Genomic DNA, 56098 nt, shown 5'->3' on the forward strand with positions numbered 1-56098 from the left:
ATGGTGGGTTGTGGGGCATTCAGGGGAACCGCCATGCCCCTGACGTGCGGCTCGATGCAAAATGCGATGTCATTCGCGGTTATAGTTGTCCGGAATAATAATTGTTCCGTCCAACAGAAGGCTCCGAGTGCTCAGCGAACTTGCCGCAGCTGCCATTGTCCGTCGCCTCGGAGACCCGCCCAGTATGCGAGGCAGTCACACAAATGAGACTTGCCCCGACCTATTCGAACTAAGTGACGGAAATTTCGCCGTCATCGGCACGGACCGCACCGAAGAACTCGATGCCCTCCTCCCGCCCGACGCCGCCCGCGCCGACTATGAGCGCATCGTCGTTATCACCAGAGATACCCTTATCCGGGCAAAGCGTGACATTCCCGACGTGTGATCCGGGCGGACACAAGGGCCTGGGCGTCGTACCCAGGCCCTTCGCGTGACCGGAACCGTCAGCCCACGACAGTCCAGGTGTCCCCGCCCGCCAACAACGCGGCCAGGTCACCCTTCCCGTTCTGCACGATCGCGGAGTCGAGCTGGTCCGCCATCTGTGTGTCGTACACCGGCCGCTCCACCGACCGCAGCACCCCGATCGGCGTGTGGTGCAGCGTGTCGGGGTCGGCCAGGCGGGACAGGGCGAAAGCTGTCGTCGGAGACGTTGCGTGGGCGTCGTGCACCAAGACCTGCGCCTCGTTCTCCGGCGTCACGTCGACCACCCTCAGGTCACCTGTCGCCGCATCCCGCACCACACCCCGCGCGCCCTCCGCCCCGAAGCGGATCGGCTGTCCGTGTTCGAGGCGGATCACCGCCTCCTCGGCCTGCTGGCGGTCCTTCAGCGCGTCGAAGGCGCCGTCGTTGAAGATGTTGCAGTTCTGGTAGATCTCGACCAGGGCGGTGCCGGGGTGGGCGGCGGCCTCGCGCAGGACCTGCGTCAGGTGCTTGCGGTCCGAGTCGATCGTCCGGGCCACGAACGACGCCTCCGCGCCGATGGCCAGGGATACCGGGTTGAACGGGGCGTCCAGCGAACCCATCGGCGTCGACTTCGTGATCTTTCCGACCTCCGAGGTCGGCGAGTACTGGCCCTTCGTCAGGCCGTAGATCCGGTTGTTGAACAGGAGGATCTTCAGGTTCACGTTGCGGCGAAGGGCGTGGATCAGGTGGTTGCCGCCGATCGACAACGCGTCGCCGTCGCCCGTCACCACCCACACCGACAGGTCCCGCCGGCTCGCCGCCAGGCCCGTCGCGATCGCCGGGGCGCGGCCGTGGATGGAGTGCATGCCGTACGTGTTCATGTAGTACGGGAAGCGGGAGGAGCAGCCGATGCCGGAGACGAAGACGATGTTCTCCTTGGCGAGGCCCAGTTCCGGCATGAAACCCTGGACCGCCGCGAGGACCGCGTAGTCACCGCAGCCGGGGCACCAGCGCACTTCCTGATCGGACTTGAAGTCCTTCATGGACTGCACTGCCTCGGCCTTGGGGACGAGCGAAAGTGCTTCGATCGTGCCCGTGCCTTCCGTGGACGTCTCAGCCATCGATGGCCTCCTTGAGAGCCGTGGCGAGCTGCTCAGCCTTGAACGGCATGCCGTTCACCTGGTTGTACGAGTGCGCGTCCACCAGGTACTTCGCCCGGACCAGCGTGGCGAGCTGGCCGAGGTTCATCTCGGGGATCACCACTCTCTCGTAACGCTTCAGGACCGCGCCGAGATTCCGCGGGAAGGGATTGAGGTGGCGCAGGTGCGCCTGTGCGATCGACTCGCCGGAGGCGCGCAGGCGCCGTACCGCCGCCGTGATCGGGCCGAACGTGGAGCCCCAGCCGAGGACCAGCGTGCGCGCCTCGTGCGGGTCGTCGACCTCCAGATCCGGCACGTCGATGCCGTCGATCTTGGCCTGCCGGGTGCGGACCATGAAGTCGTGGTTGGCGGGGTCGTAGGAGATGTTGCCCGTGCCGTCCTGCTTCTCGATGCCGCCGATGCGGTGTTCCAGGCCGGGCGTGCCGGGGATCGCCCAGGGGCGGGCGAGGGTCTGCGGATCGCGTTTGTAGGGCCAGAAGACCTCGGTGCCGTCGTCCAGGGTGTGGTTCGGGCCCTGGGCGAACTGGACGGTGAGGTCCGGGAGTTCGTCGATGTCGGGGATGCGCCAGGGCTCGGAGCCGTTGGCGAGGTAGCCGTCCGAGAGGAGCATCACCGGGGTGCGGTACGTCAGTGCGATCCGTGCGGCTTCGAGCGCCGCGTCGAAGCAGTCGGCCGGCGTGCACGGGGCGACGATGGGCACCGGTGCTTCGCCGTTGCGGCCGTACATCGCCTGAAGCAGGTCCGCCTGCTCGGTCTTGGTCGGGAGGCCGGTGGACGGGCCGCCGCGCTGGATGTCCAGGATGAGGAGGGGGAGTTCGAGGGAGACGGCGAGACCGATCGTCTCCGACTTCAGGGCCACCCCCGGGCCGGACGTGGTGGTGACGGCCAGCGAGCCGCCGAAGGCCGCGCCCAGTGCCGCGCCGATGCCGGCGATCTCGTCCTCGGCCTGGAAGGTCCGTACGCCGAAGTTCTTGTGCCTGCTGAGTTCGTGCAGGATGTCGGAGGCCGGGGTGATGGGGTACGAGCCCAGGAAGAGCGGCAGGTCCGCCTGCTGGGACGCGGCGACCAAGCCGTAGGACAGGGCGAGGTTCCCGGAGATGTTGCGGTAGGTGCCGGTCGGGAACGCGGTGGCGGCCGGGGCGACCTCGTAGGAGACCGCGAAGTCCTCCGTCGTCTCGCCGAAGTTCCAACCCGCCCTGAACGCCGCGATGTTGGCCGCCGCGATCTCCGGCTTCTTCGCGAACTTCGACTTGAGGAACTTCTCCGTGCCCTCGGTCGGCCGGTGGTACATCCACGACAGCAGGCCCAGCGCGAACATGTTCTTGCTGCGCTCGGCCTCCTTGCGGGTCAGGCCGAAGTCCTTGAGCGCCTCGACGGTGAGGGTGGTGAGCGGGACGGGGTGCAGGCTGTAGCCGTCCAGCGACCCGTCGTCGAGGGGCGAGGCGGCGTAACCCACCTTCTGCAGCGCCCGTTTGGTGAACTCGTCCGTGTTGACGATGACCTCCGCACCGCGCGGCACATCGGCGATGTTCGCCTTCAGGGCGGCCGGATTCATCGCGACCAGCACGTTGGGCGCGTCGCCCGGGGTCAGGATGTCGTGGTCGGCGAAATGCAGCTGGAACGACGAAACCCCCGGCAGGGTGCCTGCGGGGGCGCGGATCTCGGCCGGGAAGTTCGGCAGTGTGGAGAGGTCGTTCCCGAAGGACGCCGTCTCCGAGGTGAAGCGGTCACCGGTGAGCTGCATACCGTCGCCCGAGTCACCGGCGAACCGGATGATCACCCGGTCCAGGCGGTGGACGTCCTTCACCCCCGCCGGTTTGCGTTGTTCCCCGACCAACGTGCTGTCGGCTCCGTCGGCCTGCTCCGCTGGGCTACTGACCTGGCTGGTCACTGAACTGGACCTCCTCTTCGAGGACGCTGTCCGGGCATGGTCGAACCGCCGACCCTCCCAGGATCAACCCTACGTCCGTAAGGGTCGCCTTCCTTGGGCCGTTCGCATGTTGGACGCTATTTTGAGACGGCTTGACAACCTGACTTGTCATGATTTCTCGCCCCCCGACGCTTCCCTTGAAGACGCTCCCCATGCATTGTCCGGTTCTAGGCTCGGCTAACGGCTGATGTCTGACACCGTGTCAGTTTGTCAGGAGTTGAGGTAGGTGAGGACGGCCAGAACACGCCGGTGGTCCCCGTCACTCGGCGACAGCCCCAGCTTCAGGAAGATGTTGCTGACGTGCTTCTCGACCGCGCCGTCGCTCACCACCAGCTGCCGGGCTATCGCGGAGTTCGTCCGCCCCTCCGCCATCAGCCCCAGTACCTCCCGCTCCCGCGGGGTGAGCCGCACCAGCACGTCCTGCTTGCGGCTGCGCCCCAGCAACTGCGCGACCACCTCCGGGTCCAGCGCCGTACCCCCCGAGGCCACCCGCACCACCGCGTCGACGAACTCCCGCACCTCGGCCACCCGGTCCTTCAGCAGATAGCCCACGCCATGGGTGGAACCGGCCAGCAGCTCGGTGGCGTAGCGCTCCTCCACGTACTGCGACAGCACCAGCACACCGAGACCGGGATGCGCCTTGCGCAGCTCCACCGCCGCCCGCACGCCCTCGTCCGTGTGCGTCGGCGGCATCCGTACGTCCGCCACCACCACGTCCGGCAGCGCGCCCTGGTCGGCCAGCTCGGTGATCGTCTTGACCAGCGCGTCCCCGTCGCCCACGCCGGCCACCACGTCGTGCCCGCGGTCGGTCAGCAACCGGGTCAGGCCCTCCCTCAGCAGCACTGAGTCCTCGGCGATGACCACCCGCACCCTGTCCTCCACGATGTTCGGCCCCCCATAGCCCGCCCTGCCCGTCCGCGCCCTGTTCGCGTCCGTCCGCACGACAAGTCCAGCATTCCAGTATTCGGACCGCGATGCGCCCGGGCGAGTGGAATTCGGACCGGGCGCGCCCCCGGAGGGCCGGAATAGAGACAGGAGATCGCAGGTTTCGGCCTTCCGCACGACCCGGTCCCGATCACCGGGCACCGGGCACCGGGCACTCGACACGGAGGGGTGGGCCCATGCGGGCGAGCGCGTTCAAGGAGACCGGCGGACCGGAGGTACTGCGCCTCGTGGACCTCCCCGACCCCGAGCCGGGCCCCGGCGAGGTCCTGATCCGCGTCGCCTACGCCGGCGTCAACTACGGCGAGATACAGCACCGCCTCGGCGACTTCGGCGAACCCGACGGCGAGACCGTCACGGGCCTGGAGGCATCCGGCCGGGTGGCGGCCCTGGGCGAGGGCGTCACGGGAGTGTCGGTCGGCGACGCGGTGACGGCGTACCTCCCGGACGGCGGAGGCTACGCGGAGTACGCCGTAGCCCCGGCCGCCTTCACCTTCCCGCTCCCGGACGGCCTCGACCCGCGTACGGCCGGCGGCGCAGCGCTCGTCCTGACGACGGCCTACGGCGTACTGGCCGGCGCCGCCCGCATCGCCCCCGGCGACACGCTCCTCGTCCACGCGGCGGCGGGCGGTGTCGGCGGGGCGGCGGCGCAGCTCGCCCGGGCGCTGGGAGCCACCGAGGTCTACGGCACCGTCAGCACCCCGGAGAAGGCGGAGTACGCCCGCCGCTCCTTCGGCTACGACGAGGTCTTCGTCCGCGAGGGCTTCCCCGAGGCGGTCCTCGCGGCCACCTCCGGCCGGGGCGTCGACATCGTCCTCGACCCGGTCGGCGGCCCCACCCGGCTGGCGAGCTTCGAGGTCCTGGCCCCGTTCGGCCGCCTCGCGGTCTACGGCGAAGCGGCCCGCCACCCCGACCTCCAACTCCCCGTCCTCCCGATCTGGAAGAACAACCGCACCCTCACCGGCTACAACATCGGCGACCTCGCCCGCCGCGCCCCCGCGACGGTACGTGCCCACGCGCTCAGCGCACTGGCACTGGCCGCCTCCGGTGCCGTACGGATCGATGTCACGGAGGAGTACGGGCTCGCGGACGCGGCGGAGGCGCACCGGTTGTTGGGGGAGGGGCGGAACCGGGGGAAGGTGGTACTCGCCGTGGCGGACCCGGCGTAGGCGCGTGCCGTGGGCCCGGGGTGTCTCCGGGCCCACGGCACGATCGTGGTCGGCGCTCAGCCCCGCCAGGGCAGTTCCGCCGTGATCCGGGTCGGCCCGCCCGCCGGTGAGTCGACCACGAGGATCCCGTCCACCGCGTCGAGCCGCCCGGCGAGACCGGCCAACCCGGAACCGCCGGAGGCATCCGCGCCGCCCGCCCCGTTGTCCACGACCTGCAGCATCAGCCGGTTCTCCACCCGCCACACGTCCACCGCCGCCCAGGTGGCCTTCGCGTGCTTGCTGATGTTCTGCAGCAGCTCGGAGACGGTGAAGTACGCGATGCCCTCGATCGCGGCGGCCGGCCGCGACGGCAGGTCCACGTCCACCTTCACCGGCACCGTGCAGCGCGAGGCGACGGAGGAGAGGGCCGCGTCGAGTCCGCGGTCGGTGAGTACGGCGGGGTGGATTCCGCGGGCCAGGTCCCGCAGCTCCTGCAGCGCCGTCTTCACCTCGCCGTGCGCCTCGCCCACCATCCGCGCCGCGGCCTGCGGGTCCTCCGTCAGCTTCTCCTTGGCCAGCCCCAGATCCATGGCCAGCGCCACCAGCCGGGCCTGCGCCCCGTCGTGCAGATCGCGCTCGATGCGTCGCAGATCCGCCGCCGCCGTGTCGACCACGACCCCCCGGTCCGACTCCAGCTCCACGACCCGCGTCGCCAGCGTCGACGGCCCGAGCAGCCCGTGCACCATCACCCGGTCCACCATCGTCAGCGCCCGCACGATCCACGGCGTGGCCAGCGTGAACAGCAGTCCCACCAGCGCGGTCACGGTGATCTCGAAGGGGTTGTCCAGATAGATCTGGTGCTGCCCGTCGCCGTAGAGCTGAAGGCCGCCCTGGCCGCCGTACATCGGGAAGAGCCAGAACCACAGCGGGTACGTCAGCAGGGCCCAGCCGTAGGCCCAGAAGTTGAGGGCGACGACGAAGGAGAAGACCGCCCACGGGAAGTGCAGCACCGCGTACAGCAGATGGCGCCAGGACGTGCCGGACTTGAGGACGGCGCCCATCCAGGCCATCGGGCCGTTCTTCCTCATCCGCAGCGGCTCGGGGTCGGCGACGTCCAGGTCGAGCAGCCGGCGGGCCCGCGCCCGCTCCAGCGCGCCGAAACCGCGGCAGCCGGCCAGGGCTCCCGCCAGGACCGGTACGCCGAGGAAGGTGACCAGCAGGCCCGCGCCCAGCGCCACCATCGTGATCGCGTAGGTGAAGAGCATGACGCTGACCGGCAGGCTCAGCAGTACGTATCCGAACTCGCGCCAGCTGCGCGCCGCCAACGGCGCGCGCAGCGCGGCCGGCAGCCGGCGCCGGCGCCGCTCGTCGAGGTCGAACGTGCCGTGCGATCCGTACCCCTGTCCGTACTCCGTGGCCATCGGCGTAGTCCTGTCCTAGTCGTCCGCCTGCTCGCGCAGTCGGGTGGTTTCCGCAGCCGTGCTGTCGTAGCTCCACACTGCTCGGTCGCAGGTCCACGGGCCATGGAGTCCGTCGGCGTCCTCGGAGGGGGGTTTTCCCTACCCCCGGCCCGCCCTCAGCCCCGGCCCGGCTCGGCGGTCCGCTCGCGCCAGGGCAGTTCCGCGGTGACGGTCGTGGGGCCGCCGGGCGGGGAGTCGAGGACGAACAGGCCGTCCACGGCGCCCAGCCGGTCGGCGAGGCCGCGCATGCCGGTGCCGCCGTCGAGGCGCGCGCCGCCGCGGCCGTCGTCCCACACCTGGACCAGCAGCCGGTCGTCCGCCCGCCACACGTCCACCGACGCGGTCCGGGCGCCACTGTGCTTGCTGATGTTCTGCAGCAGCTCGGACACGGTGAAGTACGCGATCCCCTCGATCGCCGCCGCCGGGCGCGCCCCCAGCTCGGCCGTCACCTTCACCGGCACCGTGCAGCGCGAGGCGACGGAGGACAGGGCCGCGTCGAGTCCGCGGTCGGTGAGTACGGCGGGATGGATTCCGCGTGCCAGATCCCGCAGCTCCTGCAGCGCGAGCTTCACCTCGCCGTGCGCCTCGTCGACCATCGCCGCGACATGCTCGTCGGCCTGGCCTTCGAGCAGCTTCTCCTTGGCCAGCCCAAGTCCCATGGCCAGATTGACCAGCCGGGCCTGCGCCCCGTCGTGCAGATCGCGCTCGATCCGTCGCAGATCCGCCGCCGCCGTGTCGACCACGACACCCCGGTCGGACTCCAACTCTGCGATACGGCGCTCCAGTTCGTCGGAGGGGGAGAGGAGACCGCGCACCATCGCCCGGTCCACGTTCGCCAGCCCCCGCGCGATGAACGGCAGTACCGGCCACGCCACGAACAGCGAGACGAGCGTGATCGTGAAGGTGACGATGCCCCACGGCAACCGCATCCCGTCGTACAGCACCGTCCGCCAGCCCACCGGGTCCTTCAGCGCCATCCACACGCGCTGCACGAGCCCGCCCCCCTTGCGCAACGGCAACGGGCTCGGCTCCTCGATCCGCACCCCGAGCAGCCGCCGGGCCCGGCCCCGCTCGAACTTCCCGATCAGCCGCGCGCCCATCAACCCCAGCGCGAGCAGCGGGAACCCGACCACGGTGACGGTCAGCCCGCCGCTGAAGGCCAGCATCGTCACCACATAGACGAAGCCGAACACCGACATCGGCAGATTCGTCAGGAGATGCGCGATCTCCTTCCAGGTGTGTCTGTCGTAGGCGAAGCGGGCCGGCGGCAACGGCTCATCGAACTCGCCGCCGGGTGCCGCCGGGTCGGCGTAGGGGATGCGTACGGTCATATGGGCCAGCGTGCCGCGCGAGCGGCCCCGGCGCCATGAGGTCCGCCGCCCCGATTCCCGGGGGGAAACCCCACCAACGCGCCCATCTCATCCTTCCGATCATCATTCCGAGCAGATCTCAAGCCGCGACGGGCTGCTTACCACCCCTTTAACAGGGCCTAGACTCCCGTGCGTACACATCGTCGAACACAGAGTTCACATGGGTCACCGGGGCATCGGAGCGGGCCTGTAGCGGGCCTGTGCGGAAGAGGAGGGGTCGGACTTGCGGGAGATGGTGCAGGGGACCTTGCCGGACGGCTTGCCGCAGACCTCGCGGGAACCGGCCGTGGCCGTCGCGGCGGACTACTTCCATTCCTACTCCGTCGTGGGACTGCTCACCGTCGCCGGCGTGCTCTTCGTCGCCGTGGCCTTCGGCGCCGGCCGCCTGCTGCGCCCGGTCGTCCCCACCCCCGAGAAACTCCTCACCTACGAGTGCGGCGTCGACCCCGTCGGCGAGGGCTGGGCCCACACCCAGGTCCGGTACTACGTCTACGCGTTCCTCTACGTCATCTTCGCCGTCGACTCGATCTTCCTCTTCCCCTGGGCCACGGTCTTCGCCGCCCCGGGCTACGGCGCGACCACCCTCGTCGAGATGTTCGTCTTCCTCGGCTTCCTCACCGTGGGCCTGCTGTACGCATACAAGAAGGGCGTCCTGGCATGGACGTGACCCCCGAGCCCGTGCTGCTCCCGGAGCCGAAACGGCTGGGCACCCTCGCCCGCCTCGCCCCCGAGCCGATGAAGGTCGTCCTCAACTGGGGCCGCCGCTACTCCCTCTGGGTCTTCAACTTCGGCCTCGCCTGCTGCGCCATCGAGTTCATCGCCGCGTCCATGGCCCGCCACGACTTCATCCGCCTCGGCGTGATCCCGTTCGCCCCCGGCCCGCGCCAGGCCGACCTGATGGTCGTCTCCGGCACGGTCACGGACAAGATGGCCCCCGCCGTGAAACGCCTCTACGAGCAGATGCCCGAGCCCAAGTACGTCATCTCCTTCGGCGCGTGCAGCAACTGCGGCGGCCCCTACTGGGACTCCTACTCCGTCACCAAGGGCGTCGACCAGATCATCCCGGTCGACGTCTACGTCCCCGGCTGCCCGCCCCGCCCCGAAGCCCTGCTCCAGGGCATCCTCAAACTCCAGGAGAAGATCGCCCGGGAGTCGCTGGGGGAGCGGTACGGGTACGGGGCGCCGGGGGCGCGGCCTTCGACAGCGGCACTGCAGAGCGGGTTGGTTGCGGCGCCGACGCCGTCACCGGTGCCCGGTGAGGCGCAGGGTTCATCGGCCACGGCTGCGGGCTCGTCCTCCGATCCGGCCTCGGGGGACGCCCGATGACCGCCGTCGGCTGGCTGCCCGCGTCCACCGAGGAACTCTTCGGTACGGAGGCCACGGCCGAGGAGTCCTACGACCTCCTCACGGTCGACGTACCGCCCACCACCTGGCTCGCAGCCCTGCGCACCGCCCGCGACGTCCTGGGCTGCACCTACTTCGACTGGCTGAGCGCGGTCGACGAACCCGGCACCGGCTTCCGCGTCTCGGCCCACGTCGTGGCGCTGTCACCGGTACGCCGACTCCTCGTCCGTACGACGGTCCCGCACGAGGCTCCGGTACTCCCCACCGCCGTGGACGTCTACGCGGGCGCCGCCTGGCACGAACGCGAGACCCACGAGATGTTCGGCGTCGACTTCGAGGGCCACCCGGCACTGGACCACCTCCTCCTCCCGGAAACCTTCGAAGGCCACCCCCTCCGCAAGGACTTCGTCCTGGCGGCCCGCGTGGCCAAGTCCTGGCCCGGCGCAAAGGAACCGGGCGAGTCCGACCACGGCGGCCCCAAACGCCGTCAGATGCTCCCGCCGGGCGTCCCCGACCCGAACGAATGGGGCCCCCTGAAGGGCCAACTCCCGCCGGCCCCCGCCCGCCCCGCCCGAGGCGCGGCCCGAGCGGCGGGCGACCGCCCGGTGCGAGGAGAGGGCGGGGCAGGCGACCGCCCGATGCGTCCGGCCGCGGGGGAGCGTCCGGCCCGGGCGGCGGGCGACCGCCCGGTGCGAGGAGCAGGCGCACCAGGTGACCGGCCGGCACGACGCGCTCGTACGGCATCGGAGGGCTCGGCGAGCCAGACGACACCGGGCGGGAGTGAGGTGCCGCAGGCCGAGAAGGCGGCGCCGGCGTCAGCGACAGCGCCAGAGGGTGCGGTGCCGTCGGCCGAGGAGCAGGCGGCCGCGAGCGCCTCTGCGGTGTCGCCGGCCGAGGGCGGCCCTGCGGTGCCGGCGGCCGGACCGCGTCGGGCGCGGAGCGTGAGTGAGGGTTCGGCGAGCCAGATCCGCGAGGCGGGTACTGGGGCCGAGGAAGGGACCGGGACTGGGACCGAGGCTGCGGCTGAGGTCGGCGGGACCAAGGCCGGGGAACCGGCCTCGGGAACCCCGGCCACACCGCGCCGCGCCCGCAGCGCCTCGGAAGGCTCGGCGAGTCAACAGCCGACGGGCACGGCAACCCCCCGACGTTCCCGCAGCGCGAGCGACGGCTCAGCTTCACAACAGGGCCCGGCACCGGTACCGCCACGGGAGGACACCCCCGCCCAGCCCCCCACCGCACCCCGCAGTCCGGACGCACCGTGGCACCACGCCCGGCCGGCCTTCGACGAGCAGGCAGCCGAGTCCGAGTCCGAGCCGGAGCCGGAGCCGAAGCCGCAGTCGGTGTCCGAGCCGGACTCCACGACGAGGCCAGCCGACGGACCGTCAGCCGAAGCCGAAGCCGAAGCCGAAGCCGAAGCCGAAGCCGAAGCCGAAGCCGAAGCCGAAGCCGAAGCCGAAGCCGAAGCCGAAGCCGAAGCCGAAGCCGAAGCCGAAGCCGAAGCCGAAGCCGACTCGGCCCCAGCCGATCCAACCCCCGAAGGCCAAGCCCCCGAAGACCCAACCCCTGACACCCCCGCAGGAGGCCCGCAGTGAACGACGCGCTCGACGTCGCCCTGCGACTCCTGATCGTCTTCGTCGTCTTCCTCACCTTCCCCCTCCTCGTCGGTCAGACCGAGCACAAGGTGATGGCCCACATGCAGGGCCGCCTCGGCCCGATGTACGCCGGCGGCTTCCACGGCTGGGCCCAACTCGTCGCGGACGGCGTGAAGTTCGCCCAGAAGGAAGACATCGTCCCGGCGGGCGCGGACCGCCGTATCTTCCAACTCGCCCCCGCCGTCGCCCTCCTCCCTTACCTGCTCGTCCTCCTCGCCATCCCCGTCGGCCCGGGCGAGGGCGCCGTCGGCCAGGTCCTGGACGCGGGCATCTTCTTCGTCCTCGCGGTGATGGGCGTGGGCGTTCTCGGCTCCCTCATGGCCGGCTGGGCCTCCGCCAACAAGTTCTCCCTCCTCGGCGGTCTCCGCACCGCCGCACAGCTCCTCGCCTACGAACTCCCCATGCTGCTCACCGCCGCCTCGGTGGCGATGGCAGCGGGCACGGTCTCCCTCCTGGGCATCCTCGACGCCTTCCACTGGTGGTGGCTGCCCTGGCAGATCGTCGGCGCGATCGTCTTCTTCGTGGCGGGCCTGGCCGAACTCCAGCGGCCCCCCTTCGACATGCCCGTCGCCGACTCCGAGATCATCTTCGGCGCCTACACCGAGTACACCGGTCTCCGCTTCGCGCTCTTCCTCCTCGCCGAGTACGCCGGAATCGTCGTCCTGTGCGGCCTGACCACCGTCCTCTTCCTGGGCGGCTGGCACGGCCCGTGGGGTGCGGACGGCCTCGGCTGGGTGTGGACCCTGCTGAAGGCCGCGCTCCTCGCCTTCGTCGTCATCTGGCTCCGCGTCACCTATCCCCGGCTGCGCGAGGACCAGCTTCAGAAGCTCTCCTGGACCCTCCTCGTCCCCCTCTCCCTCGCTCAGATCGCCCTCACCGGAATCGTGAAGGTGGTGTTCCTCCAGTGACCCCGTTTCCCGGCTCCGGCCTGGCCAAGGGCCTTGCTGTCACCCTCCGCACGATGACGAAGAAGACCGTCACCGAGCAGTACCCGGACACCCAGCCAGACCTCCCGCCCCGAACCCGCGGAGTCATCGGCCTGTTCGAGGAGAACTGCACGGTCTGCATGCTCTGCGCCCGTGAGTGCCCTGACTGGTGCATCTACATCGACTCCCACAAGGAGACGGTCCCGGCGGCGGCTCCCGGTGGCCGCGAGCGCAGCCGCAACGTCCTCGACCGCTTCGCCATCGACTTCTCCCTGTGCATGTACTGCGGTATCTGCATCGAGGTCTGTCCTTTCGACGCCCTGTTCTGGTCCCCGGAGTTCGAGTACGCCGAGACCGACATCCACGAACTCACCCACGAGCGCGACAAGCTCCGCGAGTGGATGTGGACCGTCCCGGCCCCACCCGCCCTCGACCCCGGCGCGGAGGAGCCCAAGGAGATCGCCGCGGCCCGCAAGACCGCGGAGAAGCTGGCCGCGACTCAGGCTGCCGCGGAGGCGGCCCAGGCCGCGGAGGTCACCGAGGCCGCGGAGGGCACCGGGGTCGCGCAGACCGCGCCCGAGCCCGCCGAGCCCGGCCACGTCGAGTCGGCTTCGCCCACCGACCCGCCGGAGGGACAGTCGTGACCCTTGCCGCCACTGCCACCCCCACGGCAACCCTCGCCGCCACCCACACCCACGGCTTCCTCTCCCCTACCGGCGTGGAGATCGCCTTCCTCCTCGTCGGCCTGGTCACCTTCGGCGCCGCCCTCGTCACCGTCACCACCAAGCAGTTGGTGCACGCCGCCCTGTGGCTCGTGGTGGCCCTCGGGGGCATCGCCGTCGAATACCTCCTGCTCACCGCCGAGTTCATCGCCTGGGTGCAGGTCCTCATCTATGTCGGTTCCGTCGTCGTCCTCCTTCTCTTCGGTCTGATGCTCACCAAGGCCCCCATCGGCCGCTCCCCGGACGCGGACTCCGGCAACCGCTGGGCCGCACTCGCCGTGGCCGTCGCCGCCGCGGCGGCCCTGGTGTGGGTCGTCGTCGACGCCTTCCGCGCGACCTGGGTGGACCTGGACGGTCCGGCCGCCGGCTCCACCGCGGTGACCGGCGCGAGCCTGTTCCAGAACTGGGTCCTCCCCTTCGAGGCCCTCTCCGTCCTTCTTCTCGCGGCCCTGGTCGGCGCGATCGTCCTGTCCCGCAAGTCGAAGGCGGAGTCGAGCTCTCCCCCTGTGAACTCCCGGCCCGCGACCGGTAGTTCCCCATCCGTCCCGGATTCCCGTAATCACACGATCGGGCGAAAAGGTGTGCTTGAGGGCAACGGTCCCTCCAGCCCGGACAACCCGGCCGAGCAGGAAGGAGCCCGCTGATGCACCTCGTCTATCCCGCCGTGCTCGCCGCCCTCCTCTTCTGCACGGGCCTCTACGGCGTCCTCGCCCGCCGCAACGCGATCCTGGTCCTGATGTCGGTCGAGCTGATGCTCAACGCCGTCAACCTGAACCTGGTCGCCTTCGACGTCTGGCTCAGCCGGACCGCCGAGGACAAGCTCCACTCCGGCCAGGCCCTGACGCTGTTCACCATCGCCATCGCCGCCGCCGAGATCGGCATCGGCCTGGCGATCGTCCTCGCCGTCCACCGAGCCCGCGGCACCTCGGACATCGACAAGCTCCGCGACACCGCCGAGGGCCACGAGACCGACGGCCCTGGCAGCGACCCCGCCGGCAGCGACGGCACCGAGCCCCCCGCGGCCGAGAAGGCTGAGGCCACCGCGTGACCACGACCACCCTCGCCGTCCTCGTCCCCCTCCTTCCGTTCCTGGGCGCCGCGGCCGGCCTGCTCCTGGGCCGCACCGCCCCCGGCTTCGTCCGTCCGCTCGCCGTGCTGCCGACGCTCGCCGCGCTCGCGCTGGCCGCGATCGTCGCCGTACACCAGGGCGGCGACGCGGCCATCGACTCCGCCACCGAGCTCACGCCCACCGGCTCGGTCCCCGTCGAACTCGCCCTGCACATCGACGGCTTCGCCGCCCTCGTCGCCGTCCTGGTCGGCTTCGTCGCCACCTGTGTGCAGATCTACTCGACGGGCTACCTGCGCGACGACCCGCGCTACCCCTCGTACGCCGCGCTCGTCTCCCTCTTCACCTCCGCGATGCTCCTGGTCGTCTACTCCGGCGACCTGATCGTGCTGCTGGTCGGCTGGGAGGTCATGGGCATCTGCTCCTACTTCCTGGTCGGCCACTACTGGGAGACCCCGGAGGCCCGCGCCGCCTCCATGAAGGCCTTCCTCGTCACCAAGCTCGGCGATGTCCCCTTCCTGATCGGCCTGTTCGCGCTCGCCACCGACGCCGGGTCCTTCCGCATCACCAAGGTCCTGGGCACCGTCGCGAGCGGCGGACTGCACCACCCGACGCTGATCGCGCTGCTGCTTCTGGCGGGCGTGGCGGGCAAGTCGGCGCAGTTCCCGCTGCACACCTGGCTCCCCGACGCGATGGCGGGCCCGACCCCCGTCTCCGCGCTGATCCACGCCGCGACGATGGTCGCCGCCGGTGTCTACTTCGTCGCCCGTCTCCTCCCGGTCTTCGAGGCCTCCTCGGCCGCGATGGTCGTCCTCGCCGTCATGGCCGCCGTGACGATGGCCGGCTCGGGCCTCGCCGCGCTCGCCCAGGTCGACATCAAACGCGTCCTCGCCTACTCGACGATCGGCCAACTCGGCTACATGACCGGCGCCCTCGCCGTCGGCGACCGCGGTGCCGCCGTCTTCCACCTCCTGTCCCACGGCGCCTTCAAGGCGCTGCTCTTCCTCGCCGCCGGCGTGATCATCCACGCCTCCGGCACCAACTCCCTGGCCGCCATGTCCCGCATGGGCAACCTGCGTGCCCGCGTCCCCGACGCCTTCTGGACGATGACCGTGGCGCTCCTCGCGCTCGCCGCGATCCCGCCGTTCAGCGGCTTCTTCTCCAAGGAGTCCGTCCTCGGCGCCGCCGAACACGCGGCCACCGAGCACACCTCGCACATCCCCGGCGCCGCGGGCTGGATCGTCCTCGTCGCCGGCCTGCTTACGGCCCTGCTCACCGCCGCGTACGCGACGCGCCTGTGGCTGCTCGCCTTCCACGGCAAGGGAGTTGAAGCCCCTGACCACGGCAGGCAGCCCGTGGCGATGAACGCCGTGCTGTGGGTGCTGGCCGTCCCGTCCCTCGCCCTCGGCGGACTCGCCTACCGCGTGCTTCCCGACTGGTTCGACGGCCGCGACCTCACCCCGACGCTCACCACATCCGTACTCGGCACGGGTGTCGCCCTCGTCGGCGGCATCGTCACCTACGGCGCCTGGCGGCACACCACCGCCCTCGCGGCCCGCGCACCGATGGGTGCGGTCGCGGCCCACCCGGAGGGCGACGCGGGACTGGTCGAGGCGGAGGCCATCGCGAGCCACGCGCCCGCCTACGGAGACGTGGCCTCGGCACCCGACCCGGCGGACCCGGGCCGCCTCCTGCTCGGCCCGTTGCACCGCCACGCGGCCACCGGCTTCCACCTGGACGCCGTCTACGGGGCGCTGTTCGTCCGTCCCGTGCTCGCGGCGGCGAGCCTCGTCCAGTTCCTCGACCGAGAGGTCGTCGACACCTACGTACGCGGCGCGGGCACCCTGCCCCGCCTGCTCGGAGCCGCCGTACGGCGCGCCCAGACCGGCAATCTGCAGACCTATGTGAGCGCGCTGCTCGCCGGCACCGTCGTCCTGACGGTCGCCGTCCTCCTCGTCGCCACGGGAGCGTGAGCAGGCGTGATCGATATCAACGAGTCCGTGATGCAGGTCCTTCTGGCGTTCGTCGTCGTCGGCCCGCTCCTCGGTGCCGTCGCCGCTCTGCTGCCCGCCCCGCCCGGGCTGAAGGGGAAGTCGCCCGAGCAGGCCGTGTTGCGGCACGGCGTCACCGTGACCGGTGTGATCCTCGTGGCCGCGATCGTCCTCGCGCTCGGCTTCGACCACGACCATCCCTCGAAGATGCAGGCCACGACCGACATCAGCTGGATCCCCGCACTCAACGTGCGCATCCACCTCGGCATCGACGGCATCTCCCTCCCCCTCCTGGTCCTGACCGCGCTGCTGACCTTCCTCTGCGCGCTCTACTCCTACTTCAAGCAGCAACATCAGCGGCTGATGCCGCGGGCGTCGGGCCCGTCCCCGAAGGCCTTCGTCGCCCTGATCCTCGTCCTGGAGTCCGGCACTCTCGCCACCTTCGCCGTCCTCGACCTGATCCTCTTCTTCCTCGCCTTCGAGACCGTCCTCATCCCGATGTACTTCCTCATCGCCCGCTGGGGCGGTGCCCAACGGACCCAGGCCGCCTGGAAGTTCATCCTCTTCACGCTGCTCGGTTCCGTCGTCATGCTGCTCGGCCTGCTCCTGATCGGAATCAAGGCGGGCACATTCGACATGGTGGCACTCGCCACTGACAACGGCCGGTCGCTGACCACATCCGTGCAGGTCATCGCCGTTCTGGCGGTCGGGATCGGGCTCGCGGTCAAGACGCCGATGTGGCCGCTGCACAGCTGGCTGCCCGACGCCCACACCGCCGCGCCGACCGTCGGCTCGGTCCTGCTGGCCGGCGTGATGCTGAAGATGGGCACGTACGGGTTCGTCCGCATCCTGCTGCCGATCGCCCCCGACGGCATGCACACCTTCGCGCCCTACCTCGCCGCCTTCGCCGTCGTCGGGATCATCTACGGCTCCCTGGCCTGCCTCGCCCTCGCGAAACAGGGCGCGAAGGGCGACCTCAAGCGCCTCATCGCCTACTCCTCCGTCGGCCACATGGGCTTCGTCCTGCTCGGCATCTCGACGATGACCCCGACCGGCGTGAACGGCGCCCTGTTCGCCAACATCGCCCACGGCCTCATCACCGGCCTCCTGTTCTTCCTCGTCGGCGCCCTCAAGGACCGCACGGGCACCACCGACCTGGACACCCTGGCCGAGGAGACCGGCGCGGCCCTCTACGGAAAGGCCCCGCGCCTGGGCGGGCTGCTCGCGTTCGCCGCGGTCGCCTCGCTCGGACTCCCCGGACTCGCCGGATTCTGGGGCGAGATGCTGGCGCTGTTCGGCGCGTTCAAGCCCGCCGCCGACCTCAGCCGCCCGGCTTTCCTCACCTTCATGGCCATCGCCGCCTTCGGCACCCTGCTGACCGCCGCCTACATGCTCGCCATGGTCCGCCGCGTCTGCATGGGCGCCGTGGCGCAGGAGGCGCCGAAGCTCGCCGATGTCCACACGTACGAGTTCGCGGCCTGGACCCCGCTCGTCGCCCTCACCGTGGCCGCCGGCCTGTGGCCGAAGGCACTCCTCGGCCTGACCGACCCGGCCGTGCAGCAGCTCCTCGCAGGAGGCACCCGATGAGCTCCCTGGCCCAGCCCCTCGCGGAGTCGGTGGTCCAGTCCGTCGACTGGCTCGCGATCACACCCCCCACCATCACGGCGGTCGTCGGCCTGGTCGTCCTCGTCGCCGACCTGTTCCTCCAGGAGGCCCGAAAATCCCTCCTGGGCTGGGTGTCGGTCGCAGGCCTGGCCGCCTCCACGCTCATGCTGCTGCCCCTCCTGGACGGCGACCGCACCACCTTCTGCCTCACCGGCGACGCGACCGCCTGTAGCTATACGGCGGACCGCTTCACCCTGGTCATCCAGTTCCTCGTGCTCGGCGGCGCCCTCCTCGCGGCCCTGCTGTCGATCACCACCCTGAAGGACGCCGACAAGGGACTCCCCGAAGGGGAGTACTGGTTCCTGCTGTTGTCCTCCGCCGCGGGCGCCGCCCTCCTGCCCGCCTCCCGCGACCTCGCGACCCTGATCGTCGCCCTGGAGGTCGCCTCCCTGCCCGCCTTCGCCCTCGTCGGCATCCGGCACGGCGACAAGAAGTCCGCCGAAGCGGCCCTCAAGTTCTTCCTGTCCTCGGTCACCGCGACCGCGGTCAGCCTGATGGGCGTCAGCTTCGTCTACGCCACCACGGGCACCCTGTACCTCACCGAGATCGCCGACCGCATCCAGCACGTGGACGGCCAGTTCCACACCCTCGCCCAGACCGGCGTCGTCCTCACCCTCATCGGCTTCGCCTTCAAGACGGCCGCCGTCCCCTTCCACTTCTGGGTGCCCGACACCTACGTAGGAGCGCCCCTCCCGATCGCCGCCTACTTGTCGGTCGTCGGCAAGGCCGTCGGCTTCTCCGGCCTGATCCTCGTCACCGTCGTCGCCTTCCCCTCGTACGCCGACGTGTGGGGCCCGGCGCTCGCCGCGCTCGCCGCCCTCACCATGACGGTCGGCAACCTGGGCGCCCTGCGCCAACAGGCCACGCGCGCGTACAGCGCGGTACGGCTGCTCGCCTGGTCCTCCGTCGGCCAGGCCGGCTACCTCCTGGTGCCGATCGCCGCCGCCGCGTACTCCAAGGATGCCCAGAAGTCGATCGGCTCCACCGTCGCCTACGCCCTCATGTACGCCGCCGTGAACCTCGGCGCCTTCGCGGTGGCCGCACTGGTGGGCCGCAGCAGAGCCCTGAACCGCATCAGCGACTACCGAGGCCTGTACGCGTCGAACCCGCTCGCAGCCCTCCTCCTGGCCTTCTTCCTGCTCTGCCTCGCCGGACTGCCGCCGGGCGTCATCGGGCTCTTCGCCAAGGTCACCGTCTTCTCGGCGGCCGTCGACGCGGGCCTGGGCTGGCTCGCGGTCGTCATGGCCGTCAACGTGGTGATCGCGCTCTTCTACTACCTCCAGTGGACGGCCATGCTGTTCCGCGCACCCGAGGGAGAGCACGACAAGCACCGCGTCCCCGCCCCCCTCACCGCCGCCCTCGCGCTCACCGGCGCCCTCGGAGTCGCCCTCTCCGGAGCACCCCAATTGGTCCTGCGCTTCGCCGACACCGGACTCTTCTGAGCCACCGGCACATACCACCGTCCTCACCCGGACGGCCCACGCACGGCGCCGTACGCACAAGGGAACTAGTGGCCCTCGCCTGGCGTTGACCAGTGCGGAAGGGTCCACTGGACGTGGCACCACTACACCAGTGGCATCAGAGATCAGCAAGCAAAGGGTTCCCCTGCTGCACGATTTTGGAGGGCGTACCGTGCACCGCCGGCACAACGGGCTCAGGACCGCAGTTCTCCTCGGGGGACTGTCCGCACTCATCATCGTCATCGGCAGCTTCTTCGGCCGCATGGGGCTCGTCGTAGCGGTCGTGATCGCGCTGGGCACGAACGCGTACGCGTACTGGAACAGCGACAAACTGGCGCTACGCGCGATGCGCGCCCGCCCGGTGAGCGAGTTCGAGGCCCCCGCCCTGTACCGCATGGTTCGCGAGCTCTCCACCCAGGCCCGCCAGCCCATGCCGCGCCTGTACATCTCGCCCACGGAGGCACCCAACGCCTTCGCGACGGGCCGCAACCCGCGCAACGCCGCCGTGTGCTGCACGGAAGGCATCCTGCGCATCCTGGACGAGCGCGAGCTGCGCGGAGTCATCGGTCACGAGCTGAGCCATGTCTACAACCGCGACATCCTGATCTCGTCGGTCGCCGGCGCCCTCGCCTCGGTGATCATGTTCCTGGTCAACTTCGCCTGGCTGATCCCGATCGGCCGCTCCAACGACGACGACGGGCCCGGCATCCTGGGCATGCTGATGATCATGATCCTGGGGCCCCTCGCGGCCGGCCTCATCCAGTTGGCCATCAGCCGCTCCAGGGAGTACGAGGCCGACGCGTCCGGCGCGCAACTGACCGGAGATCCCCTCGCCCTCGCCAGCGCGTTGCGCAAACTCGACGCGGGCACCAAGCAGCTTCCGCTGCCCCCGGAGGCCCGCATCGAGACCGCGAGCCACATGATGATCGCGAACCCCTTCCGTCCAGGCCAGGGACTCTCCAAGATGTTCTCGACACACCCGCCGATGGCGGAGCGCATCGCCCGGCTCGAGAAGATGGCAGGTCGCCCTCAGTGAAAACCATCCTGAACGTCATTTGGCTCGTCCTGAGCGGCTTCTGGCTGTTCCTCGGGTACCTGCTCGCCGGCGCGCTGCTGTGCATCACGATCATCGGCATCCCGTTCGGCATCGCCGCCTTCCGTATCGGCGTCTACGCCCTGTGGCCCTTCGGGTACACCACGGTCGAGCGCCGTGACGCGGGCGCTGCGTCCTGCGTCGGCAACGTCCTGTGGCTGATCCTCGCGGGCTGGTGGCTGGCCCTCGCGCACATCGTCACCGGCATTGCCATGTGCATCACGATCATCGGAATCCCGTTCGGCATCGCCAACTTCAAGCTGATCCCGGTCTCGCTGTTCCCCCTGGGCCGCGAAATCGTGCCCACGGACCAGCCGTTCGCCACCCGCTGACGGGACCGACAGTGGTGGGGGCGCCGAAGTACGTCCTGCTGTCGCACGACGAAGGTTCCGAATCCGCAGGCGAGCACGGATACGAGCAGACCTGGGCACTGTGCCAGGACGCCGACGACCTCTTCGCCGACCCGCCCCCACGCATCAGGGAGACGTACGAACTGCTCGGCTGCGCGCCCGAGGGCGAACTCGCCGCGGCCCTGGCACGCGCGCGTGCCGACGGTTCGGCGCCGCTCGGCCTGCTCACCCTGGAGATCCTCGACAAGACCGGCACCGGCGCGGGAATGGAGGGGGACTGGTGGCTGGAGGGCGTACGCGTTGTCGGCGACCGGCCCTGCGCGCGTGACCTGTCCCTGAGGGACGTCACCGTCGAGGGGCTGCCGTCCGACGACAACCGCTACGACTACCCGCACTGCCCGCCCCTCTCCCCGGGCTACCGGCTGCTGGGCCCGGACGGCGAACCCTGGGGCGGCTGCCGGGACTTGGCCCATCTCCAGGAGGACCGGCCCGAACCGCTGGACCCTCCCGTGCGCCTGCTGGGCTGTTCCCCGCGCGGCGCGCTTCGGGCGGCCATGGACAGCGGGGACGAGGACCTCGGCCACGCGAAGGTGCTGCGTATCGACTCCTCGGGCCGGCCCCTGCAGCCCGCCACCGAGGGTGAGTTGCGGGCCTGGATCCCGTCCGCGCGCGGCCCCGGCCTGGTCGACCTCACCCTCGACCCCTGGGCGGAACGGCCGCCGCTCGCGGCCCGGGCGGTGTGGGACCTGTGGGGCGAGGGGCGCCCCTCAGATCCCGGCCGCTGGGCCGGTTGCGACGCGGACGGCCGCCGGTTCTGGCTCGACACCGCTCTGGCGAACCACCCGCACGGCGCCCTGGACCGGCCGCCGGGCACCGTCTACCACCTCGACGGCAGACACATCACCGACCCGCAGGGCTTCTTCTGCGCTCTCGGCGAGGCGGTGAACGGCCCCGGCGGATACTTCGGCTGGGGCGTCGACGCGCTGGACGACTGCCTGCGCGGTCGCTGGGGAGCCGCCCCGCCCTTCACCCTCGTCTGGCACGACGCGACCGTCGCCCGCGCCTGCCTCGGCCTCACCCCGCACACCGGTCCACGCCCACCGACGTTCGAGGAACTGCTCGCCCTCCTCGCTGAGAGGCACGTCGACGTCCGCCTGGCCTGACCGTTCGTCACCACACCCGCTGCCAGGCCGAGCAGGTTTTCCACAACCGCCGCGTTGTCCACAGGCCGGCCCGATTGTCAGTGGCGCGTTGCACTATGAAGCCATGACCGAGAACGAGCAGCGACTGCTGACCCGAGTGGCCGCCGAGGCCCGCAACACCCTCCCGTGGGGCTGGACTTCACTCCCCGCCCCGGTGGACGAGGCCGTGGTGACCCGCGCCGAGGCCGCCCTGGGCTTCAGCCTGCCGCCACTGCTCGCGGCGCTCTACTCGCGCATAGGAGACGGTGGATTCGGCCCGGAGTACGGCCTGTTGCCCCTGCTCGACAGCCCGCCCGCCGGCGAGCCCGCCGCCGTCACGCAGTACCTCGCCAACCGCGAGAGCGGACGCAAGGACCCCGACTGGCCCTGGCCCGAGGGCGTCCTGCCGATATCCCACTGGGGCTGCGCGATGTACGCGTGCGTGGACTGCCGCACCCCGCAGGCCACCGTGCTGCTCTACGAACCGAACGCGGACGAGGCGGACCACGCGTGGTACGTGGACGCGCCCAGCCTCGCCGACTGGCTCGAAGGCTGGCTCGACGGCACGGGCTGGTACGTCGACGCCAACATCGGTATCGAGCCCGAACCGTGGGCCGACTTCCGCATACGCACGACGACGCAGGCATCCTGACCGACTCCCGGCATCGGCGACCCTCCCGGCACCGCCCCGCCGATGCCTGCAACCACCACACGCGTCCGTGGCGTCCTGTTCATCGACACGGCGCAACATGCAGCGACAGGCCGTGCGCAGGACCTACGAACACAGCCTGTCCGGGCGGAATTCACAGCTCCGGATCAGCGCAAGCACAGTGTGAAAGGGCAGGTTCACGGCATGGGCATCATCAGCTGGATCATCCTGGGACTGTTGGCCGGAGCCATCGCCAAATTCCTGCTGCCGGGCCGCGACCCGGGCGGCTTCATCGGTACGACCGTCATCGGCATCGCCGGCGCGTTCCTCGGCGGCTGGATATCGGCCCGTTGGCTCGACCACCCGGTCGCCAAGAACTTCTACGACGGCGCCACCTGGGCCTCGGCGATAGGCGGCGCCCTCGTCCTCCTGATCGCCTACCGCATCTTCTTCGGCAACTCGCGCAACTAGGGCTTGCCCGGCGGACAGGCCCTGGCGCCCCCGTGCCGCAGCCAGCAGGCGAGAAGGGTGGGTACCGACGGGTACCCACCCTTCCTCGTACCGCTGCGCGCCGGGCGCGGGAGGCTTGGTTCTACCGGTAGTTGACGAACTGCAGCGCGAAGTCGAAGTCCTTGCCCTTGAGCAGGGCCTGCACGGCCTGCAGGTCGTCACGGCTCTTCGAGCTGACCCGCAGTTCGTCGCCCTGCACCTGGGCCTTCACGCCCTTGGGACCCTCGTCACGAATGATCTTCGCCACTTTCTTCGCGTTGTCCTGGGAGATGCCCTCCTCGATGGACGCGAAGATCTTGTACTCCTTGCCGGAGAGCTGAGGCTCACCGGCGTCCAGCGCCTTCAGCGAGATGCCGCGCTTGACCAGCTTGGACTGGAAGACGTCGAGCACCGCCTTGACCCGCTCCTCGGAGTTCGCCTCCATGAGGATCTTCTCGGCGGACCATGAGATCGAGGCACCCACGCCCTTGAAGTCGTAGCGCTGCGAGATCTCCTTGGCGGCCTGGTTGAGGGCGTTGTCGACCTCCTGCCGCTCGACCTTCGAGACGATGTCGAAACTGGAGTCGGCCATGTCCTGTGGCTCCTTGTATCGGGGTGCGTATCGATGCGTGTCACTGCGTATCGGCGTGCGTGGGGGCAGCCGCCGAGCCCGGTGTAGGCGCCGGGCCGCATCCGTATAAGCCTAGCCACCCCCTCCCCTCCGGGTGCCGATCTATCGGGTGGCGAAGCACCCCGGTGCATCGGGTATCGTTTACGTCGTTGCCACGGAGCACCGCCGGAAAGCGGTGCGAGAGGCAGCAACCCCGGCGGTGTGCCCGAGCGGCCAAAGGGAGCAGACTGTAAATCTGCCGGCTACGCCTACCCAGGTTCGAACCCTGGCGCCGCCACACGATCGAAAGGGTCTGTGCTCAGCAGCAATGCTGAGCACAGACCCTTTCGTCGTTCCTGGAGCCTTCTGCCGCTCCGTCACCAGTCTTGACGTGACCGTGCCACAGCCCTACTGTCGCGGCATCGCGTTCATGTTGAAACACAAAGTTCACGTACATGAACACGCATCGCCAACCGAGTCCATCGAGCAGACAGGAAGGCACCCCCCATGCGCATGCGTACGCTGCTCACCTCCCTGGCCACCGTCACCGCCGTGACCGGCGGGCTGGCCCTCACGGCTCCGGCCGCGTCGGGCAGTACCAACGTCACCGGCGCCGTCGCCTCACCCCTCGCGGACCCGACCGTCGCGCCCGGCGGGAACTTCGACCTCGGTGTGTGGCAGCTCCAGGAGCCGGTGGGTTCCCCCGGCTCGCCCACGACCATCTCGTCGGCCCGGCTGCAAGGGGCCAACGGCTTCCAGGACTCGTACTTCTACACGGACACCCGTGACGGCGCGATGACCTTCTGGGCACCGGAGAAGGGCGTCACCACGCCCAACTCCAACTACGCCCGCTCCGAACTGCGGGAGATGAACCGCAGCGGCAGCGCCGCCAACTGGTCGCTCAGCGGCACGCACACGATGAAGGCGACGCTACGGGTCGTCTCCGTCACGTCGAACGTCTGCGTCGGCCAGATCCACCTCGGCACGGGCGGCACGTCCACCAAGCCGCTGCTGGAGCTCTACTACCGGTCGAGCGGCGACATCGTCCTCGGCACGGAGAACTCGCCCGACGGCGGACAGACGCTGCACACCGTCGGCAACGTGGCGGTCGGCAAGACATGGAGCTACACGATCGGCGTCTCGGGCGGCAACACCATCAATCTGACGGTCAACGGGAGCACCACGCACTACGCCATCCCGTCGTCGTTCAACGCCTACAAGCAGTACTTCAAGGCCGGTTCGTACAACCAGTCGTCCTCCGACAGCACCACCAAGGGTGCCCGGGTCGCCTTCTACGGACTTACCGTCTCCCACAGCTGAGCGCCTCGACGGCCGACGCGGCCTGCGGCGGGGCAGACTGATCCCATGTCGTCACGCCGCAGGAGTTGCCCCGAGTGCCGTCGCGAGATCGCCGTCGTCGCCGGACGGTTCGCGCGTCACGACCCGCCCGGCGCACGCGAGAGCGGCGAGCTCGTGTCGTGCCCCGGCTCGCGCCGACAGGCGGAACTCGGGGCCGCCCAGCCCGCGTTGGACGGATACGTCGTGCCCGAGTTCCCCGGCCAGATGCCGCTGTTCTAGGCGGTGCGGCAACCGGCCGGCGGACAACCTCAGTTCCCCGCCACCGACTTCACCGCCACCGACACCGGCGCGGATCCACCGATCAGCTCCAGCGTCAGGCCGGCCGTCGCCGGGGTCTCCACCAACTCCGCGAGTACGGCGGCCACATCGTCGCGCGGGATCGAACCGAGCCCCGTGTGAGCCTCCAGGCGGACCAGGCCCCTGCCGGCGTCGTTCGTGAGCGAACCGGGGCGCAGAATCGTCCAGTCCAGGGCATCCAGGCCGCGTACATACGCGTCGGCCTCGCCCTTGGCCCGCAGGTACACGTCGAACACGCCGTCCCCGGGGTGCGCCGGATCCGCGCCCATCGAGGACACGACGACATGACGCCGTACGCCCGCCAGGACCGCCGCGTCGGCGAACAGCACCGCCGAACCCCGGTCCACCGTGTCCTTCCGGGCCGTACCGCTGCCCGGGCCCGCGCCCGCCGCGAAGACCGCCGCGTCCGCGCCCCGCAGCAGCGCCGCGACCTCCTCGACCGAGGCCGACTCCAGGTCGAGCACGAGCGGTTCGGCGCCGGCCGCCCGTAGATCGTCGCTCTGTCCGGCGTTGCGGATGATGCCCGCGACCTCTTCACCACGCGCGGCGAGCAGGCGCTCCAGCCGCAGCGCGATCTGACCATGACCTCCAGCGATGACAATGCGCATGCCTTCGACCGTACGCCCGGAGGGCCGCACGCGCCGCATGACTTCAGCCGCGTCCCAGCAGCACACCCTCGCGAGGCACGCGCCGGGCGCGCGAGCACGGACGCACACGGACCTCTGCGCCCCGGGCGTACGCCCCCACGCGGCGGCAGGTCACGACAAGCGGCTCACGACACCTCGGCCCGCCCCTGCCGCGGCAGCCCCAACTCCGCGCCCGCCGCCGTGTTGCAGTACTCCCGCACCGCGCTCGTCCGTGCCACCACGCGCCCCCGGTGCACCACGATCCGGCTGTACGCCAGTGAGAGCGCGCCCGCGAGCCGGTCGCCGCGCACCGCGAGCAGTTCGGCCGGAAATCCCGCCTCGACCCGCACCTCGGGCAGGCCGAGCGCCGCCCGCGCCGACGAGCTCACTGTGTCGTACGCGTCCTCGGGCCGCATCCCGTGCCGCGAGGCCAGCAAGTAGGCCGCCTCCAGGGGGTCCCCGCGGCCCACGGGGTTGGACACGTCACGCAGGGCGCCGCTGCCCGCGGCCACCTGGACGCCGGCCGTGCGCAGCAGTCGTACGGGAGCCGTGCCCCGCCGGTCGACGCCGCCACAGCCGCCCTGCGGCAGGCACACCACCGTCACGCCGGCCGCGGCCAGTTGGTCCGCGATCCGGGTGACCGTGTCCGCGGGCAGCCGCCCCAGGCCGCCGCACGGGCCGAGCGTCACCCCGGGGCGCATCCCGCCCGCGACCGCCGCCAGCCGGGCCAGCCGGGCCGGGTCGGCGGCGTCCGTGTGCAGGTCCACCGGGCAGCCGTGCTCGGACGCGACCTCAAGCAGCGCCTCCACGTACCCCGTCGGATCGGGGTCCAGATCTGGACAACCGCCCACTACTGAGGCACCCATTTTCAGCGCGTCCCGCAGCATCGCGAGCCCGTCCGCCCCCGCCACCCCGGTCAGCAGCCGGGGCATAGCCACGGCCGTCAGCTCCGCCAGCCCGCGCAGCGCCCGCCGCGCCCGCAGTACGGCGGCCAGCGCGCCCAGCCCCTGGACGTCCCCCACGCGCACGTGTGCCCGCTGCGCCGTCGCCCCGTGCCCGAGCTGCAGCAGCGCGGCCTCCGTGGCACGGCGCTGGACGTCCTGGGGGTCGTAGGAGACCGGTCCGCCGTTCTCGGCCGACAGCGCGGTGTCGCTGTGCGCGTGCGGCTCGGCCGGGGCCGGGAGGAGGAGATAGCCGCTGAGGTCCACGCGCGCGCCGCACGCGCGCGCGGCGTCCGTCGCCAGGCTGCCCGCCGTGCCGACCGCCTCGATGCGCCCGCCGCCCAGCCGTACGTCCACGGTCCTGCCGTCGGTCAGCCGGGCCCCGCACAACAGGAGCGCGGCCGGGTCGGCCGGTCCCGACGAACCGGAGGAACCCGACGGACCCGACGACGAGTGGGACGGCTGGGGCTGGCTGTCGGGCATCGCGCTCCAGGGGCTCAGGGCTTCGCGGGCTCGGCTTCGGGGCTCAGGGCTGGGGGGCTGCGCAAAGGGGCGCAAGATCACGCAGAGTGAGTCGAGCCTAGGGCGGTGATCCGCTCGCGGCGCGGAGGAGCGCAATAGTCGTACCGGTGTGGTCCGCCGTGCGGGAGGGGCCCGAGAGGCCTTCGGGAGAGCCGTGGAAGGAGCTGGAGCGGTGCTACGAAACGGATTTGGGTGAACGGCGGCGGAGCGTGTAATGTCTTCATCGCTCGCCCCAATAGCTCAGTCGGTAGAGCGTCTCCATGGTAAGGAGAAGGTCTACGGTTCGATTCCGTATTGGGGCTCTGGTGTGAGAGGTTCCTACCGCAAGGTGGGAACCAATCCCATCACAGCGGTGTAGCTCAGTCGGTAGAGCAAGCGGCTCATAATCGCTGTGTCACCGGTTCAAGTCCGGTCACCGCTACTGACAGTAGCCGATTGTGGGGTCGGTCCTTCGATCGGCTACTCTGTTATGCGTTCATAGTCCCATCCGTTCGTCAAGGAGCACTCCTGTGGCTGCCACCGACGTCCGCCCGAAGATCACGCTGGCCTGCGTGGAGTGCAAGGAGCGGAACTACATCACCAAGAAGAACCGGCGTAACAACCCGGACCGACTGGAGATGAAGAAGCACTGCCCGCGTTGCAATGCGCACACCGCGCACCGCGAAACGCGATAAATACAGGCTCGTACACGAGGCCGTCCCCGCACGTTGGGGGCGGCCTCGTGTCGTTATCAGCAGAGCAGACACATCAGGAGGTGCCGAGTCATGGCGCTCGACCAGTCCTTCGTGGGGCGGACCTACCCGCCCACCGACCCCTACGAGGTGGGCCGGGAGAAGATCCGTGAGTTCGCGGAGGCGGTGGGGGACGCCAACCCGGCATACACGGACCCGGAGGCCGCCAAGGCGCTCGGACACTCCGATGTGATCGCCCCGCCGACCTTCGTCTTCTCCATCACCTTCAAGGCCGCAGGACAGGTCGTCCAGGACCCGCAACTCGGCCTCGACTACAGCCGCGTGGTGCACGGCGACCAGAAGTTCGTCTACGTCCGTCCCGTGCGCGCCGGTGACCGCCTCACGGTCACCTCCACGATCGAGGCGATCAAGTCGATGGCGGGCAACGACATCCTGGACGTCCGCGGCGAGGTCCACGACGAGGCCGGCGAACACGTCGTGACCGCCTGGACCAAGCTGGTGGCCCGCGCGGCGGAGGGGAGCTGACATGACGGCGAAGATCGCGTACGACGACATCGAGGTCGGCACCGAACTGCCGGCCCAGACCTTTCCCGTGACGCGCGCCGCCCTCGTCCAGTACGCGGGTGCCTCCGGGGACTTCAACCCGATCCACTGGAACGAGAAGTTCGCCAGGGAGGTCGGACTCCCGGACGTCATCGCGCACGGCATGTTCACCATGGCCGAGGCGATCCGTGTGGTCACCGACTGGGTCGGCGACCCGGGCGCGGTCGTCGAGTACGGCGTCCGCTTCACCAAGCCCGTCGTCGTCCCGAACGACGACCAGGGCGCGACCGTCGAGGTCAGCGCCAAGGTCGCGGCCAAGCTCGACGACAACACGGTCCGCGTGGACCTCGTGGCGACCAGCGCAGGCCAGAAGGTGCTGGGGATGTCACGAGCGGTCGTACGGCTGGCCTGAGCGGTCGGACATCAGCCGGGGTGGGTTGAGGTAAGGGGCGTCCGCCATTACGGGTGCCCCTTACTTATGGGCCGACGAACCCCGCACCCGTCGTCGGTCGGTGAGCCGGGCGTCCGACCTCGCGGACCCACACGGGAAACGGTGCGTCATCCGACACGGGCAGGTCCCTGGCGAGGAAGGCCTCGACGATGGGCGCGAGATCGTAAACGGGCCGGTAGCGTCCGCTGAACGGCAATTCGGTCACCGACAGTGACGCCGTCAGGCATCGGAGCTGGCCCGCCTGTGTGTCGTGCCACACATGGAACGTCGCGACCCCCGGGAAGTCCAGTTCGCGGACCCGGGAGCGGAGGGCTTCGGCGGTGGGCTCGAAGGCGGTCACCACGGCGGCGACGGAGGGGGCGGTCCTGTCGTCCGGGTTCCCGGCCGCCGTTCCGGAACCCCCGCCAAACTCACCCCTTGACTAAGTTAGTGATTGAGTACTAACTTTCTCGCATGGTCAGGATGAGCGCAGAGGAGAGGCGTGAGAGCGTCGTTCGCGCGGCGGTCGCCGAGTTCGCGCAGCGGGGGTACTACGGCACCTCCACGGAGGCGATCGCCAAGCGGGTCGGTGTCTCGCAGCCGTATCTCTTCCGGCTCTTCCCGGGCAAGAGGGCGATCTTCGCGGCGGCCTCGCTCAGGTGTGTCGAGGACGTGTGCCGGGTCATGGAGGAGTCGTCCAAGGGGCTGGAGGGCGAAGAGGCCCTGCATGCCATGGCCGACGCCTACGTGCGGCTCATCACGGAGTATCCCGAGAAGCTCCTGATGCAGATGCAGACCTACATCACGGTGGCCGCCGCCGAGGCGGAGGGTGACCACGAGTTCGGCGAGGCCGTGCGGCGGGGCTGGATGAGGCTCTGGGACATCGTGCATGCGTCCATGGGGGCGGATGTGGGCGAGACCGCGACCTTCATGGCGCACGGAATGCTGATCAACACCCTTGTGGCCATGGGTTTTCCGCCCGAGCACAGGGTCTGGGAGGGGATGTACCCGGAGGCCCGTGTCACCGGTCGGCTGGAGAAGTCGTAGCGGCGGGCAAGAGGCGGATTCTGCGCCTTTTCATGATCGTGAAAGTTAGTAATCAATAACTAATCATCGGTAGCGATCGCCCTTTGGGGGAGCGATGTCAGAACAGACCGCACGTCGCGGGGGAATGGTCTGGGCCCTCGTCATCACCAGCGTCGCCGGATTCATGGCGGCCCTCGACAACCTCGTCGTCACCACCGCCCTGCCCTCCATCCGCAAGGACCTCGGGGGCGCGCTGGGCGACCTGGAATGGACCGTGAGTGCCTACACGCTCACCTTCGCCGTCCTGCTGATGTTCGGTGCGGCCCTCGGCGACCGGTTCGGCCGACGGCGGCTCTTCCTCGTCGGCATCACCATATTCACCGGCGCCTCCGCCGCCGCGGCCATGGCGACCGGCATCGACTCCCTGATCGCGGCCCGCGCGGTCCAGGGCGTCGGCGCAGCGATCATGATGCCGCTGACACTGACCCTGCTCACCGCGGCCGTACCCGCCGCCAAACGCGGTATGGCCTACGGCATCTGGGGCGCCGTCAACGGACTCGCCGTCGCCTCCGGACCCCTCATCGGCGGCAGCCTCACCGAACACGTCTCCTGGCACTGGATCTTCTGGCTGAACGTCCCGCTCGGCCTGGCCCTGATCCCGCTCGCCCGCCTCCGCCTCTCCGAGTCCCACGGCACCGGCGCCCCGCTCGACTTCCCCGGCACCCTGCTCGCCAGCGGCGGCCTCTTCGGGATCGTCTACGGCCTGGTCCGCGGCCCCGCCGACGGGTGGGCCAGCTCCCTCGTCCTCACCGGGCTCTTCGCGGGCACCGCGCTCTTCGTCGGCTTCATCATCTACAGCGTCAACGCCAAGAACCCCATGCTCCCGATGCGGCTGTTCCGCTCCCGCGCCTTCTCCGGGATCAACGCCGCGAGCCTGCTGATGTTCCTCGGGATGTTCGGGTCGATCTTCCTGCTCAGCCAGTACATGCAGGGTGTCCTCGGCTACTCGCCCACCGAGGCGGGCCTCAGGATGCTGCCCTGGACCGGTATGCCGATGCTGGTCGCGCCCATCGCCGGCATCCTGTCCGACCGCGTCGGCGGCCGCCCGGTCGTCGCCGCCGGCCTCTTCCTCCAGGCCGCCGGTCTCGGCTACATGGCGTACATCGTCACCACCGACGTCTCCTACGCCGCTCAGCTGCCCGGTCTGATCCTCAGCGGGATCGGCATGGCCCTGTTCTTCGCCCCGGCCGCCAACCTGGTCATGTCCAGCGTCCGCCCGGCGGAACAAGGCATCGCCTCCGGCGCCAACAACGCGCTCCGCGAGGTGGGCGGCGCCCTCGGTGTAGCGATCATGGCGTCGATCTTCTCGGCACAGGGCGGCTACGAAACCGGGCAGAGCTTCGTCGACGGGCTGAAGCCCGCGCTGGTCACCGGCTCGGGCGTGGTCGCCCTCGCCGGGATCGCGACCCTGCTGATCCCGACGAGGCGCCGCGCGGCGGAGCTCACGAAGGTGGCCGCGTCGGACGAGGCGCCGGGTCACGCGGAGTCGGCCGAGGGTTCCGGGTCCGAGTCGGTCATGGAGTCGGCCGGCCGCTGAGAACGAACATCCGGCACGGCGGAGAACCAACATCCGGCACGCGCGCGTGGGGCCCCACCAAACCCGTGGGGCCCCACGCGCGTGCGTCCCGCCCCACCGCGCCGGGCGTTGTCGGTCCGGTCTCGTAGTCTTGGCCCCGTGCAGGAACTCCACGACGCTCCCCTCGCCCCGCTGACCACCTTCCGGTTGGGCGGTCCCGCGACCCGTCTGATCACCGCCGGCACCGATGCCGAGGTGATCGACGCCGTCCGCGAGGCCGACGACACCGGGACGCCGTTGCTGGTCATCGGGGGCGGGTCCAACCTCGTCATCGGGGACAAGGGGTTCGAGGGAACCGCCCTGCGCATCGCCACGCGCGGCTTCGTGCTCGACGGCACACGCCTGGAGCTGGCGGCCGGCGAGGTGTGGACCGATGCCGTCGCCCGCACCGTGGAGGCCGGGCTCGCCGGGATCGAGTGCCTCGCCGGGATCCCCGGATCGGCGGGCGCGACCCCGATCCAGAACGTGGGGGCGTACGGCCAGGAGGTCTCCGCCACCGTCACCGAGGTCGTCGCCTACGACCGCACCACCCGCGCGACGGTCACCCTCACCAACGAGGAGTGCGCCTTCTCGTACCGCCACAGCCGCTTCAAGGCAGAGCCCGAGCGCTACGTGGTGCTGCGCGTCCGCTTCCAACTGGAGGACGCGGGCGGGCTGTCGGCGCCGGTCAAGTACGCCGAGACGGCCCGTGTCCTCGGCGTCGAGCCCGGCGACCGGGTGCCGCTCGCGCGGGCCCGCGAGACCGTTCTCGCGCTGCGCGCCGGCAAGGGCATGGTCCTGGACCCCGAGGACCACGACACCTGGTCGGCCGGTTCCTTCTTCACCAATCCGATCCTCACCGAGGAGCAGTTCACCGCGTTCCACGCGCGCGTGCGCGAGCGCCTCGGGGAGAGCGCGGAGCCGCCCGCCTATCCGGCGGGGGAGGGGCACACCAAGACCTCCGCCGCCTGGCTGATCGACAAGGCGGGCTTCACCAAGGGGTACGGCACCGGGCCCGTCCGCATCTCCACCAAGCACACCCTCGCCCTCACCAACCGCGGCGAGGCGACCACCGCCGACCTGCTCGCCCTGGCCCGCGAGGTCGTCGTCGGCGTCCACGACACCTTCGGGATCACCCTCGTCAACGAACCGGTGACGGTCGGCGTCAGCCTCGTCGGCTGAGCCTCGACGACTAGTAGGCCACCCCCACCCCCTGCTTCACCGTCCCCGGGTCGTCGGTCATCGCCAGCATCGCGTGGGCCACGTCCGCGCGGGCGATGAACCGGCCCTTGTCCGGGAAGCCGCCCACGACCGTGCGGTACGTGCCGGTCACCGGCTTGTTCTGCAGGCGCGGTGGGCGGACCGAGGTCCAGTCGGTCGCGCTGCGGGCCAGCTCCGCCTCCATCTCCCGCAGGTCGGCGTACACGTCCTTCAGGAGCGCCGAGATCAGCCCGCGCGCGGTGCGGTCGAGGAGCCCGGCGCCCTCCGGGTCCGGGCCCACCGGACCGGCGCTCACCACCAGCAGCCGGCGCACCCCCTCCGCCTCCATGGCGGCCAGAACCGTCCGGGTGAGCCGGGTCGCGACCCCGGCGTCCTTTCGGCTGCGGGCGCCGAGTCCGGAGAGGACCGCGTCCCGGCCCGCGACCGCGGGGCGCAGCGCCTCCGGGGCGGTGAGGTCCGCAGGGAACACCTCCAGGCCCTTGCCGCGCACGGTCAGCCCGGCCGGGTCGCGCACGACCGCCGTGACCTGGTGACCCGAGGCCAGCGCCTGGCGGACGATCTCCTGACCGATGCCTCCCGTGGCACCGAAAACGGTGAGCTTCATGGCGTGCTCCTCAGCCTCACGGGGTGGGTGAGCGTTTACTCACCCCTGTCTCCCTCTAGAGTGAGTAAGTACTCACCCATTCGTCAAGCCCGAACGGACCGGTCATGGAATCCTCGAAGCCCGCCCGGGTCCGCATCCTCGACGCCGCCCACGAGCTGATGCTCACCGTCGGGCTGGCCCGGGCGACCACCAAGGAGATCGCGAAGGCCGCAGGCTGCTCCGAAGCCGCCCTCTACAAGTACTTCGCGAGCAAGGAGGAGCTGTTCATCCGCGTCCTCGCGGAACGGCTGCCCCAGTTGACCCCACTGCTGCAGAGCCTCGCCGCCGAGCCCGGACAGCACTCCCTGGAGGACAACCTCATCGAGATCGCCCGCCAGGCGGCCCTCTTCTACGAGCAGAGTTTCCCGATCGCGGCCTCCCTGTACGCCGAGACCCAGCTCAAGCGACGCCACGACGAGGCGCTGCGACAGCTCGGCTCCGGCCCCCACAAGCCGATCGAGGGCCTGGACGCCTATCTCCGCGCCGAACAGGCCGCCGGTCGTGTCCGCCGTGACGTGGACACCTTCGCCGCCGCGTCCCTCCTCCTCGGCGCCTGCGCACAGCGCGTGTTCGCCTACGAGGCCACGCAGACCGGCGTACGGCCGCCCGTGGACGAGTTCGCGCCACGCATCGCCAGGACGCTGCTGGGCGGAATCTCCGTTGCCGAGGACCCCTCCGGGCCGTGATCCTTGCCGTATGAGGCACCCCGAATGGAGCTGAGACTCCGCCAGTTCAGGCCCAGGACCGGCCCGCACGAACACCGTGTCGTCCAGCCCGGGCAACCCCTGCGCCACACCTCACTGCGCGACCCGGCGTCGTACGGAATGCTCATGGGTGACCATGACGGGCTGAGCCGGCTGGCCGGGCTGTTCTCGTTCGCCGCGTACTCCCGGCACACCATCGTGCACATTCCGCTGCGCGGGTGCGTGCCGCCCGACGAGGGGTGCGGGGAGCTGGTCGATCTGGTGCTGGCCCGTCCGGAGACGGGGCTGCGGCCCTCCAAATGGCCTGAACTGCGGCGGGCGTTGGGGCGTGGCACACCGCTCACCGTCCGCACGGACGAGGCCCGTACCGAGCGGCACGCGCGCGCGTGGCTGGAGCGTCCGTACGACCGCGGGCTGTTGCGGCACACCACGCACGCGCGCACGTACTTCCTCATCGGCGGCCGTGATGTCCTCGCCGGCGCAGCGACGGCGTTCGCCTACGCGGCCGGCTGGGGGCCGCGGGAAAAGAGGGTCGTCGAGGGGCAGGCGGCGTGCGTGACCTGCCTGCACCACGAGCTGGTGCCTCCCAGGGACGGCCTGCGCCATCCCGAGCTCGCGATCTGTTTCAAGCCGTATCCGCCCTACGCCCACTTCAAGCGGCCGGGGCGCTGAGCCAGTCGTCGATGCCCGACAGCAGCTTGGTCTTCATGTCCTCCGGGGCCGCCGAACCCCGTACCGACTGCCGGGCCAGTTCGGCCAGTTCGCGGTCCGAGAAGGCGTGGTAACGGCGGGCGATCTCGTACTGGGCCGCGAGCCGGGAGCCGAACAGGAGCGGGTCGTCGGCGCCGAGCGCCAGGGGGACGCCGGCTTCGAAGAGGGTCCGCAGGGGCACGTCCTCGTGCTTCTCGTAGACGCCCAGGGCCACGTTCGAGGCGGGGCACACCTCACAGGTGATGCCCCGGTCGGCGAGGCGCTTCAGCAGCCGCGGGTCCTCCGCCGCGCGTACACCGTGGCCGATCCGGGTCGCGTGCAGGTCGTCCAGGCAGTCCCGCACCGAGGCCGGGCCCGCCAGTTCGCCGCCGTGCGGGGCGGAGAGCAGGCCGCCCTCCTGGGCGATCGCGAAGGCCCGGTCGAAGTCCCGTGCCATACCCCGGCGTTCGTCGTTCGAGAGGCCGAAACCGACCACCCCGTGGTCCGCATACCGCACTGCCAGCCGGGCCAGCGTCCGTGCGTCCAGCGGGTGCTTCATCCGGTTCGCGGCCACCAGCACCCGCATCCCGAGCCCGGTCTCGCGGGAGGTCGTCTCCACCGCGTCCAGGATGACCTCCAGCGCCGGGATCAGCCCGCCCAGGCGCGGCGCGTACGACGTCGGGTCCACCTGGATCTCCAGCCAGCCCGAGCCGTCCCTGACGTCCTCCTCGGCGGCCTCGCGCACCAGCCGCTGGATGTCCTCGGGTTCCCGCAGGCACGACCGCGCGGCGTCGTACAGCCGCTGGAAACGGAACCACCCCCGCTCGTCCGTCGCCCGCAGTTTCGGCGGCTCCCCGCTGGTCAACGCGTCGGTCAGGGCGTCCGGCAGTCGTACGCCGTACTTGTCGGCCAGCTCCAGCACGGTGGTCGGCCGCATCGACCCGGTGAAGTGCAGGTGCAGATGGGCTTTCGGCAGTTCAGAGACATCACGTACACGCTCCATCCGGGAATCCTGCCGTACGTTCCCGTCGTCCCGGTACCGCTTTCCCCGATCGTGGTCTTGCTCGCACACAGCAGCGGGCCGCCTCCCCGGAGGGAAACGGCCCGCACGCGCGCGTGGAGGTACGAAAACTCAGTCCGTGGCCTCGGAGAGCAGCTTCTGGATACGGCTGACGCCCTCGACGAGATCCTCGTCACCCAGGGCGTACGACAGCCGCAGGTAGCCGGGGGTCCCGAAGGCCTCGCCCGGGACGACCGCGACCTCGGCCTCCTCCAGGATCAGCGCGGCCAGCTCGACCGAGTCCTGGGGGCGCTTGCCCCGGATCTCCTTGCCGAGGAGGGCCTTGACCGACGGGTAGGCGTAGAACGCGCCCTCGGGCTCCGGGCAGAGCACGCCGTCGATCTCGTTCAGCATCCGCACGATGGTCTTGCGACGGCGGTCGAAGGCCTCGCGCATCTCCGCCACGGCCGTCAGGTCACCGGAGACGGCGGCCAGCGCGGCGACCTGGGCGACGTTCGAGACGTTCGACGTGGCGTGCGACTGGAGGTTGGTCGCGGCCTTGACGACGTCCTTCGGGCCGACGATCCAGCCCACCCGCCAGCCGGTCATGGCGTATGTCTTGGCGACGCCGTTGACCACGATGCACTTGTCGCGCAGCTCGGGGAGGATCGCGGGCAGCGAGGTGAACTTCGCGTCTCCGTAGACGAGGTGTTCGTAGATCTCGTCCGTCATGACCCACAGGCCGTGCTCGACGGCCCAGCGGCCGATCGCCTCGGCCTCGGCCTCGCTGTAGACGGCGCCGGTCGGGTTCGAGGGGGAGACGAAGAGGACGACCTTGGTGTTCTCGGTGCGGGCCGCCTCCAACTGCTCGACGGTGACGCGGTATCCGGTCGTCTCGTCGGCGACGACGTCCACGGGGACACCGCCCGCGAGACGGATCGACTCCGGGTACGTCGTCCAGTACGGCGCCGGGACGATGACCTCGTCGCCCGGGTCGAGGATCGCGGCGAAGGCCTCGTAGATGGCCTGCTTGCCGCCGTTGGTGACCAGGATCTGCGAGGCGTCCACCTCGTAGCCCGAGTCGCGCAGCGTCTTCGCGGCGATCGCGGTCTTCAGCTCCGGCAGACCGCCGGCCGGGGTGTAGCGGTGGTACTTGGGGTTCGAGCAGGCCTCGATGGCGGCCTGGACGACGTAGTCCGGAGTCGGGAAGTCCGGTTCGCCCGCGCCGAAGCCGATCACCGGACGCCCGGCGGCCTTGAGGGCCTTGGCCTTGGCGTCCACGGCGAGGGTGGCGGACTCGGAGATCGCGCCGACTCGGGCGGAGACCCGGCGCTCGGTGGGAGGGGTTGAGGCGCTCATGGGCCCATCGTTTCAGACCCGAAACCCGCCCGGCACACCGGTTTCACAGACTGAACAGGATCGGGCGGACCTTGAACAACCGTCCGGATTCCCGCCCCTGCCTGGGCGATCTTCCGTCGGCGATCCCCGTACAGGCACTTTCTGTTCGACGACCGCCTCAGGAGCACGTACACTCCTACCTCGTTGGCCTTCAGGAGCCGCGCCCTACTTGGTGCACACCGAGCACCCGGGTGGATGCGGTACGTTGGGGATGTCACAAAGGGTCGTAGCTCAATTGGTAGAGCACCGGTCTCCAAAACCGGCGGTTGGGGGTTCAAGTCCCTCCGGCCCTGCTACACACACCTTCACCAGGATGTGTGCGCAGCGCATGTACGTACAGCAATGCACCGCCGTGCGGCTCAGACCGGGCGCGGCACGGCCACGACCCGGGAACAGGTGAGGATGAATGGCGGACGCCGTGGGCTCCATCGACATGCCTGATGCCCAGGACGAGGTGTCGGAGTCCAAGAAGAAGGCCCGCAAGGGCGGCAAGCGAGCCAAGAAGGGCCCGCTGAAGCGACTCGGCATCTTCTATCGCCAGATCGTCGCGGAACTCCGCAAGGTCGTCTGGCCGACGCGCAACCAGCTGACGACGTACACGACCGTTGTGATCGTCTTCGTCGTCATCATGATCGGTCTGGTGACCGTGATTGACTACGGACTGAATCACGCCGCGAAGTACGTCTTCGGCTGAGGCCGGAAGCGAAGGGCGCCCTGACCGGCGCCCCTTTCGCGTGTTCCACCCCCATGTATCCAGGAAGAAGCAGCCACGTGTCTGACCCGAACCTGAACGAGGCCGTCGAGCCGGACGAGTCCGTGGAAGACGAACTCGACATCGTCGAGGGCGCGGACGAGGAGCTGGACGAGGTCGAGGCTGCCGACGCCGACGCGGGCGAGCCCGCCGAGGAAGCCGCCCTGCACGTCGAGGACGAGGACGAGGAAGCGGCCGAGGACCTCGACGACGAGACCGCGGCCGAGGACGACGAGGAAGAGGCCGAGCCGGCCGAGCCCGTCGACCCGGTGGTCGCCCTGCGCGAGGAACTCCGCACCCTCCCCGGCGAGTGGTACGTCATCCACACGTACGCCGGTTACGAGAACCGCGTGAAGACCAACCTGGAGCAGCGCGCCGTCTCGCTGAACGTCGAGGACTACATCTTCGCGGCCGAGGTGCCGCAAGAAGAGGTCGTCCAGATCAAGAACGGCGACCGCAAGACCATCAAGCAGAACAAGCTCCCGGGCTACGTCCTGGTCCGCATGGACCTGACGAACGAGTCCTGGGGCGTCGTCCGCAACACCCCCGGCGTCACCGGCTTCGTGGGCAACGCCTACGACCCGTACCCGCTGACCCTGGACGAGATCGTCAAGATGCTCGCCCCGGAGGCCGAGGAGAAGGCCGCCCGCGAGGCGGCCGAGGCCGAGGGCAAGCCGGTTCCGCAGCGCAAGGTCGAGGTCCAGGTGCTGGACTTCGAGGTCGGCGACTCGGTCACCGTCACCGACGGCCCGTTCGCGACGCTGCAGGCGACCATCAACGAGATCAACGCCGACTCGAAGAAGGTCAAGGGTCTCGTCGAGATCTTCGGCCGCGAGACGCCGGTCGAGCTCTCCTTCGACCAGATCCAGAAGAACTAGTTCTCCCTGGACGTACGTCTTCCGAGCAGGTCAGACGGGCTGTCAAAAGCCTCTCTGACCTGCTCGGTTTTTAGCCGCACATGGATACCCGTTATCGTTGTGCGGTATGCCTCCATCCGGATTGACCGGACGGGGGCCGAAAACTCTCACTAGGACCCGGAGAGAGCAATGCCTCCCAAGAAGAAGAAGGTCACGGGGCTTATCAAGCTCCAGATCAACGCCGGTGCGGCGAACCCGGCTCCGCCGGTCGGCCCCGCGCTCGGTCAGCACGGCGTCAACATCATGGAGTTCTGCAAGGCCTACAACGCGGCCACCGAGTCGCAGCGCGGCTGGGTGATCCCGGTGGAGATCACGGTCTACGAGGACCGCTCCTTCACCTTCATCACCAAGACTCCGCCGGCCGCGAAGATGATCCTCAAGGCCGCGGGTGTCGAGAAGGGCTCGGGCGAACCGCACAAGACCAAGGTCGCCAAGATCACCCAGGCGCAGGTCCGCGAGATCGCCACGACCAAGCTTCCCGACCTGAACGCCAACGACCTTGACGCCGCGTCGAAGATCATCGCCGGCACCGCCCGTTCCATGGGCATCACGGTCGAGGGCTGACCTTCACCCCGCAGAAGTGATTGTGGTGGGACCTGCTCGGTCCGTACCACGACTCCTCAGAACACATCAGGAGCAGTAGTGAGCAAGCGCAGCAAGTCTCTCCGCGCTGCGGACGCCAAGATCGACCGGGACAAGCTCTACGCCCCGCTCGAGGCCGTCCGTCTCGCCAAGGAGACCTCCACGACCAAGTTCGACGGCACCGTCGAGGTCGCCTTCCGCCTGGGTGTCGACCCGCGCAAGGCCGACCAGATGGTCCGTGGCACCGTGAACCTGCCGCACGGCACCGGCAAGACCGCCCGGGTCCTGGTCTTCGCGACCGGTGACCGTGCTGCGGCCGCGGAGGCCGCTGGCGCCGACATCGTCGGCTCCGACGAACTGATCGACGAGGTCGCGAAGGGGCGTCTGGACTTCGACGCCGTCGTCGCCACCCCGGACCTCATGGGCAAGGTCGGCCGCCTCGGCCGCGTGCTCGGTCCCCGTGGTCTCATGCCGAACCCCAAGACCGGCACCGTGACCCCGGACGTCGTCAAGGCTGTCACCGAGATCAAGGGTGGCAAGATCGAGTTCCGCGTCGACAAGCACTCGAACCTGCACTTCATCATCGGCAAGTCGTCCTTCGACGACACCAAGCTGGTGGAGAACTACGGCGCGGCCCTGGACGAGATCCTCCGTCTGAAGCCGTCCGCCGCCAAGGGTCGCTACATCAAGAAGGCCGCGATCAGCACCACGATCGGCCCCGGCATTCCGATCGACCCGAACCGCACCCGCAACCTCCTCGTCGAGGAGGACCCGGCCGCCGTCTGAGCCCCGCGCTCACCCCGGTAGCCGCGTCGCGTACGCGTCAGAATTGGGCGAGCCCCGCAACCTTCGAGGTGCGGGGCTCGTCCTCTTTCGTACGGGGTGTCAGTGGGCTGCGCTAGCGTTTGTGGCAGGCACAGCAATCGCTCAGGGGTGGGGGACGGATGAAGAGCAGGACCGTGCGCAGGGTGGGTCTCTCGATCGCGGTGGGGGCCGCGCTGGCCTCGGTGGCCGCCTGCAGTTCCACGGGCTCCTCCGGGGGCTCGGGCAAGGACGACAAGACGGTCGGCAAGGGCACGACCCATGTGAGCCCCATAGCGGCCCTGCGCAGCGCCGAGCAGTCCACCGACAAGGCCGACTCCGCCAGGGTCGAGTCCTCCACGGTCCTGGGCACCCTGATGTCCATGGACGCCAAGGGCAGCCTCGGCTGGGCCGACGGCATCAGCGGCACCCTCACGATGAACTACACCGGCGGCACGATGGCCGACGCGATGCGCGCGGCGGGCAGCACCTCGATGGAGGCCCGCTATCTGCCCGACGCCTACTACGCCAAGATGGGCGAGAAGTTCGCCGCGCAGGCCGGCGGCAAGCACTGGATCAAGTACGCGTACGACGACCTCGCCAAGCTCGGCGGCAGCTCCGGCGCGTACCTCAAGGACCAGATGCAGAACTCCACCCCGAACCAGTCGGTGAAGCTCCTGCTCGCCTCCGGGGACGTCAAGAAGGTCGGCGCGGAGTCGGTCCGCGGCCAGCAGACCACGCACTACTCGGGCACGGTGAACGTCGCCGACCTCGCCACCAAGAACTCCAACCTCACCGCGAGCCAGCTCGCCGGACTGAAGAAGCAGCTCACCTCGGCCGGTGTCTCCACGGAGCGGGTCGACATCTGGATCAACGCCAAGGACCTGCTGGTCAAGAAGGTCGAGAAGGGCGAGATGTCGTCGGGCGAGTACAGCCAGACCGCCTACTACAGCGACTACGGCGTGAAGGTGGAGGCCACCGTGCCTCCGGCGAGCGACACCGAGGACTTCATGGCGCTGCTGAAGAAGCAGGGGCTGACCCCGGGCAGCGCCGACACGGCGACCGGCTCCGGCACCAGCTCCTGAGGAGCCCAACTCGCCGCAGGCCCAAGGGAATTCGGAAGACCGCCGAACCGGCCCGAGGTTAGGCTCACGGCTCCTGCTGTGAATCGGCCATGTGTTCCTTGTGGCCGTCGGGTTCCTTTGGGGGGAATCGATGCGGTCTTCAGTACGTCGTGCCACGCGCCGCAGAGCGACCGGTGCCGGGCTCGCCGCCCTGCTCCTCGCCGGGGGAGCGGTCGGCTGCTCGAAGCTCGCCGCGGACTCCTCGCCGGACATGGCGCCCGCGGCGGCCGTGGCCGAGGCGGCGAAGAAGACCCAGGACATCACGTCGCTCCGCTACCGGATGGCCGGCACGATGCCCGGCGAGGGGAAGATCACGGCCGAGGCGGCAATGAGCATGAAGCCCCAGGCCATGAGCATGAGGATGACCTCGGCCAAGACCGGCTCCACGGTCCAGGTACGCGTCGTGGACAAGGCGCTCTACCTCAACGGCGGCGCCGAGACGGCCAGGGAGCTGGGCGGCAAGCACTGGCTGAAGCTCGACATGTCGGCCCTGGGCGGGCTGGGGAACAACCTGACCGCCAACGGGACCGGCGCGGCCGAGGCCGACAAGAACCCGGCCGCCGAGGCCGCCTTCCTCACCGGCGCCAGGGACGTGAAGAAGGTCGGCACCGAGACCGTCGACGGGGTGCGGACCACCCACTACGCGGGCAAGGTCACCCTCGCCGACGTCGAGGCCGCCGCGGCCAAGGGTGAGAACAGGGACGCCCGGGAGCGGCGCGCGAAGAGCGTCGAGAGTTACCAGAAGATGGGCGTCGACGCGCTCACCATGGACATGTGGGTCGACGGCGACCACCACACCAAGCGGTTCCGGATGCGCGGCGAGGGCGACAAGGGCCCGCTCGACATGACGGTCACCTTCCTCGACGTCAATGCACCGGTGACGGTCACTGTCCCGCCGGCGAAGGACAGCACCGACCTCGCCCAGCTGATGAAGGACGCCCAGGGCTGAGCCGTACGGGCGGATTTGCTTGGGCGTGTGTGGGTCCCGTACTCTTCCGGAGAAGCCAAAGACCGCTGGTCGTTGCCGTGCCTGTCAAAGGGTGTGGCGACCGAAGGATCCGCTGAACAGTGGACGACCCGCGCAGGTGAACTGGATGTGCTCCCGGGAATGTTGTTTCCGGTCGAGCTACGCCCCGTGCGCCTGCGCCGGGGCGTTTTCTCTGTCCCAGCCCCTTCTGAGCGGTCCTCATCACCCGGAAGGAGGCCGACGCTCTATGGCAAGGCCCGACAAGGCTGCCGCGGTAGCCGAGCTCGCGGACCAGTTCCGCGACTCGAACGCCGCCGTGCTGACCGAGTACCGGGGTCTCACCGTGGCGCAGCTCAAGACGCTGCGTCGTTCGCTCGGTGAGAACGCCCAGTACGCCGTGGTGAAGAACACGCTGACCAAGATTGCGGCCAACGAGGCCGGGATCTCTACGCTCGACGACCTGTTCAACGGTCCGACGGCGGTCGCCTTCATCACCGGTGACCCGGTGGAGTCGGCGAAGGGTCTTCGTGACTTCGCCAAGGACAACCCGAACCTCGTCATCAAGGGCGGTGTCCTTGACGGCAAGGCGCTGTCCGCCGACGAGATCAAGAAGCTCGCGGACCTCGAGTCCCGCGAGGTTCTGCTCTCCAAGCTGGCGGGTGCCTTCAAGGGCAAGCAGACTCAGGCTGCGCAGCTCTTCCAGGCGCTCCCGTCGAAGCTCGTCCGCACGGTGGACGCCCTTCGCGCCAAGCAAGAAGAGCAGGGCGGTGCCGAGTAATTCGGCTCGCAGCATGACCGCCGCCTGAGGCTCCGCGCCGCACGGCATCGGTCGTAGCGGGCCGAACGTACGCCCGCCAGACATGTACACCCCGGCACCAGCCGAAAATTAGTGGAAGGAAGCCATCGTGGCTCTCACCCAGGACGAACTGCTCGCCGAGTTCGAGACCATGACCCTCATCCAGCTTTCCGAGTTCGTGAAGGCGTTCGAGGAGAAGTTCGACGTCACCGCCGCCGCCGCGGTCGCCGTTGCCGGTCCGGCCGGTCCGGCCGCCGCTGTCGAGGCCGAGGCCGAGCAGGACGAGTTCGACGTCATCCTCACCGGCGCCGGCGAGAAGAAGATCCAGGTCATCAAGGTCGTGCGTGAGCTGACCTCGCTGGGTCTCAAGGAGGCCAAGGACCTCGTGGACGGCGCCCCCAAGCCCGTCGTCGAGAAGGTCGCCAAGGACGTCGCCGAGAAGGCTGCCGAGTCCCTCAAGGCCGCCGGCGCCTCGGTCGAGGTCAAGTAACACCGCCAAGGCCGTGGACGAGGTCCCAGGACCTTGTAACGCCTAGGCCCCGAAGAGCGATCATCCATCTGGGTGGTCGCTCTTCGGCGTTCCCGGGTCGGGTGAGCGGCAGCCTTGCGGTCAGGGGTTCGCGGAGTATGGTGATCTTCTTCGTGCCTCCGAGCATCCCTGGTGGCATGTGGTGTGGGCCATGGAGGCCTTGACGAACCGCACGCAGCGCGCAATTCTCAGGACGCGTCGTCACAACGATCCGAATCCGAGGCATGGATCGGCGACGAAGAGGGCAGTATCAACGCGTTGAGGACGTGAGCTTGCCGAGGGTGTTGAGCACGACGAGGGTCTCAAAAAAGCGGGGCTGGACATCAGTGCGCCAAGTGGCTACACTGACCCTTTGCGCTGCCTGTTAGCTGCTCCCTGCCCGTCACCAGGGGCATGCCCTCACTTGAGCATCGATGACCGGACCATCTCTGACCTGGCCTTTCCGGGCCGTCTCAGGAAGTCCATGTCTCCTTGCCCCTGCGAGGGGCCGGTACGCGCGTAGTGAGTCCGAGCCCTCGGAAGGACCCCCTCTTGGCCGCCTCGCGCACTGCCTCGACCGCGAATATGAACAACGGCGCCAGCACCGCCCCGCTGCGCATCTCCTTTGCAAAGATCAAGGAGCCCCTCGAGGTTCCCAACCTGCTCGCGTTGCAGACCGAGAGCTTCGACTGGCTGCTCGGCAACTCCGCCTGGCAGAGTCGGGTCGAGGCGGCTCTGGAGTCGGGTCAGGACGTCCCCACGAAGTCCGGTCTGGAGGAGATCTTCGAGGAGATCTCCCCGATCGAGGACTTCTCCGGGTCGATGTCGCTGACCTTCCGCGACCACCGTTTCGAACCTCCCAAGAACAGCATCGACGAGTGCAAGGAGCGCGACTTCACGTACGCCGCCCCGCTCTTCGTGACCGCTGAGTTCACCAACAACGAGACCGGCGAGATCAAGTCCCAGACGGTCTTCATGGGCGACTTCCCGCTCATGACCAACAAGGGCACCTTCGTCATCAACGGCACCGAGCGTGTCGTCGTGTCGCAGCTGGTCCGTTCGCCGGGCGTCTACTTCGACTCCTCGATCGACAAGACGTCCGACAAGGACATCTTCTCCGCCAAGGTGATCCCCTCCCGGGGTGCCTGGCTGGAGATGGAGATCGACAAGCGCGACATGGTCGGTGTCCGCATCGACCGCAAGCGCAAGCAGTCCGTCACCGTCCTGCTCAAGGCTCTCGGTTGGACGACCGAGCAGATCCTGGAGGAGTTCGGCGAGTACGAGTCCATGCGCGCCACCCTGGAGAAGGACCACACCCAGGGCCAGGACGACGCGCTCCTCGACATCTACCGCAAGCTGCGTCCGGGCGAGCCCCCGACCCGCGAGGCCGCGCAGACGCTTCTGGAGAACCTCTACTTCAACCCGAAGCGCTACGACCTCGCCAAGGTCGGCCGCTACAAGGTCAACAAGAAGCTGGGCGGCGAAGCCCCGCTGGACGCCGGTGTGCTGACCGTCGAGGACATCATCTCGTCGATCAAGTACCTGGTGAAGCTGCACGCCGGCGAGACCGAGACCGTCGGTGACAACGGCACCACGATCGTCGTCGAGACCGACGACATCGACCACTTCGGCAACCGTCGTCTGCGCAACGTCGGCGAGCTCATCCAGAACCAGGTCCGTACGGGTCTGGCGCGTATGGAGCGAGTCGTCCGCGAGCGGATGACGACCCAGGACGTCGAGGCGATCACGCCGCAGACCCTGATCAACATCCGGCCGGTCGTCGCCTCCATCAAGGAGTTCTTCGGCACCAGCCAGCTGTCGCAGTTCATGGACCAGAACAACCCGCTGTCGGGTCTCACCCACAAGCGCCGTCTGTCGGCGCTTGGCCCGGGTGGTCTCTCCCGTGAGCGGGCCGGCTTCGAGGTCCGTGACGTGCACCCCTCGCACTACGGCCGCATGTGCCCGATCGAGACCCCGGAAGGCCCGAACATCGGCCTGATCGGCTCGCTCGCCTCCTACGGCCGCGTCAACGCGTTCGGTTTCGTCGAGACGCCGTACCGCCGGGTCACCGACGGTGTCGTCACCGACGAGGTCGACTACCTGACGGCCGACGAAGAGGACCGATTCGTCATCGCGCAGGCCAACGCGCCGCTGACGGACGAGTTCCGCTTCGAGGAGTCCCGCGTCCTGGTCCGCATCCGTGGCGGCGAGGTCGACTACGTCCCCGGTGACGACGTCGACTACATGGACGTCTCCCCGCGCCAGATGGTGTCCGTCGCGACCGCGATGATCCCGTTCCTGGAGCACGACGACGCCAACCGTGCCCTCATGGGCGCGAACATGATGCGTCAGGCCGTGCCCCTCATCAAGTCCGAGGCGCCGCTGGTCGGCACCGGCATGGAGTACCGCTGCGCGGTCGACGCCGGTGACGTCCTGAAGTCGGAGAAGGACGGTGTGGTCCAGGAGGTCTCCGCGGACTACATCACCACCGCCAACGACGACGGCACGTACACCACGTACCGCCTCGCCAAGTTCTCCCGCTCCAACCAGGGCACCTCCGTCAACCAGAAGGTTGTCGTGGACGAGGGCGCCCGGGTCGTCGCCAACCAGGTGCTGGCCGACGGTCCGGCGACCGAGTTCGGCGAGATGGCGCTCGGCAAGAACCTGCTCGTGGCGTTCATGCCGTGGGAGGGTCACAACTACGAGGACGCGATCATCCTGTCGCAGCGCCTCGTACAGGACGACGTCCTCTCCTCGATCCACATCGAGGAGCACGAGGTCGACGCCCGTGACACCAAGCTCGGCCCCGAGGAGATCACCCGGGACATCCCGAACGTCTCCGAGGAGGTCCTCGCCGACCTCGACGAGCGCGGCATCATCCGGATCGGTGCCGAGGTCGTCGCCGGTGACATCCTCGTCGGCAAGGTCACGCCCAAGGGTGAGACCGAGCTGACCCCCGAGGAGCGCCTGCTCCGCGCGATCTTCGGTGAGAAGGCGCGCGAGGTGCGCGACACCTCGCTGAAGGTGCCGCACGGCGAGATCGGCAAGGTCATCGGCGTCCGCGTCTTCGACCGCGAGGAGGGCGACGAACTGCCGCCCGGCGTCAACCAGTTGGTCCGGGTGTATGTTGCGCAGAAGCGCAAGATCACCGACGGCGACAAGCTGGCCGGCCGGCACGGCAACAAGGGTGTTATTTCGAAGATCCTGCCCATCGAGGACATGCCGTTCCTCGAGGACGGAACTCCGGTCGACATCATCCTCAACCCGCTGGGTGTCCCGTCCCGAATGAACCCGGGACAGGTCCTGGAGATCCACCTCGGCTGGCTCGCCAGCCGCGGCTGGGACGTCTCCGGGCTCAGCGACGAGTGGGCGCGCCGTCTGCAGGCCATCGGCGCCGACCAGGTCGCCCCCGGCACCAACGTCGCGACCCCGGTCTTCGACGGTGCCCGCGAGGACGAGATCTCCGGTCTCTTCGAGGCCACGATCCCGAACCGTGACGGCGACCGCCTGGTCCAGGCCTCCGGAAAGGCCAACCTGTTCGACGGCCGCTCCGGCGAGCCGTTCCCGGAGCCGATCTCGATCGGCTACATGTACATCCTGAAGCTGCACCACCTGGTCGACGACAAGCTGCACGCCCGTTCGACCGGTCCGTACTCGATGATCACCCAGCAGCCGCTGGGTGGTAAGGCGCAGTTCGGTGGTCAGCGCTTCGGCGAGATGGAGGTGTGGGCGCTGGAGGCATACGGTGCCGCCTACGCCCTCCAGGAACTGCTGACCATCAAGTCCGACGACGTCACCGGCCGCGTGAAGGTCTACGAGGCCATCGTCAAGGGCGAGAACATCCCCGAGCCCGGCATCCCCGAGTCCTTCAAGGTGCTCATCAAGGAGATGCAGTCGCTCTGCCTGAACGTGGAGGTGCTGTCCAGTGACGGTATGTCCATCGAGATGCGTGACACCGACGAGGATGTCTTCCGCGCAGCGGAGGAGCTCGGCATCGACCTGTCCCGGCGCGAGCCGAGCAGCGTCGAAGAGGTCTGACGGGAGTCCGGAGGCCTGCGCCACGCAGGTCTCCGGCCCCAGGACCCCCGTATCAGACCCCAAGACTTACAACCCTGAGAGGGATTGACGCATAGTGCTCGACGTCAACTTCTTCGATGAGCTCCGGATCGGTCTGGCAACCGCTGACGACATCCGTCAGTGGAGCCACGGCGAGGTCAAGAAGCCCGAGACCATCAACTACCGCACGCTCAAGCCCGAAAAGGACGGACTCTTCTGCGAGAAGATCTTCGGTCCGACCCGGGACTGGGAGTGCTACTGCGGCAAGTACAAGCGTGTTCGCTTCAAGGGCATCATCTGTGAGCGCTGCGGCGTCGAGGTGACCCGCGCCAAGGTGCGCCGTGAGCGGATGGGCCACATCGAACTGGCCGCGCCCGTCACGCACATCTGGTACTTCAAGGGTGTCCCGTCCCGGCTGGGCTACCTGCTCGACCTCGCCCCGAAGGACCTCGAAAAGGTCATCTACTTCGCGGCGTACATGATCACGTTCGTCGACGAGGAGCGCCGTACGCGCGACCTGCCCTCGCTTGAGGCGCATGTCTCCGTGGAGCGTCAGCAGGTCGAGAACCGGCGTGACTCCGACCTCGAAGCCCGCGCCAAGAAGCTCGAGACCGACCTGGCCGAGCTCGAGGCCGAGGGTGCCAAGGCCGACGTGCGCCGCAAGGTGCGCGAAGGTGCCGAGCGCGAGATGAAGCAGCTGCGTGACCGTGCGCAGCGCGAGATCGACCGCCTGGACGAGGTGTGGACCCGGTTCAAGAACCTCAAGGTCCAGGACCTGGAGGGCGACGAGCTCCTCTACCGCGAGCTGCGTGACCGCTTCGGCACGTACTTCGACGGTTCGATGGGTGCCGCGGCGCTGCAGAAGCGTCTGGAGTCCTTCGACCTGGACGAGGAGGCCGAGCGCCTCCGCGAGATCATCCGTACCGGCAAGGGCCAGAAGAAGACCCGTGCGCTGAAGCGGCTGAAGGTCGTGTCTGCGTTCCTGCAGACCTCCAACAGCCCCAAGGGCATGGTTCTCGACTGCGTCCCGGTCATCCCGCCGGACCTCCGCCCGATGGTGCAGCTGGACGGTGGCCGCTTCGCGACCTCCGACCTGAACGACCTGTACCGCCGTGTGATCAACCGCAACAACCGCCTGAAGCGCCTTCTCGACCTCGGTGCGCCCGAGATCATCGTGAACAACGAGAAGCGCATGCTCCAGGAGGCCGTCGACGCGCTCTTCGACAACGGCCGTCGTGGCCGCCCGGTGACGGGCCCCGGCAACCGTCCGCTGAAGTCGCTGTCCGACATGCTCAAGGGCAAGCAGGGACGCTTCCGTCAGAACCTGCTCGGCAAGCGTGTGGACTACTCCGCGCGTTCCGTGATCGTCGTCGGTCCGCAGCTGAAGCTGCACCAGTGCGGTCTGCCGAAGGCCATGGCGCTGGAGCTCTTCAAGCCGTTCGTGATGAAGCGCCTGGTGGACCTGAACCACGCGCAGAACATCAAGTCGGCGAAGCGGATGGTCGAGCGCGGCCGCACGGTCGTCTACGACGTCCTCGAAGAGGTCATCGCGGAGCACCCGGTTCTGCTGAACCGTGCGCCCACGCTGCACCGCCTCGGCATCCAGGCCTTCGAGCCGCAGCTGGTCGAGGGCAAGGCCATCCAGATCCACCCGCTCGTCTGCACCGCGTTCAACGCGGACTTCGACGGCGACCAGATGGCCGTACACCTGCCGCTCTCCGCGGAGGCGCAGGCCGAGGCGCGCATCCTGATGCTGTCCTCGAACAACATCCTGAAGCCGGCCGACGGTCGTCCCGTCACCATGCCGACCCAGGACATGGTGCTGGGTCTGTTCTTCCTCACCACCGACGGCGAGCTCCGTGACGTCAAGGGCGAGGGCCGCGCGTTCGGCTCCACGGCCGAGGCGACCATGGCGTTCGACGCCGGCGAGCTGGCGCTCCAGTCGGCCGTCGACATCCGCTTCCCGGTGGGCACCATCCCGCCGCGTGGCTGGGTGCCGCCGGTCCGCGAGGAGGGCGAGCCGGAGTGGCAGCAGGGTGACACCTTCCGCCTGAAGACGACCCTGGGCCGCGCGCTCTTCAACGAGCTGCTGCCCGAGGACTACCCGTTCGTCGACTACTCGGTGGGCAAGAAGCAGCTCTCCGAGATCGTCAACGACCTGGCCGAGCGCTACCCCAAGGTCATCGTGGCGGCGACGCTCGACAACCTGAAGGCGGCGGGCTTCTTCTGGGCGACCCGTTCCGGTGTCACCGTGGCCATCTCCGACGTCGTCGTGCCCGAGGCGAAGAAGGCGATCGTCGCCGGCTACGAGGCCAAGGACGAGAAGGTCCAGAAGCAGTACGAGCGCGGTCTGATCACCAAGGAAGAGCGCACGCAGGAGCTCATCCAGATCTGGACCCAGGCGACCAACGAGGTCGCCGAGGCGATGAACGAGAACTTCCCCAAGACGAACCCCATCTTCATGATGGTTGACTCGGGTGCCCGAGGAAACATGATGCAGATGCGTCAGATCGCCGGTATGCGCGGTCTGGTGTCGAACGCCAAGAACGAGACGATCCCGCGTCCGATCAAGGCCTCCTTCCGTGAGGGCCTGTCGGTGCTGGAGTACTTCATCTCGACCCACGGTGCTCGAAAGGGTCTGGCGGACACGGCTCTGCGTACCGCCGACTCGGGTTACCTCACCCGTCGTCTCGTCGACGTCTCCCAGGACGTCATCATCCGCGAGGAGGACTGCGGCACCGACCGCGGCCTCAAGCTGCACATCGCGGAGCGCGGCGCGGACGGTGTCCTGCGCAAGGCCGAGAACGTCGAGACCAGCGTGTACGCCCGTGCGCTGGCCGAGGACATCACCGTCGACGGCAAGGTGCTGGCCCCGGCCAACACCGACCTCGGCGACGTCCTCATCGACGAGCTGGTCAAGCACGGCATCGAGACGGTCAAGACCCGCTCGGTCCTGACCTGCGAGTCCGCCGTCGGCACCTGCGCCATGTGCTACGGCCGCTCGCTGGCCACCGGCAAGCTGGTCGACATCGGTGAGGCGGTCGGCATCATCGCCGCCCAGTCCATCGGTGAGCCCGGCACGCAGCTGACGATGCGTACCTTCCACACCGGTGGTGTGGCCGGTGACGACATCACCCAGGGTCTGCCCCGTGTCGTCGAGCTCTTCGAGGCTCGTACGCCGAAGGGTGTCGCCCCGATCTCCGAGGCCCAGGGCCGCGTGCGGATCGAGGAGACCGAGAAGACCAAGAAGATCGTCGTCACCCCGGACGACGGCAGCGACGAGACGGCGTTCCCGATCTCGAAGCGTGCCCGTCTTCTGGTCAGCGAGGGCGAGCACGTCGAGGTGGGCCAGAAGCTCACCGTGGGTGCCACCAACCCGCACGACGTGCTGCGCATCCTGGGTCAGCGCGCCGTCCAGGTCCACCTGGTCGGCGAGGTCCAGAAGGTCTACAACTCGCAGGGTGTGTCGATCCACGACAAGCACATCGAGATCATCATCCGGCAGATGCTCCGCCGCGTGACGATCATCGAGTCCGGCGACGCCGAGCTGCTGCCCGGCGAGCTGGTCGAGCGCTCCCGCTTCGAGCAGGAGAACCGTCGTGTGGTGCAGGAGGGCGGTCACCCGGCCTCCGGTCGTCCGCAGCTCATGGGTATCACCAAGGCCTCGCTGGCCACGGAGTCCTGGCTGTCGGCGGCGTCCTTCCAGGAGACGACCAGGGTGCTGACGGACGCGGCGATCAACGCCAAGTCCGACTCCCTGATCGGCCTCAAGGAGAACGTCATCATCGGTAAGCTCATCCCGGCCGGTACGGGCCTGTCCCGCTACCGCAACATCCGGGTGGAGCCCACCGAGGAGGCCAAGGCCGCGATGTACTCGGCCGTCGGCTACGACGACATCGACTACTCGCCGTTCGGCACCGGCTCCGGCCAGGCCGTCCCGCTGGAGGACTACGACTACGGTCCGTACAACCAGTAGTAGTTGGCTCTGAAGTACTAAGGGCGGCCATCCCGTTTCGCACGGGGTGGCCGCCCTTGGTCATGCCGTCATGCCGTGCTCAGTACGGCCGCTGCGGCTGGAGGTACTGCTGCAGGTGGTGCAGCCGGGTGTGGTAGTCCGGGTGGGAGGACAGCAGCTTGCTCAGCGCGCTCTCCTCGACGGGCACCCCGCCGTTCCGCGCGGTCTGCGAGGCCTGCTCGTGCTGCTCGCCCTGGTGCAGCTTGTCGAGCACGGACGCCAGCATCGGGGCGAAACCGAGGGCGGCTGCGTGTTCGTCGGCGCGCAGCTCCGCGCGGCGGCCGACTGCGGCGAGCGCGTACGGCACCCCCAGGATCAGCAGGGGCAGCCCGTAGAGGGTGCTGATGGTGGCGAACGCGAGACCGCCGATGATCATCACGACGAAGGCGACGCCGAAGCAGCCGAAGGCGCGCGAGACATGGAAGGCGACGACGGAGAACGCCTTCAGCACCCGCCAGGCCATCCGGCCCGGCAGCGCGTACCAGTAGCCGAGCAGCCCGGACCAGGCGTGTCCGCCGACATGGTGGCCGAGTTCGTGCGCCATGACGGCGGCCAGCTCGCCGTTGGGCAGCTCGTTCAGGGCGAACCGGGTGACGCCGACGATGTGGCCGGCCGCGGCGACCGCGTTGAGGCCGTCGCTGTCCTCGACCCACAGCTCGTAGTTACGGCCCTCGACGCCGGCGCGGGCCGTGACCTCCCGCCAGACCGGTTCGATTTTGGCTCGTTCTTGTGGAGTGGGGTAGCGCAGATGGAGCAAACGGCGCGCGAGGGCGCTTTCGGTGGGCCGGTGGAAGACGAGTGCGCCGCTGGCCAGCCAGAGCAGGATCACCACGAACGCGAGCTTGCCGAAGAGGGCGGAGAACAGGCCCACGACGGCGAGACTGCACAGGAAGTTCGGCAGATAGAGCAGCAGATTGCCGACCGCGGTGGCGTCCGTGTGGCGCTGCTGGCTGGCGATGTGGACGCGCCGGGCATCGGTGTTGATGTGGTTCGGGTGGTCCGGGTCTTCGGAGGGCGCGGGCTGGGCGGCCGGGGCCGGAGCAGGGGCCTGGGCCGGGGGAGTCAGGGGCGCCTGGGGCGGGGTCTGCGGGTACTGCGGTGGTATCGGGGCGGAGCCCTGCGGGACCTGCGGGTAGGTGTACGGGGTCTGTGGATAGGTGGGCGGCTGCGGCTGCTGCTGGGGGTACTGCGGGGGTACCTGCGCCGACTGCTGGGGGTACTCGGGGTACTCCGGGTATCCCGGTGGTGGTTGGGTCATGGTGCTTGCTTCCTTCTGAGGCGGGGACGGGTGCCGGTGCGGCGGTCAGCCGATCAGCAGTGAGGCGGGCAGCAGGACCGTGCCGGTGCAGAAGGCGATCAGGCCGGTACGGATCCACTGGTGCTTGCGGGCGACGATCTGGCTCAGCTCGGCGAGGGCGGTGGTCAGCCCGGTCGTGGGGTCACGCCCGGTGTCGCCGAGCGCGGTCTCCAACTGGCCCTGCCGGACGGCCTGTTGGATGTCACCGAAGTAGGAGAGGGGCCGGCCGGGCGTCCACCGCTCGGAGCGGTAGCGGGGGAGCACGGCCAGCAGCAGCGCGAACAGGGAGAGCCCCAGCGTGGCCAGTGCGGTCCACCACAGCACGGTGGCCGTGGCCGACAGCTCGCCCGGGGTCCACCCCCGCCCCGCGAGCAGCCCGCTGAACACACCCCCGGTCATCCCAAGAGCCCCGACCAGCACGGACGCCTTGCCATCGGCACGGGCGACTTCGTTGCGCAGCTCTGCGAGCAGCCGCTCGCAGAGGGGGACGAGGTCGGTGGGGTGGGGGAGTAGGGGAGTGGGAGTGGGCGTCGGTGGGGGAGCGGGGTCGAGTGTGGTCATACGCCGCCCTCCGGCCCGTCGGCTTCCTCGACGTCCTCCTCCTCTGCGCCCGCGGCCACCTCCGGCAGGGTCGGTGTCCGGCCGTATCCGGGCGGGGGCTGCCAGGCGGAGCCCTCGGGTGTGGCGGCTGGGGTCGGGGGTTGCGGGGTGGAGGCCTCGGGTGCGGCAGAGGCCGGCGACTGGTCGGCCGGAGCCTTGGACAGGGCGGCGGGTGCCGAACCCGAGTGCTGTCCCGAGGGCTGTGGCAGGGCGGCCGGAGATGATGCCGGGGGCTGCGCCGGGGCGTCCGGGTACGAGCCCTGCGGGGCGTGTCCGGCGGGCGGTGAGCCGTAGGGCGTGGACGCGGGCATGCCCGCGACCGGCCCCTGCGGATACGGCGCGACGCCGGCCGATCCGACCGGTCCAGCGGGTCCACTTGGCGCGGTCGGCCCAGCGGGTCCGGTGGGTCCGGCCTGAGCCGGAGACTGGCCGGAAGCCGCGTGGCCCGGGGCACCAGGGAACGGTCCGGCGGTGCCGGGGACAGCCGTCGGCGCGCCCGGGTAGGGCCCGCTCGGGTACGGGCCGCTGGGGTTGGACCCGCTCGGGAACGCCCCTGATGCCGCACCCTGTCCGGGGCCGTACGGGCTTGTCGCCGGGGACTGCCCGGGGCCGTACGGTCCCGGTGCCGGCGTCTGTCCAGGTGCGTGCGCTCCCGGCGCCGAGGCCTGCCCGGGGCCGTACGGCCCTGTCTCCGCCGCCTGTCCCGGCGCATACGCTCCTGCCGTCGGCGCCTGCCCAGGAACGTACGCCCCGGGTGCCAAGGGCTGCCCACCCGCGTAAGCCCCGGGTACTGCCCCCTGCCCACCCGCATACGCTCCCGGCGCCGAGCTCTGCCCTGCCGCATAGGCACCCGGCCCACTCGCATAGGCTCCCGGCGCCGTGCCCGGCCCACCCGCGTAAGCCCCAGGCGCCGCCCCCTGTCCCGCCGCATAACCCCGCGGCACCCCACCCTGCCCAGGCACATACGGCCCCATCGCCGTCGGCTGCCCGCCGAGCCCCTGCTCATCGGCGGGGTGGCTCCCCGGAGCCGGAGCGGACGGTGTAGCCATCCCCGGGCCCGGGCCCATGCCAGGAGGCGAGCCGGCGATCGGCTCGCCGGGGTATTCCGGGCCCGCCCCCGGAGGGAGCGGCGGAGGAGGCGGGTTCTGGGGTACGCCCGGGAGGCGTTGGGTGAGGATGTCGTTGACCGTGCGCAGGGCCAGTTGTTTGGGGCCTTCCAGTTCCCAGTTCTCGGCCGTGTCGCCGTTCAGGAGTTGCTGTACCAGTTCCATCTGGGCCTGGATCATGCGGAGTTGGTCCTCGCGCATGCTGTTCATGACCATGTGGGAGTCCTCCGGGTGCTGGGCGAGGTGGAGTGCCCACTGGTGGACGCCGCCCTGTTGGAGGTGGAACTGGTAGAAATTGATCTTCTCTTCCTCCAACCGCTGGAGTTCCAGCTGCTGTTGGCCCGCGAGCAGCGCCTGCGCATGCTGCCAGCGCTGCTGTTGGAGGAGCAGTTCCTGCTGGTGGGTGCCGTACTGCATGGCCCGGTCGAGCTGGAGCGAGTCGCTCTGGCGGTAGCGGCGGTCGACCTCGACGTCGATGTCCATGCCCCGCTGCGCCGCCCGGATCTGTTCGTCGGCGGAGTGCTCGATGGCCTGTTTGCGCAGCTCGTGCTCGATGTTGGCCTCGTCGCGCTTCAGCCGCAGCGTCCAGGTGACCTGGAGTCCGGCGGGGGCGCCGAGCGGGCCGAGCAGGTTCATCCGCTCCAGCAGTTCGACCTCGGCCGACGCGCTGTCGGCGATGGCGAACCGGCGGGTCACCGGCCGGGCCGCCTGCTGGAGTTCGCCCAGCAGCAGCCCGGGTACGTTCCGGTGGCCGCTGGCCACGAACCGAACCGGGTCGAGGACCTGCCAGGACAGGTCGACCGCGGCCGTGAACTCGAACGCGTCGTTGTCGCTGGGCAGCGTGAGGTCGCAGGTGTGCGGATGCACGCCCATGTCCACCTCGTACACGGCCGTGTAGCGGTTCGCCGCGATGTCCCCGCGGGTCGGCCGCTGCGGCGGGAGGTACGCCACGTAGCCGCCCTTGCCGGTGGCGAAGACCAGGGCGTGGTCGATACGGACGTACGACTTGAGGTTGAACTCGAAGCGCGACAGCTGCCGCACGGTGAGGACGGGGTCGACGATCTCGGTGTGCCGGTCGGCCGGCTGCTGCCACTCGGGCTGGCGGAAGGTGGGCATGGGCGTGTCTCCTCGGACGTACCACCCGGCGTGCGCCGGTCGTTCCGACGTGGGTCAGCGGATGGGGAGCGTGGTCAGCAGGCGGGCCGCCACCTGGGGCGGCGGTTTTCCGTCCTCGCCGGACATGGTGCGCAGCAGGTGGCTG

54 protein-coding genes and 4 tRNA genes (2 of these 58 cut by a window edge) are annotated in these 56098 nt (G+C 69.4%); 42 read left to right on the plus strand and 16 right to left on the minus strand.

Going from position 1 to position 56098, the window contains the following annotated elements:
- Together OH768_RS30795 and OH768_RS30800 are read left to right on the plus strand one after the other, a co-directional pair.
- Positions 1-43, plus strand: partial view of a DUF6082 family protein gene (locus tag OH768_RS30795; protein ID WP_406459009.1) — the 3' portion only. Its footprint begins 518 nt before the window's first position; the window shows 43 of its 561 coding nt (coding positions 519-561); its start codon lies off the left edge, out of view; it ends in the stop codon at positions 41-43.
- Positions 44-184: 141 nt separating this feature from the next.
- Positions 185-385, plus strand: a complete 201-nt coding sequence (locus tag OH768_RS30800) for a hypothetical protein (RefSeq protein WP_406465510.1) — start codon at positions 185-187, stop codon at positions 383-385.
- A gap of 58 nt (positions 386-443) precedes the next feature.
- On the opposite strand, the gene OH768_RS30805 is transcribed toward OH768_RS30800, so the two are convergent.
- The 3 genes from OH768_RS30805 to OH768_RS30815 form a co-directional block, all read right to left on the minus strand.
- Positions 444-1523 (minus strand): 2-oxoacid:ferredoxin oxidoreductase subunit beta, encoded by a 1080-nt coding sequence (locus OH768_RS30805; protein ID WP_406459011.1) that lies wholly within the window; start codon positions 1521-1523, stop codon positions 444-446.
- Positions 1516-3453, minus strand: coding sequence for a 2-oxoacid:acceptor oxidoreductase subunit alpha (locus OH768_RS30810; RefSeq protein ID WP_406459013.1), 1938 nt, complete (start codon positions 3451-3453; stop codon positions 1516-1518). The genes OH768_RS30805 and OH768_RS30810 overlap by 8 nt, the downstream gene beginning before the upstream one ends.
- 249 nt (positions 3454-3702) lie before the next feature.
- Positions 3703-4362 carry a response regulator transcription factor gene (locus OH768_RS30815; protein ID WP_026179104.1) on the minus strand — a complete coding sequence of 220 codons (660 nt, stop codon included), beginning with the start codon at positions 4360-4362 and terminating at the stop codon, positions 3703-3705.
- Positions 4363-4613: 251 nt separating this feature from the next.
- Between OH768_RS30815 and OH768_RS30820 the strand changes: the two genes are divergently transcribed.
- On the plus strand, positions 4614-5603 hold the full coding sequence (locus OH768_RS30820; protein ID WP_406459015.1) for a zinc-binding alcohol dehydrogenase family protein: 990 nt from the start codon (positions 4614-4616) through the stop codon (positions 5601-5603).
- Positions 5604-5659: 56 nt separating this feature from the next.
- On the opposite strand, the gene OH768_RS30825 is transcribed toward OH768_RS30820, so the two are convergent.
- Both OH768_RS30825 and OH768_RS30830 read right to left on the minus strand, forming a co-directional pair.
- On the minus strand, positions 5660-7003 hold the full coding sequence (locus OH768_RS30825) for a sensor histidine kinase (protein ID WP_406459017.1): 1344 nt from the start codon (positions 7001-7003) through the stop codon (positions 5660-5662).
- A gap of 155 nt (positions 7004-7158) precedes the next feature.
- The gene (locus OH768_RS30830) at positions 7159-8373 is read right to left on the minus strand and encodes a sensor histidine kinase (RefSeq protein WP_406459019.1); all 1215 of its coding nucleotides are present in this window, start codon (positions 8371-8373) and stop codon (positions 7159-7161) included.
- A 271-nt stretch (positions 8374-8644) separates the two neighbouring features.
- Here OH768_RS30830 and OH768_RS30835 point away from each other — a divergent pair, with 271 nt between their 5' ends.
- The 15 genes from OH768_RS30835 to OH768_RS30905 all read left to right on the plus strand — a co-directional run bounded on the left by OH768_RS30835 (position 8645) and on the right by OH768_RS30905 (position 22982).
- Positions 8645-9079 carry an NADH-quinone oxidoreductase subunit A gene (locus OH768_RS30835; protein ID WP_406465512.1) on the plus strand — a complete coding sequence of 145 codons (435 nt, stop codon included), beginning with the start codon at positions 8645-8647 and terminating at the stop codon, positions 9077-9079.
- Entirely contained in the window at positions 9070-9738 is a 669-nt protein-coding gene (locus OH768_RS30840) for an NADH-quinone oxidoreductase subunit B (protein WP_406459021.1), read from the plus strand. Before OH768_RS30835 ends, OH768_RS30840 begins: the two co-directional genes overlap by 10 nt.
- Positions 9735-11348, plus strand: a complete 1614-nt coding sequence (locus tag OH768_RS30845) for an NADH-quinone oxidoreductase subunit C (protein ID WP_406459023.1) — start codon at positions 9735-9737, stop codon at positions 11346-11348. The genes OH768_RS30840 and OH768_RS30845 overlap by 4 nt, the downstream gene beginning before the upstream one ends.
- Positions 11345-12316: an NADH-quinone oxidoreductase subunit H gene (locus OH768_RS30850; protein WP_406459025.1), complete on the plus strand. Its 972-nt coding sequence runs from the start codon at positions 11345-11347 to the stop codon at positions 12314-12316. Before OH768_RS30845 ends, OH768_RS30850 begins: the two co-directional genes overlap by 4 nt.
- On the plus strand, positions 12313-12978 hold the full coding sequence (locus OH768_RS30855; RefSeq protein ID WP_406459027.1) for a NuoI/complex I 23 kDa subunit family protein: 666 nt from the start codon (positions 12313-12315) through the stop codon (positions 12976-12978). Before OH768_RS30850 ends, OH768_RS30855 begins: the two co-directional genes overlap by 4 nt.
- Positions 12975-13700 (plus strand): NADH-quinone oxidoreductase subunit J, encoded by a 726-nt coding sequence (locus OH768_RS30860; RefSeq protein ID WP_406459029.1) that lies wholly within the window; start codon positions 12975-12977, stop codon positions 13698-13700. Before OH768_RS30855 ends, OH768_RS30860 begins: the two co-directional genes overlap by 4 nt.
- Entirely contained in the window at positions 13700-14104 is a 405-nt protein-coding gene (nuoK, locus tag OH768_RS30865) for an NADH-quinone oxidoreductase subunit NuoK (RefSeq protein ID WP_406459031.1), read from the plus strand. The genes OH768_RS30860 and nuoK overlap by 1 nt, the downstream gene beginning before the upstream one ends.
- Entirely contained in the window at positions 14101-16095 is a 1995-nt protein-coding gene (locus tag OH768_RS30870; RefSeq protein ID WP_406459033.1) for an NADH-quinone oxidoreductase subunit L, read from the plus strand. The genes nuoK and OH768_RS30870 overlap by 4 nt, the downstream gene beginning before the upstream one ends.
- 6 nt (positions 16096-16101) lie before the next feature.
- The gene (locus OH768_RS30875) at positions 16102-17700 is read left to right on the plus strand and encodes a NuoM family protein (RefSeq protein WP_406459035.1); all 1599 of its coding nucleotides are present in this window, start codon (positions 16102-16104) and stop codon (positions 17698-17700) included.
- Positions 17697-19220 carry an NADH-quinone oxidoreductase subunit N gene (locus OH768_RS30880; RefSeq protein WP_406459037.1) on the plus strand — a complete coding sequence of 508 codons (1524 nt, stop codon included), beginning with the start codon at positions 17697-17699 and terminating at the stop codon, positions 19218-19220. The genes OH768_RS30875 and OH768_RS30880 overlap by 4 nt, the downstream gene beginning before the upstream one ends.
- Positions 19221-19410: 190 nt before the next feature.
- The gene (htpX, locus tag OH768_RS30885) at positions 19411-20274 is read left to right on the plus strand and encodes a zinc metalloprotease HtpX (protein ID WP_406459039.1); all 864 of its coding nucleotides are present in this window, start codon (positions 19411-19413) and stop codon (positions 20272-20274) included.
- On the plus strand, positions 20271-20663 hold the full coding sequence (locus tag OH768_RS30890) for a YccF domain-containing protein (RefSeq protein WP_093627348.1): 393 nt from the start codon (positions 20271-20273) through the stop codon (positions 20661-20663). The genes htpX and OH768_RS30890 overlap by 4 nt, the downstream gene beginning before the upstream one ends.
- 14 nt (positions 20664-20677) lie before the next feature.
- Entirely contained in the window at positions 20678-21844 is a 1167-nt protein-coding gene (locus OH768_RS30895) for a barstar family protein (RefSeq protein ID WP_406459042.1), read from the plus strand.
- A 103-nt stretch (positions 21845-21947) separates the two neighbouring features.
- A complete protein-coding gene (locus OH768_RS30900; RefSeq protein ID WP_406459044.1) occupies positions 21948-22514 on the plus strand; it encodes an SMI1/KNR4 family protein in 567 nt (188 codons plus the stop codon).
- Between the two features lie 201 nt (positions 22515-22715).
- Positions 22716-22982 (plus strand): GlsB/YeaQ/YmgE family stress response membrane protein, encoded by a 267-nt coding sequence (locus tag OH768_RS30905; protein ID WP_019072336.1) that lies wholly within the window; start codon positions 22716-22718, stop codon positions 22980-22982.
- Positions 22983-23103: 121 nt separating this feature from the next.
- Here the strand turns inward: OH768_RS30905 and OH768_RS30910 are convergent, their stop codons facing one another.
- On the minus strand, positions 23104-23592 hold the full coding sequence (locus OH768_RS30910; RefSeq protein ID WP_019072335.1) for a YajQ family cyclic di-GMP-binding protein: 489 nt from the start codon (positions 23590-23592) through the stop codon (positions 23104-23106).
- Between the two features lie 234 nt (positions 23593-23826).
- Here OH768_RS30910 and OH768_RS30915 point away from each other — a divergent pair.
- The 3 genes from OH768_RS30915 (at position 23827) to OH768_RS30925 (ending at position 25188) form a co-directional block, all read left to right on the plus strand.
- Positions 23827-23908, plus strand: a tRNA-Tyr gene (locus tag OH768_RS30915).
- Between the two features lie 209 nt (positions 23909-24117).
- Positions 24118-24930, plus strand: a complete 813-nt coding sequence (locus OH768_RS30920; protein ID WP_406459047.1) for a polysaccharide lyase family 7 protein — start codon at positions 24118-24120, stop codon at positions 24928-24930.
- A gap of 45 nt (positions 24931-24975) precedes the next feature.
- Complete coding sequence (locus tag OH768_RS30925; RefSeq protein ID WP_355905007.1) at positions 24976-25188, plus strand: hypothetical protein; 213 nt, start codon at positions 24976-24978, stop codon at positions 25186-25188.
- A gap of 29 nt (positions 25189-25217) precedes the next feature.
- On the opposite strand, the gene OH768_RS30930 is transcribed toward OH768_RS30925, so the two are convergent.
- Together OH768_RS30930 and OH768_RS30935 are read right to left on the minus strand one after the other, a co-directional pair.
- Positions 25218-25874 carry an NAD(P)H-binding protein gene (locus OH768_RS30930; protein ID WP_399118829.1) on the minus strand — a complete coding sequence of 219 codons (657 nt, stop codon included), beginning with the start codon at positions 25872-25874 and terminating at the stop codon, positions 25218-25220.
- Positions 25875-26038: 164 nt separating this feature from the next.
- Positions 26039-27316 carry an amidohydrolase family protein gene (locus OH768_RS30935; RefSeq protein WP_406459049.1) on the minus strand — a complete coding sequence of 426 codons (1278 nt, stop codon included), beginning with the start codon at positions 27314-27316 and terminating at the stop codon, positions 26039-26041.
- Between the two features lie 268 nt (positions 27317-27584).
- On the opposite strand from OH768_RS30935, the gene OH768_RS30940 reads away from it, so the two are divergent.
- The 5 genes from OH768_RS30940 to OH768_RS30960 all read left to right on the plus strand — a co-directional run bounded on the left by OH768_RS30940 (position 27585) and on the right by OH768_RS30960 (position 29002).
- Positions 27585-27657, plus strand: a tRNA-Thr gene (locus tag OH768_RS30940).
- A gap of 46 nt (positions 27658-27703) precedes the next feature.
- Positions 27704-27776: transfer RNA gene (locus OH768_RS30945), tRNA-Met, on the plus strand.
- Positions 27777-27864: 88 nt separating this feature from the next.
- A complete protein-coding gene (gene rpmG, locus OH768_RS30950; protein WP_003948671.1) occupies positions 27865-28029 on the plus strand; it encodes a 50S ribosomal protein L33 in 165 nt (54 codons plus the stop codon).
- Between the two features lie 90 nt (positions 28030-28119).
- Positions 28120-28572: a MaoC family dehydratase N-terminal domain-containing protein gene (locus tag OH768_RS30955; RefSeq protein WP_093627342.1), complete on the plus strand. Its 453-nt coding sequence runs from the start codon at positions 28120-28122 to the stop codon at positions 28570-28572.
- 1 nt (position 28573) lies between these two features.
- A complete protein-coding gene (locus OH768_RS30960) occupies positions 28574-29002 on the plus strand; it encodes a MaoC family dehydratase (protein ID WP_406459052.1) in 429 nt (142 codons plus the stop codon).
- A 64-nt stretch (positions 29003-29066) separates the two neighbouring features.
- Here the strand turns inward: OH768_RS30960 and OH768_RS30965 are convergent, their stop codons facing one another.
- Entirely contained in the window at positions 29067-29384 is a 318-nt protein-coding gene (locus OH768_RS30965) for a hypothetical protein (protein WP_406459054.1), read from the minus strand.
- 110 nt (positions 29385-29494) lie between these two features.
- Here OH768_RS30965 and OH768_RS30970 point away from each other — a divergent pair, with 110 nt between their 5' ends.
- From OH768_RS30970 to OH768_RS30980, 3 genes are all read left to right on the plus strand, one after another.
- Positions 29495-30067 (plus strand): TetR/AcrR family transcriptional regulator, encoded by a 573-nt coding sequence (locus OH768_RS30970; protein WP_406459056.1) that lies wholly within the window; start codon positions 29495-29497, stop codon positions 30065-30067.
- A 94-nt stretch (positions 30068-30161) separates the two neighbouring features.
- Positions 30162-31643, plus strand: a complete 1482-nt coding sequence (locus tag OH768_RS30975) for a DHA2 family efflux MFS transporter permease subunit (RefSeq protein ID WP_406459058.1) — start codon at positions 30162-30164, stop codon at positions 31641-31643.
- A 138-nt stretch (positions 31644-31781) separates the two neighbouring features.
- Entirely contained in the window at positions 31782-32843 is a 1062-nt protein-coding gene (locus tag OH768_RS30980) for a UDP-N-acetylmuramate dehydrogenase (protein WP_406459060.1), read from the plus strand.
- Positions 32844-32853: 10 nt separating this feature from the next.
- Here the strand turns inward: OH768_RS30980 and OH768_RS30985 are convergent, their stop codons facing one another.
- A complete protein-coding gene (locus OH768_RS30985; RefSeq protein ID WP_406459062.1) occupies positions 32854-33486 on the minus strand; it encodes an NAD(P)-dependent oxidoreductase in 633 nt (210 codons plus the stop codon).
- A gap of 104 nt (positions 33487-33590) precedes the next feature.
- On the opposite strand from OH768_RS30985, the gene OH768_RS30990 reads away from it, so the two are divergent.
- Both OH768_RS30990 and OH768_RS30995 read left to right on the plus strand, forming a co-directional pair.
- Positions 33591-34211 (plus strand): TetR/AcrR family transcriptional regulator, encoded by a 621-nt coding sequence (locus tag OH768_RS30990; RefSeq protein ID WP_406459064.1) that lies wholly within the window; start codon positions 33591-33593, stop codon positions 34209-34211.
- Between the two features lie 24 nt (positions 34212-34235).
- Positions 34236-34901 (plus strand): hypothetical protein, encoded by a 666-nt coding sequence (locus OH768_RS30995; RefSeq protein WP_406459066.1) that lies wholly within the window; start codon positions 34236-34238, stop codon positions 34899-34901.
- Here OH768_RS30995 and OH768_RS31000 read toward each other — a convergent pair.
- Together OH768_RS31000 and OH768_RS31005 are read right to left on the minus strand one after the other, a co-directional pair.
- On the minus strand, positions 34882-35922 hold the full coding sequence (locus OH768_RS31000; protein WP_406459068.1) for an adenosine deaminase: 1041 nt from the start codon (positions 35920-35922) through the stop codon (positions 34882-34884). The two genes, OH768_RS30995 and OH768_RS31000, sit on opposite strands and share 20 nt — an antisense overlap.
- A 129-nt stretch (positions 35923-36051) precedes the next feature.
- Positions 36052-37278, minus strand: coding sequence for a pyridoxal phosphate-dependent aminotransferase (locus tag OH768_RS31005; RefSeq protein WP_406459070.1), 1227 nt, complete (start codon positions 37276-37278; stop codon positions 36052-36054).
- A gap of 259 nt (positions 37279-37537) precedes the next feature.
- Between OH768_RS31005 and OH768_RS31010 the strand changes: the two genes are divergently transcribed.
- From OH768_RS31010 to OH768_RS31060, 11 genes are all read left to right on the plus strand, one after another.
- Positions 37538-37610: transfer RNA gene (locus OH768_RS31010), tRNA-Trp, on the plus strand.
- Between the two features lie 113 nt (positions 37611-37723).
- Complete coding sequence (gene secE / locus OH768_RS31015; RefSeq protein ID WP_019055477.1) at positions 37724-38011, plus strand: preprotein translocase subunit SecE; 288 nt, start codon at positions 37724-37726, stop codon at positions 38009-38011.
- A gap of 77 nt (positions 38012-38088) precedes the next feature.
- Positions 38089-38946 (plus strand): transcription termination/antitermination protein NusG, encoded by an 858-nt coding sequence (gene nusG / locus OH768_RS31020; protein ID WP_406459072.1) that lies wholly within the window; start codon positions 38089-38091, stop codon positions 38944-38946.
- 168 nt (positions 38947-39114) lie between these two features.
- On the plus strand, positions 39115-39549 hold the full coding sequence (rplK, locus tag OH768_RS31025) for a 50S ribosomal protein L11 (protein WP_006383482.1): 435 nt from the start codon (positions 39115-39117) through the stop codon (positions 39547-39549).
- A gap of 78 nt (positions 39550-39627) precedes the next feature.
- Complete coding sequence (rplA, locus tag OH768_RS31030; protein WP_406459075.1) at positions 39628-40353, plus strand: 50S ribosomal protein L1; 726 nt, start codon at positions 39628-39630, stop codon at positions 40351-40353.
- 158 nt (positions 40354-40511) lie between these two features.
- Positions 40512-41453 carry a hypothetical protein gene (locus OH768_RS31035; RefSeq protein ID WP_406459077.1) on the plus strand — a complete coding sequence of 314 codons (942 nt, stop codon included), beginning with the start codon at positions 40512-40514 and terminating at the stop codon, positions 41451-41453.
- A 130-nt stretch (positions 41454-41583) separates the two neighbouring features.
- Positions 41584-42441 (plus strand): DUF1396 domain-containing protein, encoded by an 858-nt coding sequence (locus tag OH768_RS31040; RefSeq protein WP_406459079.1) that lies wholly within the window; start codon positions 41584-41586, stop codon positions 42439-42441.
- A 265-nt stretch (positions 42442-42706) separates the two neighbouring features.
- Positions 42707-43237, plus strand: a complete 531-nt coding sequence (rplJ, locus tag OH768_RS31045) for a 50S ribosomal protein L10 (protein WP_019055481.1) — start codon at positions 42707-42709, stop codon at positions 43235-43237.
- 124 nt (positions 43238-43361) lie between these two features.
- Positions 43362-43745: a 50S ribosomal protein L7/L12 gene (gene rplL, locus OH768_RS31050; protein ID WP_106971837.1), complete on the plus strand. Its 384-nt coding sequence runs from the start codon at positions 43362-43364 to the stop codon at positions 43743-43745.
- Positions 43746-44315: 570 nt separating this feature from the next.
- Complete coding sequence (rpoB, locus tag OH768_RS31055; protein WP_359608909.1) at positions 44316-47801, plus strand: DNA-directed RNA polymerase subunit beta; 3486 nt, start codon at positions 44316-44318, stop codon at positions 47799-47801.
- A 94-nt stretch (positions 47802-47895) separates the two neighbouring features.
- Positions 47896-51795 carry a DNA-directed RNA polymerase subunit beta' gene (locus tag OH768_RS31060; RefSeq protein WP_359608908.1) on the plus strand — a complete coding sequence of 1300 codons (3900 nt, stop codon included), beginning with the start codon at positions 47896-47898 and terminating at the stop codon, positions 51793-51795.
- Between the two features lie 79 nt (positions 51796-51874).
- Here the strand turns inward: OH768_RS31060 and OH768_RS31065 are convergent, their stop codons facing one another.
- The 4 genes in view from OH768_RS31065 to OH768_RS31080 are tightly spaced (at most 54 nt apart) and all read right to left on the minus strand, a layout consistent with a single transcriptional unit that may run on beyond the window.
- The gene (locus tag OH768_RS31065; protein WP_406459082.1) at positions 51875-53092 is read right to left on the minus strand and encodes a M48 family metalloprotease; all 1218 of its coding nucleotides are present in this window, start codon (positions 53090-53092) and stop codon (positions 51875-51877) included.
- A 45-nt stretch (positions 53093-53137) separates the two neighbouring features.
- Positions 53138-53692: a Pycsar system effector family protein gene (locus tag OH768_RS31070; protein ID WP_406459084.1), complete on the minus strand. Its 555-nt coding sequence runs from the start codon at positions 53690-53692 to the stop codon at positions 53138-53140.
- On the minus strand, positions 53689-55953 hold the full coding sequence (locus OH768_RS31075; protein WP_406459086.1) for a hypothetical protein: 2265 nt from the start codon (positions 55951-55953) through the stop codon (positions 53689-53691). The genes OH768_RS31070 and OH768_RS31075 overlap by 4 nt, the downstream gene beginning before the upstream one ends.
- Positions 55954-56007: 54 nt before the next feature.
- Positions 56008-56098, minus strand: partial view of a hypothetical protein gene (locus OH768_RS31080; RefSeq protein ID WP_406459088.1) — the final stretch only. 2174 nt of this gene lie beyond the right edge of the window; the window shows 91 of its 2265 coding nt (coding positions 2175-2265); its start codon lies off the right edge, out of view — the gene reads right to left on this strand; it ends in the stop codon at positions 56008-56010.

This window comes from Streptomyces sp. NBC_01622 (assembly GCF_045209635.1).
In the GTDB taxonomy this organism is placed as follows: Bacteria; Actinomycetota; Actinomycetes; order Streptomycetales; family Streptomycetaceae; genus Streptomyces.

What these genes read in the sequence shown, in the direction of transcription:
- OH768_RS31075 (WP_406459086.1), bottom strand. Translation starts at nt 55,953, where the DNA reads ATGCCCACCTTCCGCCAGCCCGAGTGGCAGCAGCCGGCCGACCGGCAC.
- OH768_RS30800 (WP_406465510.1), top strand. Translation starts at nt 185, where the DNA reads ATGCGAGGCAGTCACACAAATGAGACTTGCCCCGACCTATTCGAACTA.
- OH768_RS30825 (WP_406459017.1), bottom strand. Translation starts at nt 7,003, where the DNA reads ATGGCCACGGAGTACGGACAGGGGTACGGATCGCACGGCACGTTCGAC.
- secE (WP_019055477.1), top strand. Translation starts at nt 37,724, where the DNA reads ATGGCGGACGCCGTGGGCTCCATCGACATGCCTGATGCCCAGGACGAG.
- rplK (WP_006383482.1), top strand. Translation starts at nt 39,115, where the DNA reads ATGCCTCCCAAGAAGAAGAAGGTCACGGGGCTTATCAAGCTCCAGATC.
- OH768_RS30985 (WP_406459062.1), bottom strand. Translation starts at nt 33,486, where the DNA reads ATGAAGCTCACCGTTTTCGGTGCCACGGGAGGCATCGGTCAGGAGATC.
- OH768_RS30820 (WP_406459015.1), top strand. Translation starts at nt 4,614, where the DNA reads ATGCGGGCGAGCGCGTTCAAGGAGACCGGCGGACCGGAGGTACTGCGC.
- OH768_RS30995 (WP_406459066.1), top strand. Translation starts at nt 34,236, where the DNA reads ATGGAGCTGAGACTCCGCCAGTTCAGGCCCAGGACCGGCCCGCACGAA.
- OH768_RS30955 (WP_093627342.1), top strand. Translation starts at nt 28,120, where the DNA reads ATGGCGCTCGACCAGTCCTTCGTGGGGCGGACCTACCCGCCCACCGAC.
- OH768_RS30845 (WP_406459023.1), top strand. Translation starts at nt 9,735, where the DNA reads ATGACCGCCGTCGGCTGGCTGCCCGCGTCCACCGAGGAACTCTTCGGT.
- OH768_RS30900 (WP_406459044.1), top strand. Translation starts at nt 21,948, where the DNA reads ATGACCGAGAACGAGCAGCGACTGCTGACCCGAGTGGCCGCCGAGGCC.
- OH768_RS30990 (WP_406459064.1), top strand. Translation starts at nt 33,591, where the DNA reads ATGGAATCCTCGAAGCCCGCCCGGGTCCGCATCCTCGACGCCGCCCAC.
- OH768_RS30935 (WP_406459049.1), bottom strand. Translation starts at nt 27,316, where the DNA reads ATGCCCGACAGCCAGCCCCAGCCGTCCCACTCGTCGTCGGGTCCGTCG.
- OH768_RS30805 (WP_406459011.1), bottom strand. Translation starts at nt 1,523, where the DNA reads ATGGCTGAGACGTCCACGGAAGGCACGGGCACGATCGAAGCACTTTCG.
- OH768_RS30925 (WP_355905007.1), top strand. Translation starts at nt 24,976, where the DNA reads ATGTCGTCACGCCGCAGGAGTTGCCCCGAGTGCCGTCGCGAGATCGCC.
- OH768_RS30960 (WP_406459052.1), top strand. Translation starts at nt 28,574, where the DNA reads ATGACGGCGAAGATCGCGTACGACGACATCGAGGTCGGCACCGAACTG.
- OH768_RS30880 (WP_406459037.1), top strand. Translation starts at nt 17,697, where the DNA reads ATGAGCTCCCTGGCCCAGCCCCTCGCGGAGTCGGTGGTCCAGTCCGTC.
- OH768_RS30910 (WP_019072335.1), bottom strand. Translation starts at nt 23,592, where the DNA reads ATGGCCGACTCCAGTTTCGACATCGTCTCGAAGGTCGAGCGGCAGGAG.
- OH768_RS31005 (WP_406459070.1), bottom strand. Translation starts at nt 37,278, where the DNA reads ATGAGCGCCTCAACCCCTCCCACCGAGCGCCGGGTCTCCGCCCGAGTC.
- OH768_RS30920 (WP_406459047.1), top strand. Translation starts at nt 24,118, where the DNA reads ATGCGCATGCGTACGCTGCTCACCTCCCTGGCCACCGTCACCGCCGTG.
- rplJ (WP_019055481.1), top strand. Translation starts at nt 42,707, where the DNA reads ATGGCAAGGCCCGACAAGGCTGCCGCGGTAGCCGAGCTCGCGGACCAG.
- OH768_RS30970 (WP_406459056.1), top strand. Translation starts at nt 29,495, where the DNA reads ATGGTCAGGATGAGCGCAGAGGAGAGGCGTGAGAGCGTCGTTCGCGCG.
- OH768_RS30975 (WP_406459058.1), top strand. Translation starts at nt 30,162, where the DNA reads ATGTCAGAACAGACCGCACGTCGCGGGGGAATGGTCTGGGCCCTCGTC.
- OH768_RS31000 (WP_406459068.1), bottom strand. Translation starts at nt 35,922, where the DNA reads ATGGAGCGTGTACGTGATGTCTCTGAACTGCCGAAAGCCCATCTGCAC.
- OH768_RS30905 (WP_019072336.1), top strand. Translation starts at nt 22,716, where the DNA reads ATGGGCATCATCAGCTGGATCATCCTGGGACTGTTGGCCGGAGCCATC.
- OH768_RS30830 (WP_406459019.1), bottom strand. Translation starts at nt 8,373, where the DNA reads ATGACCGTACGCATCCCCTACGCCGACCCGGCGGCACCCGGCGGCGAG.
- OH768_RS30835 (WP_406465512.1), top strand. Translation starts at nt 8,645, where the DNA reads ATGGTGCAGGGGACCTTGCCGGACGGCTTGCCGCAGACCTCGCGGGAA.
- OH768_RS31040 (WP_406459079.1), top strand. Translation starts at nt 41,584, where the DNA reads ATGCGGTCTTCAGTACGTCGTGCCACGCGCCGCAGAGCGACCGGTGCC.
- OH768_RS30930 (WP_399118829.1), bottom strand. Translation starts at nt 25,874, where the DNA reads ATGCGCATTGTCATCGCTGGAGGTCATGGTCAGATCGCGCTGCGGCTG.
- OH768_RS31035 (WP_406459077.1), top strand. Translation starts at nt 40,512, where the DNA reads ATGAAGAGCAGGACCGTGCGCAGGGTGGGTCTCTCGATCGCGGTGGGG.
- nuoK (WP_406459031.1), top strand. Translation starts at nt 13,700, where the DNA reads ATGCACCTCGTCTATCCCGCCGTGCTCGCCGCCCTCCTCTTCTGCACG.
- OH768_RS30840 (WP_406459021.1), top strand. Translation starts at nt 9,070, where the DNA reads ATGGACGTGACCCCCGAGCCCGTGCTGCTCCCGGAGCCGAAACGGCTG.
- OH768_RS31070 (WP_406459084.1), bottom strand. Translation starts at nt 53,692, where the DNA reads ATGACCACACTCGACCCCGCTCCCCCACCGACGCCCACTCCCACTCCC.
- OH768_RS31065 (WP_406459082.1), bottom strand. Translation starts at nt 53,092, where the DNA reads ATGACCCAACCACCACCGGGATACCCGGAGTACCCCGAGTACCCCCAG.